Below are 56299 nucleotides of genomic sequence, written 5' to 3'. Positions count from 1 at the left end.
GACAAGTACAAGATTCCGACCGTCAAGGTCACGGGCGGCCAGCGCATCGACCTGCTGGGCGTGAAGAAGGAAGACCTGGAAGGCGTGTGGAAGGACATCGGCATGCCCAGCGGCTTTGCCTACGCCAAGTCGCTGCGCACGGTGAAGACCTGCGTGGGTAGCGAGTGGTGCCGCTTCGGCACGCAAGACTCCACGCAGATGGGCAAGGACCTGGAGCGCGCGCTGTGGGCCATGTACTCGCCGCACAAGGTCAAGCTGGCGGTGTCGGGCTGCCCGCGCAACTGCGCGGAGGCCGGCATCAAGGACGTGGGCGTGATCGGCGTCGACTCGGGTTGGGAACTCTACGTGGGCGGCAACGGCGGCATCAAGACCGAAGTGGCGCAGTTTCTCGTGAAGGTGAAGACGGCCGAGGAAGTGATGGAGTATTCGGGCGCCTTCCTGCAGCTGTACCGCGAAGAGGGCTGGTACCTGGAGCGCACGGTGCACTACATCGGCCGCGTGGGACTGGACTACGTGAAGAAGAAGATCCTCGAGGACGCCGAAGGCCGCAAGGCGCTGTGGGAACGCCTGCAGTTCGCGCTCGACGGCGAGCCCGATCCGTGGTTCGAATCGGCGCAGGCCTCGGTGGACGTGCGGCAGTTCACGCCGCTGACGGCATGAAGCGCAGAGTCTTCATCGCTTCCACCGCCATCGCCGGCATAGGCGTTGGCCTGGGCGTCAACGCGCAGGTTGCCGACCTCAACGACGCGATCAACAAGGCGGGCCGCCAGCGCATGCTGTCGCAGCGCGTGAGCAAGGCCTACCTGGCGCTGGTGCAGAAGGTGGAATCGCGCAATGCGCAGCAGGTGCTCGACAAGTCGATTTCGCTGTTCGAGCGCCAGCTTGGCGAGCTGAAGGCCTTTGCGCCCAGCCCGGCAATCCGCGCCACCTACGAGTCGCTCGACGGCGCCTGGAACGCATTCAAGAACGAGCTCACGGATGCAGCGCCAAGCATGGAAGAAGCCGCCCGAGTGGTGAAGTTGGACGCCACGGTGCTTGCGCTCGCCAACCAGGGCACCGCGCAGTACGAAGCCGCTTCGGGCAAACCGGTGGGCAAGCTGGTCAACATTGCCGGCCGCCAGCGCATGCTGTCGCAGCGCATGGCCAAGTTCTACCTGGCCACGGCGATGCAGATCGATCCGGCGGGCAGCACGGCCGAGATCGGCAAGTCGCGCGCCGAATTCCTGGCCGCGCTCGAAGTGCTGCGCAACGCGCCCGAAGCCACTGCGCAGATCAGGCAGGAGCTGGTGCTGGCCGATGCGCAATGGATCTTCTTCAACCGGGGCCTGCAGCGCCTCGAAGGCGCCGGCGCCTCGCCTGCGTTGATGTCCGACGTGTTCGTCAGCAGCGAGAACCTGCTGGCGATCATGGACCGCGTGACCGGCCTGTATTCAGAAATCAAGACATAGACGAGAGAGCCCCACCATGAGCGATTGGAAAGTCATCTGCCGCATCGACGACATCCCCGTGCTCGGCGCCCGCCGCGTGACGCGGCCTGCCGGCGTGGACGTTGCCGTGTTCCGCAACGCCGAGAACGAGGTGTTCGCGCTACTCGACCGCTGCCCGCACAAGGGCGGCCCGCTGAGCCAGGGCATCGTGTTCGGCACCAGCGTGGCCTGCCCGTTGCACAACTGGGCCATCGGGCTGGACGACGGCTGCGCCAGGTCGCCCGACGAAGGCTGCACGCCGAAGTTCGCCGTGAAGGTGGAAGACGGCGTGGTGCACCTGGACGCGGGCGAGCTGGCCACGCACGCCATCGACCTGGAACGCCCGGTCGCCGGCCCGAAGCCGTTCGCGGTGCTGACGGTTCTTCCGCTGGAATAACCCATGACGCTCGAGACCCGCTCCACCTGCCCCTACTGCGGCGTAGGGTGCGGCGTCATCATCGAATCGCAGGGCAGCGAGATCACCGGCGTGCGCGGCGACCCTGACCACCCGGCGAACTTCGGGCGCCTGTGCACCAAGGGCTCGACGCTGCACCTCACGGCCAGCGCCACGGTCACGCGGCAGACGCGGCTGCTGCAGCCCATGCAGCGCCTCGTGCGCGCAGAAGCGCCCACCGCGGTGACGTGGGACACCGCGCTCGACAACGCCGCCGGCAAGTTCGCGCAGGTGATCCGCGACCACGGCCCGGACTCGGTCGGCTTCTACGTGTCGGGCCAGTTGCTCACCGAGGACTATTACGTCTTCAACAAGCTCGCCAAGGGCCTGATTGGCACCAACAACGTCGACACCAACTCGCGCCTGTGCATGAGCAGCGCCGTGGCCGGCTACAAGCAGACGCTGGGCGCCGACGCGCCGCCGGCCTGCTACGACGACCTGAAGCATGCCGATTGCCTCTTCATCGTGGGCAGCAACACGGCGTGGGCGCACCCCATTCTTTTTCGCCGCATCGAGGACGCGAAGGCCGCGAACCCGGCGCTGAAGATCATCGTGGCCGACCCGCGCCGCACCGACACGGTCGAGATCGCCGACCTGTTCCTGCCCATCCAGCCCGGCACCGACGTGATGCTGTTCAACGGCATGCTGCACCTGATGCTGTGGGAAGGCTGGATCGACGCGAAGTACATCGCGGCGCACACCAACGGTTTCGACGCATTGAAGGCCACGGTGCGCGAATGCACGCCGGACAAGGTGGCGCAGGTGTGCGGCATCTCGAAAGAAGACCTGCTCGAAGCAGCGCAGCTGTTTGCCACGTCGCCGGCCACGCTGAGCCTGTACTGCCAGGGACTGAACCAGTCGTCGAGCGGCACGGCCAAGAACGCTGCGCTCATCAACCTGCACCTGGCGACCGCGCAGATCGGCCGCGCCGGCGCGGGCCCGTTCTCGCTGACCGGCCAGCCCAATGCAATGGGCGGGCGCGAAGTCGGCGGCCTCGCCAACCTGCTGAGCGCGCACCGCGACCTGGCGAACCCCGATCACCGCGCCGAAGTGGCCGCGCTGTGGGGCGTGCCCTCGGTGCCCGAGAAGCCGGGCAAGACGGCGGTCGAAATGTTCCAGGCCGCGGCCGACGGCGAGATCCGCGCGCTGTGGATCGCCTGCACCAACCCGGCGCAGTCGATGCCCGACCAGGCCACGGTGCGCCGCGCGCTGGAACGCGCCGAGTTCGTCGTGGTGCAGGAAGCCTTCGCCACCACCGCCACCTGCGCCTTTGCCGACCTGCTGCTGCCCGCCACCACCTGGGGCGAGAAGGAAGGCACCGTGACCAACAGCGAGCGCCGCATCTCGCGCGTGCGCCCGGCCGTGCCGGCGCCCGGCGAGGCGCGCAACGACTGGTCGATTGCGGTGGCCTTCGCGCACCGGCTCGAAAGGCAGCTGGGCCGCGCGTTCACGCTGTTCCCGTACGAGACGGCCGAATCGGTCTGGAACGAGCATCGCGAATCCACGCGCGGGCGCGACCTGGACATCACCGGCATGAGCTACGCGATGCTGGAAACCGCCGGCCCGCAGCAATGGCCGCTGAAGGAAGGCGAAAGCACCGGCCGCGTGCGCCTCTACGAAGACGGCGTGTTCCCAACGCCCGATGGCCGCGCCCGCTTCGTCGACACGGTCTACAAGCCGGTGGCCGAAGCCCGCGAGGCCCGCTACCCCTTCTCGCTGAACACCGGCCGCCTGCGCGACCAGTGGCACGGCATGAGCCGCACCGGTACTGTCGGCCGCCTGTTCGGCCATGTGTCTGAGCCGGTGGTGCAGATGAACGCGCAGGACATGGCGCGCCGCCAGATCCGCGAAGGCGACCTGGTGCATCTGACGTCGAAGCGCGGCTCGATCATGCTGCCCGCGCGTGCCAGCGCCGAGGTGGGGATGAGCCAGGCTTTTGTCGCCATGCACTGGGGCGAGGAGTACCTGAGCGGCTGCTCGTCGAACGGCACACGGCTCGCGGGCATCAACGCGCTGACCACGCCGGCCTACTGTCCGACCTCGAAGCAGCCCGAGCTGAAGCACACGCCGGTGAAGATCCTCAAGGCCGAGCTGCCGTGGTCGCTGCTGGCCATGGCCTGGCTGCCCGATGGCGACGCGCTGGCCGCGCACCGCGCGCTGCAGCCGATGATGGCGCTGTTTCCTTTTGCGACCTGCGTGCCGTTTGCCGGCAACACGCAGGGCGCCGAACGCAGCGGCCTGCTCTTTCGCGCCGCCGCGCACGACGCACCCGACGACACGCTGGTCGAGAAGATCGAAGCCCTGCTCGGCCTGCAGACCGCCGACACCCTGCGCTACGCCGACCGCCGCCGCGGCCAGCGCCGCTCGGCCCGGCTGGTGCGCCGTGCCGACGGCAGCGCCGGCCTCGAAGCCTTCCTGCTGGGCGGCGACACCAGCGCCGAAACCTGGATCTCCACGCTGCTGCGAGAGGAACTGCCGGCGCAGAGCTACGGCCGCCTGCTGCTGTCGCCGGGCTCGAAGGCGCCGGTGGCGGTGCAGTCGCGCGGCAAGACGGTGTGCACCTGCTTCAACGTGGCGGACGTGGCGATCCAGACCGAACTGGGCCGCTGCACCGGCACCGCCGACGAGCGGCTGGCCAAGCTGCAGGGGGCGCTGAAGTGCGGCACCAACTGCGGCTCGTGCATTCCTGAGCTCAAGCGCATGGTGCGGGCGACGCCGGTGGAAGCGGAGGCGACGTTGTGATGCGCCGTCTGCATTGCCCCCTCTCCCCTTGGGGAGAGGGCTGGGGTGAGGGTGAGCGGCAATGACGTCCGCGCGATGTTGCAAGGCCGCTGCCCTCACCCTGACCCTCTCCCGCAAGCGGGAGAGGGGACAAGACACCCGATGCATAAGCCAACTCACATTCCGGCATAAGCGTTGCAGGACAATCCGCCTACCCATGGGAATCAGCCAATACATCAAGGAAATCGGCCGCGGCGCACGAGGCGCCAAGCCGCTCACGCGTGAACAGGCCACCGACCTGTTCGGCCAGGTGCTGGACGGCACCGTCACCGACCTCGAAATCGGCGGCTTCTGCCTGGCCATGCGCATCAAGGGCGAAACGCCCGAGGAGATGGCCGGCTTTCTCGATGCCACCCATGCGCGGCTGAACCGCATTCCGGCCGGCGACCGGGCGCTGGTCGTGCTGCCCAGCTACAACGGCGCGCGCAAGCTGCCGGTGCTCACGCCGCTGCTGGCGCTGCTGCTGGCGCGCGAAGGCCTGCCGGTGCTGGTGCACGGCAGCGCGAGCGAAACATCTCGCGTGCTGGCGTCGAACGTGCTCTCGGCGCTCGATGTGCCGCCCATGACCGACATTCGCCCCATCGCCAACGGCGAAGCGGCCTTTGCCCCCACCGAACTGCTGAACCCCGCGCTCAAGCGCCTGCTCGACGTGCGCCGCGTGGTCGGCCTGCGCAACCCGGGCCACAGCGTGGTGAAGCTGATGCAGCCCACCGCCGGCCCCTGCGTGGTGGTGGCCAGCTACACGCACCCCGAATACGCCCGCACCATGGGCGAGACCTTCGAGCTCACGGGCATGACCGCCCTGCTCTCACGCGGCCTCGAGGGCGAAGTGGTGTCCGACCCGCGCCGCACCGCGCAGATCGACGGCTTCGTGCGCGGCGTGCGCACCGAGTTGCAGGCGCAGCAGGCCGGCACCACCGCCGAGGTGCCCGGTCTGCCGAAGGAAATCGACGTCGCCACCACAGCCGACTACACGCGCCGCGTGCTGGCAGGCGCGCTTCCCGTGCCCGAAGCCATTGCGGCGCAGGTCAGGCACATCACGCAACTGGCATCCCACGCATGAACAACGACACCCCCACCTCCCTCATCACCGGCCGCTGCACGCTGGTGGGCGCCGGCCCGGGCGACCCGGAGCTGCTGACCGTCAAGGCCGTGAAGGCGATCCAGGCCGCGACGGTGCTGCTGGTCGACGACCTCGTGAACGACGAGATTCTGGCCTACGCCCGCCCCGGAGCGCGCATCGTGCATGTGGGCAAGCGCGGCGGCTGCAAGAGCACGCCGCAGGCCTTCATCGAGCGGCTGATGATCACCGCAGTGCGCGAAGGCGAGACCGTGGTCCGCCTCAAGGGTGGCGACCCATTCATCTTCGGCCGCGGCGGCGAAGAGGTGGAGCACCTGCGCGAAGCCGGCATCGAATGCACCGTGGTCAACGGCATCACCGCCGGCCTCGCGGCCGTGACCGCGCTGGGCGTGCCGCTCACGCACCGCGACCATGCGCAGGGCGTGGTGTTCGTCACCGGGCATGCCAAGACCGGTGCCGGCGCGGCCGAAGACCCGACCGACTGGCGCGCGCTGGCCGCGACGGCCTACAACGCGCGGCTCACGCTGGTGATCTACATGGGCGTGTCGGGCGCGGCGCACATCGAATGCGAACTGCTGCAGGGCCTGCCGGGCGACACGCCGGTGGCCGTCATCCAGCACGCGAGCCTGCCGCACCAGCGGCACATCGCGACCACGCTGGGCAACCTGCAGAACGGCATCGCCGAGGCCGGCCTGGCCAGCCCGGCGGTGATCGTGGTGGGCGACGTGCTGCGCGGACTGGCAGCCGCCGAGGTACCGGTGGACGCGGACAAGTTCGGTACCTGATCGGCACCTGACCAGGGCGAGGACAGCACGAGCGGCACGGGCGCCGCGCACCACAACGTGGCATGGATCGTGCTGAGCCATCGGCAATGAATGCCGTCGCCACGCCCGAACCCGCCGCAGTCGAGATCGTCGCGCTCACCAAGCGCTATGCCCCCGGCACACCGGCCGCCGTCGACCAGATAGACCTGCGCATCGCCAGCGGAAGCTACTGCTGCCTGCTCGGCCCGTCGGGCTGCGGCAAGAGCACCACGCTGCGCATGATCGCGGGCCACGAGTCCGTCACCAGCGGCGACATCCTGCTGGACAACCGCAACATCACCGACCTGCCCGCGGCCGCGCGCGGCACGGCGATGATGTTCCAGAGCTTCGCCCTGTTCCCGCACCTCTCGGCCACCGACAACGTGGCCTTCAGCCTCAAGATGAAAGGCGTCGGCAAGGCCGAGCGCCACAAGCGTGCCAACGACCTGCTCGCGCGCGTCGCGATGGGCCACCTGGCCAACCGCAAGCCGGGTGAACTTTCCGGCGGCCAGCAGCAGCGCGTGGCGCTGGCGCGTGCACTCATCACCGAGCCGCGCGTGCTGCTGCTCGACGAGCCGCTGTCGGCGCTCGACCCCTTCCTGCGCATCCAGATGCGCGCCGAGCTGCGGCGCTGGCAGAAGGAACTGGGCCTGACCTTCGTGCACGTCACGCACTCGCAGGAAGAGGCAATGGCGCTGGCCGACACCATGGTGGTGATGAACCACGGGGTGATCGAGCAGGTCGGCTCGCCGCACGCGGTCTACAACCACCCGGCTAGCGAGTTTGTCGCGCGCTTCATGGGCGGCCACAACGTGTTCGACACGCCGGCCGGCCCGATCGCGGTGCGCAACGACCGCATGCGGATCGCCGCGGCTTCGGAGGGCGACGCGGCTGGCACTGCCCTTGTCGCCACCGTCACCGACGTCGAGTACCAGGGCACCTACGTGCTGCTCGGCCTGGCACTCGAAGGCGCTGCCGCCGGACGCCAGAACGTCTCCGTGCTGCTCGGCGAAGCCGCTTTCCTCGCGCGCCCCTATGCGCACGGCGAGGCGGTGCGCCTCTCGTGGGCCGAGGCCGACGCGCGCGTGCTCGGCCCCGGCGTCAAGCCGCCGGGCGAGCGGGCTTCGGCACCCGCCGGTGCCGGGGCACATCAGCGCGACGACACGGCCGCGCTCGCCATGACCCTGTGAGCGCATCCGCAACCTGCTTCTCTTTTTCCTGCGTTCGTTTCTTTCCACTTTTTTCTCTGGAGACTCAGCCATGACCGATTCCATCGACTCGTCCAACGGCGTCAAGCGCCGCACCCTCCTGCAAGGCACGGCCGGCATCCTGGCCACGGGCATCGCGCCCTTCGTGCATGCGCAGGAAAAGATCGTGCTGCGCTACCTCGGCACCGCGGTGAACCAGGACAAGGCGATCGCCGAAAAATTCAAGGCCGACACCGGCATCGAGATCCAGTACGTGGCCGTGACCACCGACGACGTGACCAAGCGCGCCGTGACCGCCCCCAACAGCTTCGACCTGATCGACACCGAGTTCTTCTCGCTCAAGAAGATCGTGCCGACCGGCAACCTGAAGGGCATCGACACCAAGCGCGTGAAGAACGCCGACAAGATCACCTCGCTCTTCACCAAGGGCGAAGTGGCCGGCAAGAAGGTCGGCAACCAGGGCACGGCGCCGGTCAAGGTGATCTATCTCGAGGGCGAGAAGAGCAAGGTCTTCGCGAAGTCGGCCACGCAGTTCATGTCGCTGATCCCGACCACCTACAACGCCGACACGCTGGGCATCCGCCCCGACCTGATCAAGCGGCCGATCGGCTCATGGGCCGAGCTGCTGAACCCCGAGTTCAAGGGCAAGACCGCGATCCTGAACATTCCGTCGATCGGCATCATGGACGCCGCGATGGTGGTGGAGGCCAAGGGCATCCACAAGTACGCCGACAAGGGCAACATGACCAAGGCCGAGATCGACCTGACGATCAAGACCCTGATCGAGGCCAAGAAGGCCGGCCAGTTCCGCGCGCTGTGGAAGGACTTCAACGAGTCGGTGAACCTCATGGCCTCGGGCGAGGTCGTGATCCAGTCGATGTGGTCGCCCGCGGTCACGGCCGTGCGCAGCAAGGGCATCGATTGCACCTTCCAGCCGCTCAAGGAAGGCTATCGCGCCTGGGCCTCGGGCTTCGGCCTGCCGGCCACGCTCTCGGGCAAGAAGCTCGACGGCGCCTATGAGTTCATCAACTGGTTCCTCGACGGCTGGGCCGGCGCGTACCTCAACCGCCAGGGCTACTACAGCGCCGTGCTCGACACCGCCAAGACCAAGATGGAAGCCTACGAGTGGGCCTACTGGATGGAAGGCAAGCCCGCCGCGCAGGACATCAAGAGCCCGCAAGGTGACGTGATCGCCAAGGCTGGCTCGGTGCGCGACGGCGGCAGCTACGAACAGCGCATGGGCGGCATCGCCTGCTGGAACGCTGTGATGGACGAGAACGAGTACATGGTGCGCAAGTGGAACGAGTTCGTCGCGGCCTGACCTTCGAACTGAGCCTGTGAGCGCTCCCTCGACCAGCGCGTCCGTCGCCACCACGCCCATCCATGCCGTCAAGGCGTGGTGGCAGGCGGCGCCGTTCGCGCTGGTGTTCCTGCTGTTCTTCCTGGTTCCGCTGGCGCTGGTCGCGATGGTCAGCCTGTGGAACTTCAACGAATACGAGCTGATCCCGGCAGTCACGCTGCGCAACTACCTGAGCCTGTTCGAGGGCTGCTCGCGTCTCACCGACAACGGCGACCTGTGCGTCACGCTCAACACCTACCTGAGCACGTTCAAGTTCTGCGTGCTGGTGTGGGGCATCACGCTGCTGATCGGCTTCTCAGTTGCGTACTTCCTGGCGTTCCATGTGCGCTCGTCGACCATGCAGACGGTGCTGTTCGTGCTGTGCACCGTGCCCTTCTGGACTTCGAACGTGATCCGCATGATCTCGTGGGTGCCGCTCTTGGGACGCAACGGGCTGGTCAACCAGGCGCTCATGGGCCTGGGACTGGTGAACCAGCCTGTGGAGTGGCTGCTGTTCTCCGATTTCTCGGTGGTGCTGGCCTTCGTGCACCTGTACACGATGTTCATGATCGTGCCGATCTTCAACAGCATGATGCGCATCGACCGCTCGCTGCTCGAAGCAGCCAGCGATGCGGGCGCATCGGGCTGGCAGACGCTGTGGAACGTGGTGGTGCCGCTGTCGCGCACCGGCATCCTGATCGGGTCGATCTTCGTCATCACCATCGTCATGGGCGACTTCGTCACCATCGGCGTGATGGGCGGCCAGCAGATCGCCTCGATCGGCAAGATCATCCAGGTGCAGACCTCGTACCTGCAGTTTCCGCTGGCTGCGGCCAACGCGATGATTTTGTTGGCGGTGGTGCTGATGATCATCTGGGGACTGACCCGGCTGGTCGACATTCGAAAGGAGCTCTAGGGTGAGCTCTTGTTCTTCAGGGCTCGCTCACGCCGACGGGGTACCTTGCTCCGCGAATGTCCCCCGCCCTTCGGGCTCCTCCTTTATTTCGCTGCGCAAGGCACCCCGCCGTCGTGAGCGTTATCCGCAGCGGTGGTTGATCGGCCGCAAACCAACAGCGTGCCCCGTGCCGAGAGCATCGGGTGCTCCCCGCAGCGAAATAAAGGAGGAGCCGAAGGCGGGGGACATTCGCGGAGGGGAGTACCCGGTGTTCTCGGCACTCGCCCTGAAGGAAAAACACAAATGAGCCAACGCATAGGCGAACAACGCAGCCCCGGCTTCTGGCCTCTCGCCACGGTATTCGCCCTGTTCGTGCTGTTCCTCTACGGCCCGATGATCACGATCTTCGTGCTCAGCTTCCAGGGCCCCGAGGGCGGCCTCACATTTCCATTGCGCGGCGTCTCGCTGCACTGGTTCTACAAGCTGGCCGAGGGGTTGGGCACGGTGGACATCGGCGCAGCCTTCAGGCGCTCACTGGCGCTGGGCGCGGTGGTGATGGCCTTCACCGTCGTGCTATCGGTGCTGGCCGGCCTGGCCTTTCGCAAGAAGCTCGCCGGCAGCAACGCCCTGTTCTTCGTCACGGTGGCCAGCCTCATCATGCCGTCGATCATCATTTCGCTTGGCATCGGCCTGCAGTTCCGGCTGATCGACACGGGCATCAAGAGCGTGCTGACGGCGATGGACGCGACCACGCTGCTCGAAGGCTACGGCACCGCGCTGGGGCTGTTCAGCTCAGCCCTCGGCGCGCACCTGACCTGGACGCTGCCCTTCGGCCTGCTCATCATGTTCGCGGTGTTCAACCGCTTCAACCCCGCCTACGAGGAAGCCGCACGCGACCTCGGCGCCACGCCGTGGCAGACCTTCCGCTTCGTGGTGCTGCCGCTGATCGGCCCGTCGATCGTGGGCATCGGCATGTTCGGCTTCACGCTGTCGTGGGACGAGATTGCGCGCACCTCGCAGGCCATCGGCGACGTCAACACGCTGCCGCTCGAACTGCAGGGGCTGACCTCGACCGTCACCACGCCGTCGATCTATGCGCTGGGCACGGTGACCACCGTGGTGTCGCTGCTCGTGATGGCGGTGGCTCTGGGCTCGGCTGCGCTGCTGCGCCGCAGGGCCGTGCGGCCCAGGTGAGATTTTTCCTACAGCCGCCTCTAAAATCGCGCTCCAACACAAAGTACAAGCGAGAGAGGCGGGCATGCTGGACATCGACAAACTCAACGAATTCACCCACAACCACGGCGAACTGCGCCGTGGCCAAGGGCTGGTCACAGGCACCATCGCGCTGAGCCTGGCCATCCTGTGCTTCCTCGGCGTACTGGCCTTTCACTTTCCGCAGTACCTCACGACGCCCGAACTGCGCAAGAGCTACAACGTCGACGTGATGCGCTACATCTTGCTGGCGGCGCTGGTCATTTCGGGTGGGCTGTCGCTGGTCAACATCATCTTCAACCGCTCGCGCTGGCTCTCGTCGGCGGCGTTCCTGCTGGTGGTGGCGTCGGCGCTGCTCGGCGGACACAAGGTGCCGGTGCACGACTTCGCGGACAACACGCCGTACATCGGGCTCGACTGGTTCATCCTCGACCTGCTGGGCTCGTCGCTGATCTTCATCTTCATCGAGAAACTCTTTGCGCTGCGCAAAGACCAGCCCGTGTTCCGCGAAGAGTGGCAGACCGACTTCCACCACTTCGTGGTGAACCACATGATCGTGGGCTTCGTGCTGCTGGCCACCAACCTGATGGTGCACAAGCTCTTCGGCTGGGCGGCCAATGACGGCATTCGCGGCTGGGTGGGCAATCTGCCGTTCTGGGCCGGGCTGCTGCTGATCGTTCTGGTGGCCGACCTCGTGCAGTACTGGACGCATCGCGCCTACCACGAGGTGCCGGTGCTGTGGCGCCTGCACGCGGTGCATCACAGCGTGAAGAGCATGGACTGGATGGCGGGCTCGCGCCAGCACATCCTGGAGCTGCTGATCACGCGCACGCTGGTGCTCGCCCCCATCTATGTGCTGGGCTTCAGCAAGGACGTGATCGACGCCTACATCGTGGTGGTCGGCTTCCAGGCGGTGTTCAACCACTGCAACGTGAGCGTGCGGCTCGGCCCGCTGCGCTACCTGATCGTGACGCCCAACTTCCACCACTGGCATCACAGCCAGGACCAGGAAGCGCTGGACAAGAACTACGCGGCGCATTACGCCTTCCTCGACTACATCTTCGGCACCGCGGTGAAGAGCACCAAGCTCTGGCCCGAAAAATACGGCGTGCTGGGCGACTACGTGCCCAACGGCTTCTTCAAGCAGCTGAAGTTTCCGTTCATCTGGAAGGGCTGATGCGCGCCGCGTTCAAGACCGCCGCGGTCGTCGTTGCCGCGGGCGCTGCCCTGCTGCTCACGGCCTGCGCCACCCGCATCGACCTGCCGACCAAAGAGGCCGGACTGCGCCTGCGGGTGCAGAGCTCGGTCATCGCGCCGGGCAACGGCGGCGAGCTCATCGCCGCCGACGCGCTGGAGCCGGGCGACATCCTGCTGACCTCCATCGCCACGGTGAACTCCTTCGGCATCCGGCTGGGCACCTTCTCGCCGGTGAGCCATGCGGTGCTGTACCTCGGCGACGGCCAGATCGCCGAAGCCGTGGGCACCGGCGTGCGCGCGCGGCCGCTGGCCGAGCTGGTCGATGAAGAGCAGATGGTGGTGGCCTTTCGCGTGCCGGGCGTCGACGAAGCCGGTGCCGGGCGCATGCGCGAATGGGCGCTGTCGCAGGTCGGCGCGCGCTACAACACCGTGGGCGTGCTGCTGAATGCGCCTTTCGTGCTCAACCGGCGTCTGTGCGAACTGCCGCTGGTGCCAAGCGCGGTCAGCAGCTACTGCGTGAGCGGCATGGCGATGGTGCAGCTGGGTGCGAGCCGCGACGACCAGTTCTTCTGCTCGCAGTTCGTGCTCGAGGCCTACAGGCAGGCAGGCCTGCCGATCACCAATGCCGACCCGCGCTGGGTGAGCCCGTCCGACCTGCTGCACATGCGCGAGGGCGACGTGCCTTCCATTGCCGCCACGCAGCCGCTGCGCTACGTGGGCCACCTGAAATACAACCCGCCGCCGCTGCTCGCGGCAGACGGCCCTTGAGCGCGGCCGCTTCATCCCGCTTCGACGTCGTCGTGATCGGCGCCGGGGCTGCGGGGCTGTTCTGCGCCGGCGTAGCTGGCCAGCGCGGGCTCAAGGTGCTGCTGGTCGATCACAGCGAAAAGGTGGGCGAGAAGATCCGCATCTCGGGCGGCGGGCGCGCCAACTTCACCAACCGCGACCTCGACGTGCGCGCGCCGCAGCGCCACTTCATTGGCGACAACCCGAATTTCTGTCGCTCGGCGCTGTCGCGCTATGCGCCGCAGCAGTTCATCGAGCTGGTGCAGAAACACGGCATTGCCTTCCACGAGAAGCACAAGGGGCAGCTGTTTTGCGACGGCTCCTCGCAGCAGATCGTCGACATGCTGCTGGCGGAATGCGCGGCGGGTGGGGTCGAGCGCTGGCAGCCGTGCAAGATCGGGAAGATTGCGTTTTCTGGCGTTGATGCTGATGGATCGGGCGCTGGCAGCTATCAAATCGAGAGCGATCGCGGGCTGATCGAGACGCCGAAGATCGTGGTCGCCACCGGCGGCCTGTCGATCCCCCAGATCGGCGCCAGCGACTTCGGCTACCGCCTTGCCGAGCAATTCGGCCTGCGCCTCGTCACGCCCCGTCCGGCACTGGTGCCGCTGACCTTCGGCGGCGACGCATGGGCGCCGTACGCCGAGCTGGCCGGCCTGGCGCTGCCGGTGCGCATCGAGACCGGCGCGAAGAAGGAAAAAATGGCCTTCCTCGAAGACCTGCTCTTCACCCACCGGGGCCTGTCGGGCCCGGCGGTGCTGCAGATTTCGAGCTACTGGAAACCCGGCACCCCGCTCACACTGGATTTCGCGCCCGGCGTGGACGTGGCCGAGGCGCTGGGCGAAGCCAAGCTGCGCTCGAAAAAGCGCATCGCCAACGAACTGGCCGCGCTGGTGCCCTCCCGGCTGGCCGACGCCTGGGTCGGGCAGGATCCGGCGCTGCAACGCCCTGTCAACGAAGCCGCTGACAAGTCGCTGGCAGCCCTGTCGGAGCGCATCGCCCGCTGGCAGATCACCCCCAGCGGCACCGAAGGTTACAAAAAAGCCGAGGTGACGGCCGGCGGCGTCGACACCCGCGACCTGTCGTCCCAGACCATGGAATCGAAGCAGCCTGGCCTTTATTTCATCGGCGAAGTGGTCGACGTGACCGGCTGGTTGGGCGGATACAACTTCCAATGGGCCTGGGCAAGCGCCCACGCGTGCGCAACCGCGCTATAATCGCGGGCTAACTCTTGGCCTCCCCTCAACGGCCGCACATGTTTTTCAGTTGAGGAACCCCGGCTTGGGGCCTCGATCTCTCCAAGCCAAATTCATTTCAACGATTCATCAATGACCACCATCCGCGTTAAAGAAAACGAGCCCTTCGACGTCGCACTGCGCCGTTTCAAGCGCACCATCGAAAAGCTCGGCCTGCTGACCGACCTGCGCGCCCGCGAGTTCTACGAAAAGCCGACCGCCGAGCGCAAGCGCAAGAAGGCCGCCGCGGTCAAGCGCCACTACAAGCGCGTGCGCAGCATGCAGCTGCCCAAGAAGCTGTACTAAGCAACACCCGGGGCGGCCGGCTCCAGACGAAAGTCAGCACCGCCGCCCAGTTGCCTCAGCCGCGCCAGGGAAACCTGCCGCGGCTTTTGTTTTTTCCGAAAGGTTGCCGAATGACTCTCAAAGAACAAATCACCGAAGACATGAAGACGGCGATGCGCGCCAAGGACTCCGAGCGCCTGGCCACCATCCGCCTGCTGCTCGCGGCCCTGAAGCAGAAGGAAGTCGACGAGCGCGTGGAGCTCGACGACGCCATGGTCGTCGCCATCGTCGACAAGATGGTCAAGCAGCGCAAGGACTCGATCGCCGCCTTCACCACCGGTGGCCGACCCGATCTGGCCGACAAGGAAGCCGCCGAGATCAAGGTGCTGGAGGCCTACCTGCCCCAGCGCATGAGCGCCGATGAAACGGTGGCCGCGGTGAAGGCCATCGTGGCCGAGCTGGGCGCCAGCGGCCCCGGCGACATGGGCAAAGTGATGGGCGTGGTCAAGACCCGCCTCGCCGGCAAGGCCGACATGGGCCAGGTCAGCGCAGCGGTCAAGGCCGCTCTGACGGGCGCCTGATGATGAACAACACCGGCAGCAGCCCCTCCGCCACGATCCCCAAGGCCTGCGCCTGCATGGTTGACGCGCGGGGCCGGCTGCTGGTGTTCCGCCATCCCGAGGATGGCAACATGCAGCTGCCCAAGGGCACCATCGAGCCCGGCGAATCGCCTGAAGTGGCGGTGCGCCGCGAACTGCTCGAGGAATCAGGCCTCGACTACACCGGCCCGCTGCAATCGCTGGGGACGCTGCACCGCGAATGCGAAGCCGGCGTCGAAGGCAACACGCACCGCCACCCGCAGCTGTGGCACCTGTTCCTGATGCGCGCCCAAGGCGCCCTGCCCGAAACCTTCACGCACATGGCCACGGGCAGCCCTGAAGAAGAAGGCCTGGTGTTCACGTTTCGCTGGCTCGAAGCCGGCGACGCACTCGACGACTTCGCCTTGCCCTACCGCCAGACCATCGAACGCGTGCGCGCGGCCCTGCTGCTGGCAGCCTGACTTCGGCTCACAGCCCGGCGCGCGCGGCCATGTACAGGCCCAGCAGCGCCAGCCCGATCAGGAAGCAGCGCTTGAACACCGCCACCGACAGCCGCTGCCGCAGCCAGGTCCCGAGCACCATACCGCCGATGGCCGGCACCAGCATCGCGATCGACCCGCCCATCGCCGACATCGGATAGCCCCCGTTCCCGACCAGCCCGATGGCCAGCACCACCGTCGAGGTGGTGAACGAAATCCCCATCGCCTGGATCAGCGAATCGCGCTGGAACCCCAGCGCTTGCAGGTACGGCACCGCCGGTACCGCAAACACCCCCGTCACCGCCGTCACCAGCCCCGTGACGACGCCCACCAGCGGCCCCACCCAGCGCGCCTGCGCGTCGCTCACGTGAAGCTGCCGCCCGGTCAGTCCCCAGACCGCGTAGACGAGCAGCGCCACCCCGAGCGCGAACAAAGCCCAGGCCCCCGCCGGCACGCCCAGCCACAGCGCCCCGCCCAGCGTGCCGATCACCACCCCCACCTGCATGCCGCCGATGCGCCGCAGCACCGGCATGAAGGTCGCGCGCGGCCCGGTCTGCCAGATGTTGGTGACGAGCGACGGCACGATCAGCAGCGCCGCGGCCTGTACCGGCGACATCCACAGCGCAAGCAGCGCCATCGAAACCGTCGGCAGCCCGAGGCCGACCACGCCCTTGATCACCCCGGCCAGCAGGTACACCGCCGCGGCGGCGGCCCAGAAACTCGTTGTGTCGATCGAATGCGTCATCGGGACACGACTCTGCCGACGAAGCCGGCCTCTGGAAATCGGGCATTTGCAGAGGTAGCCTCAGGCTGCGGCTGAGGCTCCTGGTGCACACTCCGCCGAACCATGCGATTCGATCTCACCGACCTGCGGCTCTTCCTCAACGTCGTCGAAGCCGGCAGCCTCACCGGCGGCGCCGGGCGTTCGCACATGACGCTCGCCTCGGCCAGCCAGCGCGTGCGCGGCATGGAAGACGCGCTCGGCACCCCGCTGCTCACCCGTCATGCGCAGGGCGTTCGCCCCACCGAGGCCGGCCGCACCCTGCTGCACCATGCGCGCGTCGTGCTGCAGCAGATGGAGCGGCTGCGCGGCGAACTCGGCGAGTACGGCCAGGGCCTCAAGGGACACGTGCGCTTCATGTGTGGCACCTCTGCGCTGACCGAACACCTGCCCGAGGTGCTGAGCCGCTTTCTCGCCGAGCATCCACGCATCTCGGTCGACCTCGAGGAACGCCCCAGCCCCGACACGGTGGACGCGCTGCGCGCCGGCCTGTGCGACATCGGCATCGTCTCGGACGCCATCGACAGCGAAGGCCTCGAATGCCATCCCTTCCGCCGCGACGACCTCGTGCTCGTGATGCCGCGCGGCCACGCCCTTGCCGGACGCCGGCGCGTGCAGCTGGCCGACGTGGTCGACAGCGAATTCGTGGGCCTGCCCGCGGACAGCGCGCTGCAGCTGCTGATAACCCAGCATGTGCGTGCGCTCGGCAAGCACCTGGCCTACCGGGTGCGCGTGCGCAACTTCGAGGCCGTATGCCGCATGGTGGAGTACGGCATCGGCGTCGGCATCGTGCCGCAGACCGCGGCCGAACGTTGCGCCCGCTCGATGAAGATCGCGCGCGCCTCGCTCGCCGACAAATGGGCCGAGCGCACGCTGATGGCCTGCGTGCGCTCGTCGGAAGACTTGCCGCTCAATGCACGTCGCATGCTCGAGCACCTGATCGCGCCCCCTGAAGAAGCTACGAGGAAGTGACGGGCTCCGCAAACTCGATCTGGATCTTCACGTCGGTCGCGCGCCCCGCGGCGGCTTCCTCGAAGGCCTTGATGCCGTCCTCGAACGCGAAGGTGCGCGAGATGAAGGGCTTCACGTCGACCTGCCCCGACGCGATCAGCGCCAGCGCGCGCGGGAAGATGTTGGCGTAGCGAAACACCGACTCGATGCGCGCCTCCTTCGCCTGGATCGCAACGATGTCGAAGGCCACCTTGGCAGCAGGTATGCCCACCATCACGAGGCAGCCGCCGGGGCACAGCAGCTCGAAGATGTCGTCGAAGGCGCGCGCGCTGCCGCTGGCTTCGAACACCACGTTGGCGCCCCAGCCGTCGGTCAGCGCCTTCACGGCGTCGGCGAGTTTCGTCTCGCGCACATTGACAGTGGTAACGGCCGGGTTGCTTGCGAACAGCGCCAGCTTCTCCGGCACGAGGTCCGCAAGAATCACGCGCGCCGCACCGCCCGCAAGTGCAGCCAGCGCCGTCATCGCGCCGATGGTGCCCGCGCCGATGACCACGGCCACGTCGCCCGGCTTCAGCGCCGCCTTCTTCGCAGCCTGCAGACCGATGGCCAGCGGCTCGACGATGGCGCCCTCGCCGAAGCTCACGTTGTCGGGCAGGCGGAAGGTGAAGGCCGCCGGGTGCACCACGAAGGGCGTGAGGCAGCCGTGGATCGGCGGCGTCGCCCAGAACCGCACGGCCGGGTCGAGGTTGTAGATGCCTTCGAGCGTGGCGCGCGAATCCATCTGCGGAATGCCGGGCTCCATGCACACGCGGTCGCCGGGCTTGAGGTGCGTGACCTCGGCGCCCACCTCGGTCACCACGCCCGAGGCTTCATGGCCCAGGATCATCGGCTCGTCCACCACATAGGGGCCGATGCCGCCGTGCTGGTAGTAGTGGACGTCGCTGCCGCACACGCCCACGGTGTGCATGCGGATCTTCACGTCGCGCGGCCCCATGTCCAGGGGAAGGTCTACGTCGCGCAGCTTGAGCTCATGCGCTTTTTCCAGAACCAGTGCTTTCATTTCTTTGCGTCCTTGAAGGGGTGTTTGGGTGTGTCAGTGCGTCAATGCAAAGGGGTGTCGGTGCGCAGCAGCGAGGCGCCCGTGTCGATGTCGAACAGGTGCACCTGCAACGGGTCGGCCACGAAGCGCACCGCATCGCGCAGCCGCGGGCACTGGGCCGAGGGCATCAGCGCAGCGATTTCGCTCTCGCCCTGCCCGAAGCTCACCAGCACCTCGTTGCCGAGGTACTCGATGAGCTGCACCTCGCCGGCAAAGCCCCCTGCGCGACCGCCTTGCGTGTCGACCTGCAGGTGCGCGGGCCGCACGCCCAGCGTCACGCGCTCGCGGCCTTCGAGTGCAAAGCGACGCGCGTCCACGCGCACCGTGCCTTCGCGGCCCGCCAGTTCGAAGCTGCCGTCAGCATCGCGCACCATCATCTCGACCAGATTCATCGGCGGCGTGCCGATGAAGCCGGCCACGAAGGCCGAACGCGGCCGCTCGAAGATCTCGCGCGGCGAGCCGACCTGCTCGATGCGCCCGTCGCGCAGCAGCACGATGCGGTCGGCCAGCGTCATGGCCTCGTGCTGGTCGTGGGTCACGTAGACCGTGGTGGTCTTCAGCGCCTGGTGCAGCCTGGCGATCTCGATGCGCATGTGGTTGCGCAGCTTGGCGTCGAGGTTCGACAGCGGCTCGTCGAACAGGAACACCTTGGGCGTCTTGATCATGGCGCGCGCAATGGCCACGCGCTGCTGCTGGCCGCCCGACAGCTCGGTGGGCCTGCGCTGCAGGTAGCGCTCCAGCCCCAGCGTGTCCGATACCTCCTTGATGCGCGCATCGATCTCGGCCTTGGGCACCTTCAGGCGCTTGAGGCCGAACGCGATGTTGTCGCGCACGCTCATGTGCGGATAGAGCGCGTAGTTCTGGAACACCATGGCAATGCCGCGCTCCTGCGGCGGCAGGTCGTTCACACGCTGGCCGCCGATCAGCAGATCACCATCGGAGATGTCTTCCAGCCCCGCGAGCATGCGCAAGATGGTCGACTTGCCGCAGCCCGAGGGACCGAGGAACACGACGAACTCGTTGTCGGACACGTCGAGGTCGAACTGGTGCACGACCTGTGTTTCGCCGTAGCGCTTGATGATGTTGTGACAGCTGATTGCGGACATGTTGTTCTTCGAGGAAAAAGAAATGATCTGGCTCATGCGGCATCGCGCTTGCGCTTGAAGGCGGCGTTGAGAAAACCGCTGAGCACGCCGACCATGAGCAGCGGCGGCAGCGACAGCAGGATGACCGAGGCATTCAAGATGCCCCACGGCACGTCGCGCCCGAGCTGGCTCAGCTCCGAGGCAACGATGGGCAGCGTCTTCGCATCCGACGTTGTGAGCATCAGCGCGATGAGGAACTCGTTCCACACCAGCACAAAGCCAAAGGCGATGGCGCCAACCAGCGAGCGCGCGGCAATCGGCAGCGCCACCTTGAAGAAGATCGCGTAGGGGCCGTAGCCGTCGACGCGGCCGGCCTCTTCCACCTCTTTCGGCACTGCCTTGAAGGCGGGTATGGCGAGCCAGATCACAGTCGAGAGCGTGAGCAGCGTGTAGGTGACGATCAGCGCGAAGCGCGTGTCGTACAACTCCAGCTGCAGCCAGATCACCATGAGCGGAATGGCCACGGCCACGGGCGGCAGGAAGCGCATCGACAGCACGAAGAACTGGATGTCGTCTGCCCAGCGCAGCGGATAGCGCGCGAGCGCGTAGGCGGCCGGCAGCCCGAGCAACGCACCGGCGATCACCGCCGCGCCTACCACCAAGATGGAGTTGACCAGCCCCTGCGCCACTGCCTCGCGACTCAGCACGTAGATGTAGTTCTCCAGCGTGGGCGTGAAGAAAATCTTCGGCACTGCAGAGACGATGTCGACCCGGTTCTTGAACGAGTTGAGAAAGGTCCAGAGCACGGGAACCAGCGCGGAGAGCCCTGCGCCGACCAGCACCAGCCGGGCGAGCAGCGTGCCGAGGGAGAACGGTTTTTTCTTTTTTGGCAAAGCGCTCATTTCGGTCGCGTCCATTTCCAGATGTAGGTGAACGCCACTGTCGACGCGACCATCATCAGCACCGCCATGCTCGACGCGTACGAGATGCGCCCGGACTCGATGAAGCCCTGCGAGAAGGCGTACATATCCAGTGTCTCGGTCGAGATTCCCGGGCCGCCGCGCGTCATCACGTAGATCAGGTCGAAGGCGCGCAACGACTCGACCATCTTCACGAACGTCAAGCTGATGAGCGGCGCCTTCAGCATCGGCAGCGCGACATACGCGTAGACCTCCCAGGTCTTCGCATGGTCCATGCGCGCGGCCTCGAAGGGCTGTGGCGGCAGCGTCTCGAGCAGCTTCAGCACGATGACTGCGAAGAACAGCCCCCACTGCCACACGTCCACGAAAGCCACCGTCATCAGCGCCGTGAGCGGGCTGGCCAGCAGATCCAGCGGCTCGCCGGTGATCGCCTTGTACGGATACGTCAGCAACCCGAACAGCGGATGAAAGGCGAACTTCCACACAAAGGCGGCCGACACGCGCGGCAGCAGCACGGGCACGATGAACAGCATCGACAACACGTTGCGCCAGCGCGCGGTGGCGCACTGGAACAGCAACACACCCAGCAGCACCGCGAGCCCCATGGTCGCGCTGACGGTCAGCACCTCCCACACCAGCGACACCCGCACGGAGTTGAGAAAGCGCCGGTCGGAAAACAGCTGGATGTAGTTCGACAACCAGACCCAGCTCGAATCGGCCTGGCCCAGTTCGCGGTCTTGCAGCGAGATGCCGATCGCGAACAGCGTCGGCACCAGCGCCAGCACCGCGAGCACCAGCAGGCCCGGCCCGATGAAGACGACCGGCAGTCTTGTCTTTTTTCTTTTCTCCCTGGTGGCCATCACATTACTTCTTGCGCCGTGCGATCAGCTGCTTTGCGTAGGCGTCGAGCTCATCGAGGCCGGCCTTGATGTCGGTGCGCGAGCCGGTGATCAGCTCTTCGAGAATGATCCCCCAGCGGTCGCCGAGGTCGGGCCAGGCGGCGTCCTGCCAGAAGTTCACGGCCGTGAGCTTGCCTGTGTCGGCCAGCGCCTTGCCGAGGTCGGCGCCGTAGCGTTTCGCAAACTCGGGGCTGCCCAGCACGCTGGTGCGGTTGAGTTCGCCGAACTGGCCTTCGGCGAGGCGGCGCTGCTCCTGCTTCTTCGAGGTGGCCCAGGCGACGAACAGGCCCGCGCACTTCTTCGCCTCCTCGGTCTTGTTGGCCTTGGCACCGATGGCCAGCCCGTGGCCGTAGCCGCCGCCGGTCAGCGGCGTGGGCGGCGGCAGGTAGGCGACCTTGCCGATCACGGTCGACATCTTCGGGTCGAGCGCATTGCCCGCCAGCGGGGTCGACTCGATCAGCATCGCCACCTTGCCCGCGAGGAAGGCGCCGGTGGCTTCGTCCCAGCCGCCGGTCTTGGTGCCGGGCGCGGAGTACTTGAACAGGTCGAGGTAGGTCTGCGTGGCCTTCACCGCGGCGGGCGAATCGAACACGGGCTTGTCGCCATCGAACCACTGGCCGCCGTAGCCGCGGAAGAACGGCATCCAGCGCCACACGTTGGCACCCGAACCGCGCTGGCCACGCAGGGCCACGCCGTAGATGCCGTGGGCCGGGTCGTTGAGCTTCTTCGCGGCTTCGGCGAATTCCTCAAGCGTTGTGGGCGGCTTGATGCCGGCCTTCTCGAGCAGGTCCTTGCGATAGACCAGCAAGTCGCCGCCACCGGTGAGCGGCGCGAACCAGGCCTGGCCGTCGAAAGTGGCGACCTTCTGGCGGCCGGGGTCGAAGTCGGCGTAGTCGTAGTCGGCGGGGTAGTACTTGGCCAGCGGCACGATCCACTTCGACTGGGCGAACAGCGGCACGTTGGCCTCGTCGACGTAGTACACGTTGTACTTGCCGACGGTCGAGGCGTCGGCGCGGGTCTTGGTGCGGCGGTCGTTCTCGTTGAGGTTGTCGATGTTGAACGACGCGCCGCTCAGGGCCTTGAACTCGTCCTTGTACTTTTCCAGCAGGGTCAGCCCGTCGCGCGGCTGGGACAGCACGCGCACATCGTCCTTGCAGGCCTGCTGCGCCTGCGCATGGCCCGCCGCGGCCAATGCCGCCAGCAACAGCGTGCCGGCCGCAATGCGGCGAGTGGTTCGGTTCGTCATCGTTCGTCTCCTGGTCTTGTTTGTGAAGGGCTTGCGAGAGGGACGAAGCGTATTCAGCCGCGGCCCGGCGCCGCGTACACGCGCGCCGGTGGACTGGTACTTCGATGACCAGCGGGCTTGGGGTTTTGCCGGGGGTGGCGCGCGAATTCGCCAATCAGTTGCAATGTAAAACCAGATCGATAGAATCCGCGTGGTTTTGTTTTGAAACCAAGAACGCCATTTCTGGAATCCACCATGACCCACTACCGCACAGCCACCATCGACGGCCTGAACATCTTCTACCGCGAGGCTGGAGACCCGGCGCTGCCAACCCTGCTCCTGCTGCACGGCTTTCCAGCCTCCTCCTTCATGTACCGGGAGCTGATCGAACGGCTGGCCCATCGCTTCCACGTCATCGCGCCGGACTACCCCGGCTTCGGTCATAGCGATGCGCCTTCGGTCGTCGAGTTCAGCTACACCTTCGACCACCTCGCCGACATCGTCGAGAAATTCACCGACCAACTCGGCCTGAAGCGCTACGGCCTCTACATGCAGGATTTCGGCGGCCCGGTGGGATTCCGGCTGGCCAGCCGCCACCCTGAAAAAGTGAGCTTCCTGGTCGTGCAGAATGCCAACGCCTACGAAGAGGGATTGCCGGACGACTTCTGGGGTTTGGCCCGCGAGCTGTGGAGGGACCCGTCGCCGGTCAACTACGCCAGGATCCGCGAAGCCGCCATGTCCGACGCGGCCCTGGAATGGAACTACACCCACGGCGTGAAAGACCCAGCGCGCATCAACCCGGACAACTGGCTGCTGCAACGCGCCCTGCTGGCCCGCCCCGGCAACAAGGACGCGATGGCGGCCCTGCTGCACGACTACGGCCGCAACCTCTCGCACTACCCGGCCTGGCAGGCCTACTTTCGCCAGCACCAGCCGCCGACGCTGGTCGTCTGGGGCGCCAACGACGTGATCTTTCCGCCGTCGGGCGCGTATCCCTACCAGCGCGATCTCCGGCAGATCGATTTCAAGCTGCTCGACACCGGCCATTTCGCGCTCGAAGAACTGGGCGAAACGATCGCCGCGCACATCGAGCGCTTCCACGACGCCCTGCGTGCCTGACGGCAGAGCATCGCCATGCAATTGAACATCGATGCAGCCGCGGCCCGGGATACACAGGCACGGCCCACCGCGCCGCCGATAACGGCCGCGATGGCGCTGCTGTTCGCGGTCGCCTGCGGGCTGGCCGTGGCCAACGTCTACTACGCCCAGCCGCTGCTGGACACGCTGGCGGCCACCTTCGGCATCCGCCCCGCCACGGTCGGCATCGTGATCACCATCACCCAGGTCGGCTACGGCCTGGGGCTGCTGCTGGTCGTTCCTCTGGGCGACCTGATCGACCGGCGGCAGCTGATCGTGGGGCAATCGCTGCTGTCGGTGGTCGCACTGCTCTGCGTCGCGCTGGCGCCCAGCGCGGCGATCCTGCTGCCGGCGATGGCCGCCGTGGGCGTGCTGGCCGTCGTGACGCAGGTGCTGGTCGCCTACGCCGCGCTCATGGCGCCGCCGGGCGAGCGCGGCCGCGTGGTCGGCATCGTCACCAGCGGCATCATCGTCGGCATCCTGCTGGCGCGGGCGGTGTCGGGCACGTTGTCCGATCTTGTCGGCTGGCGCTCGGTGTACCTGGTGTCCGCCGCGGCCACGCTGGTCGTCTCCGGCCTGTTGTGGAAGGCGCTTCCCCGGCGCGCGCCACCCCCGGTGCGCATCTCGTACCTGCAGCTGATCCGGTCGGTCTTCACGCTCTTCGCCGAAGAGCCCGTGCTGCGCATCCGCGCGGTGCTGGCCATGCTGATCTTCATGGCCATCACGATGCTGCTGACGCCGATGGTGCTGCCGCTCACGGCGCCGCCGTTCTCGCTGTCGCACACGCAAGTGGGCCTGTTCGGCCTGGCGGGTGCGGCCGGCGCCATGGGCGCTGCACGCGCGGGTCGACAGGCAGACCGGGGTCGCGCTCAGCGCACTACCGGCATCGGGCTGTCGGTGATGCTGCTGTCGTGGGCGCTCATCGCCATGCTGCCGTGGTCTATCTGGGCGATGGTGGTCGGCGTGGTCACGATCGACTTCGGCCTGCAGTCGGTGCACGTCGCCAACCAGAGCCTGATCTACCGCGTGCGCCCGGAAGCCCAGAGCCGCCTGACAGCCGGCTACATGATTTTCTATTCCATCGGCTCCGCCACTGGATCGATCGCCTCGACGATGCTGTACGCACACGGCGGCTGGAACAGCGTCTGCCTGGCCGGGGCCCTCACCAGCGGCCTGGCACTGGCGTTCTGGGCCATGACCCGGCACCTGACGCCGCAGGATGCCAGCCCCTGATGAGCTTCAGCACCGGGAAGCTCAGGCCGTGGTGGCGAGCGGCGTGTTCTGCGCGGTGCGCAGGCCGAAGCGGTCCTGTGCCTGCTGACGGTAGGCCGAGGGGGTCATGCCCTTGAGCTGCAGAAAGCGCCGGTTGAAGTTCGCGAGGTTCGCGAAGCCCACTTCGTAGCAGATGTCGCTCACCAGCCGGTCGGAGGTCTGCAGCATCTCGCAGGCCTTGGCGATGCGCAGCCGCGTCACGAAGTCGGTGAAGGTGGCGCCCATGTGCTTGTGGAAGTAGCGCGAGAAACTGCTTTCGGCCATGTTGGCCACGGCGCACACGGCCGGCAGCGACAGCTCTTCGGTCAGGTGCTGGTCGAGGTAGTCGAGCACGCGGCGCATGCGGGTGTTGGCGCTCGGGTCTTCGCTCGCCGTGCCTGTGGTGTTCGAAATCTGGCGCCAGTCGGGCCAGCGGGCCAGCTCGTGCAGCAGGCCGATGAACTCCGCCAGCCGGGCCATGCCCTCCTGCGCCTGCACGCGCAGGAAGCGTTCGTGCACCAGCGCATGGATGCCGAAGAACTCGATGCCCAGCTTCGCGCGGTCGAGCATCGGCAGCACCGCCTTCAGCTCGGGGAACAGGTCGGTGCCCTTGCGCAGCGGCTCGTCGCGGAAGTGGATGACCATGCTGCGCTCGGCAATGCCCTCGGGCGGCACGTCGTGCGAAATCCAGGTGTGGGGCAGCCGGGCGCCCACCAGGGCCACGTAGCCGGGCTCGAAGCGGCCGATGTGGTCGCCCACGAAGGCGTCACCGCTGCTGCGATTGATGCACTGCAGCTCGTATTCGTCGTGGTAGTGCCAACAGTCGAAGGGCCAGGGCACGCCGTGCTGCAGGCAGCGCACCGAGCTGCCGCCCGCCGGCTCGAAGCCGAGCCTCGGGTCGCGCAGCAGTTCGTGCTCGAGTTCCGGCTTGCGCGCTGCGTTGTGTCTCATGGTTCTGTGAGCCTTCGCGCGGTAGCCGGCGGTGCTTTCTCAGCTGCCGGCGATCTTCATCCGGTTCACCAGGACCGATCCCGTGGTCTTGGCACCGAAGGTATAGGCATCGGCCCCGATGGCCTCGATGCCCATGAGCATGTCTTTCAGGTTGCCGGCGATGGTGATCTCCTGCACCGGGAAGGCGATCTTGCCCTTCTCGACCCAGAAGCCGCTGGCGCCGCGCGAGTAGTCGCCGGTCACGTAGTTCACGCCCTGGCCCATCAGCTCGATCACGAACAGGCCGGTGCCCAGCTTGGCGAGCATGGCGTCGAGGTCGTCGGTGTGCTTGGTGAGGCGCGAACTCAGCGTCAGGTTGTGCGAGCCGCCAGCATTGCCGGTGGTCTTCATGCCCAGCTTGCGGGCCGAGTAGGTCGAGAGAAAGTAGCCTTCGAGGCGGCCGGCATCGACCACCTTGCGCGCCCGGGTGGTCACGCCTTCGTCGTCGAAGGGCGAGCTGCCCTTGCCGCGCAGCACGTGCGGGTCCTCGGCCACGTTGACATGCTTGGGCAACACGGGCTTGCCCAGCGAATCGAGCAGGAAGCTGCTCTTGCGGTACAGCGACCCGCCGCTCACGGCCTGCACCAGCCCGCCCAGCAGGCCCACGGCCAGCGGCGACTCGAACAGCACCGGGCATTCGGTGGTCTTGATCTTGCGCGACTTCAGGCGGCTGAGCGCCCGTTCGGCGGCGTAGCGGCCCACGGCCTGCGGGCTGGCCAGTTCATCGGCCGAGCGCATGGAGCTGTACCAGGCGTCGCGCTGCATGTCGTCGCCCTTGCCGGCGATGGGCGCCACCGAAATCGAATGCCGCGAGCTGGCGTAGCCTCCGCGAAAGCCGTGCGTGTGGGCGCTGAAGAAGTGGCTCTGCTGGGCCGAGACGCCCGCGCCCTCGCTGTTGGTGATGCGCTTGTCGGTCGACAGGGCCGCCTCTTCGCACTCCAGCGCCAGCTTGGCGGCCTGCTCGCTCGTCACGTCCCAGGGGTGGAACAGGTCGAGCTCGGGGTGCACCTTGGCGATGTCTTCCTCGTCCGGCAGGCCGCTGACGGGGTCTTCGGCCGTGAAGCGGGCGATGTCGTAGGCCGCCTGAACGGTCTGCTTGATGGCCCCTTCGGAGAAGTCGGAGGTGCTGGCGTTGCCGCGGCGGTGGCCCACGTAGACCGTGATGCCCAGCGACTTGTCGCGGTTGCGCTCGACGTTCTCGAGCTCGCCCTTGCGCACCGATACGCTCAGGCCGCAGCCCTCGGAGGCCTCGGCCCCGGCGTCGGTGGCACCGAGCTTCCTGGCGTGCGCCAAGGCGGTGTCGACCAGGTTTTCGAAGAAGGAGCGGCTGTAGGCGAAGCCGGAATCGGCGCGCGAGGAGGATGTCGTCATGTGGTGGCTATGATACTTGCGCCCCCATTTCCCGTTTCCCCCAGCTTCCCACTGCGTGTTGCACCGCGTTGCAACGCCGCACGGTGCGGCCCAGAATCCACTCCATGTCCCGCAAACCCAAAAAAGGCTATTTCGTCCGTGGCCAGTTCGTTGCCGAAGGCAGCGAGCTCGACCTTGAGCTCAAGCGCGAGCTCAAGGGCACCGACGAAGCCAGCCGCACCGACCTCAAGCGCGAAAGCGACGAGCTGCAGAAGCTAGGCACCGAGTTGCTCACGCTGCGCGCCGGCCTGTTCGACGCGCTCCAGCTCGACGAAAAACTGGTCGACGCCATCGCCGAGGCCAAGCGCATCACCAATTTCGAGGGCAAGCGCCGCCAGATGCAGTTCATCGGCAAGCTCATGCGTAAGCTCGAGCCCGAAGTGCTGGAGGCCGTGAAGCAGGCCCTGTCCGAGCAAAGCATCGCGCCGGCCGCCGAAACCGCCGCCCTGCACGAGGCCGAGCGCTGGCGCGACCGGCTGATTGCCGACGACGACGCCCTCGGCGGCTGGATAGAAACCCACCCCGCCACCGATTCCCAGCAACTGCGCGCCCTGGTGCGCCAGGCCCGCAAGGACATGAAGACCGGCCCGGCCGGCGAGGCGCCCCGCCAGGGCAAGGCCTACCGCGAGATCTTCCAGCTGGTGCGCGCGCAGCTCGCGGTGCACGGCGGAGCCGACCACGCGGCAGCGGCCGCCGCCCAAGACCGGGAAGAAGACGCATGAGCTCGTTCGACCCGGTCCGCATCGGCATCGTCTCCATCAGCGACCGCGCCTCCAGCGGCACCTACGAAGACAAGGGCCTGCCCTCGCTGAAAGAATGGCTCGGCCGGGCGCTGAAGAACCCCATCGAATTCGAGCCCCGGCTGATCCCCGACGAGGCCGCGCGCATCAGCGCCACGCTGATCGAACTGGTCGACACCGGCTGCTCGCTGGTGCTGACCACCGGCGGCACAGGCCCCGCCCTGCGCGACGTAACGCCCGAGGCCACGCTGGCCGTGGCCCACAAGGAAATGCCCGGCTTCGGCGAGCAGATGCGCCAGATCAGCCTGCGCTTCGTGCCGACGGCGATCCTGTCGCGGCAGGTGGCGGTGATCCGCGACAAGAGCCTGATCATCAACCTGCCGGGCCAGCCGAAGTCGATTGCGGAAACGCTCGAAGGGCTGAAGGACACCGAGGGCGTGCAGGTCGTGCCGGGCATCTTCGCGGCAGTGCCCTATTGCATCGACCTGATCGGCGGGCCGTACCTGGAGACCGACGACGCGGTCTGCAAGGCGTTCAGGCCCAAGTCGGCCATCCGCCCACCGCGCTGAGCGGCTACTTGACCAGCGTGAGCAACGGCACGCCCTTGTCCTTGACCATCGTCACGAGGAACTTCGCGGGCTTGGTGGCACTGGCGTTGCGGCCGACTGTGTGGATGTCAGCCGGGCCTTCGTAGAAAGTCTGGCCGGGGGTGAGCGTGACCTCCTTGCTGCCCTTCACGCCCATCACGATCGATCCCTCGAGCACGTACACGAAGGCGTGGGCATCGTGGCGGTGGACGGGATCGACTGAGCCTGGCGGAAAGTCGACAACGAACGTGACTGCTTCCTTGCCGGGCATGTCCGCCAGGTCCTTCGTCATAAGCATGGTCACGGCGGCTTCAGGGGCCGCCAGAGCGGGCATGGCGACGAACGTGCCGAACGCGAGGCCGAGGGAAACGCAGGTTTTCTGAAAACGGGTCATGGGTTGCCTTTCAGGCCAGCGCACGCTGCGCCAGCCAGTCTTCGAAGCGGATCGTCCCGAGGCGCGGGGCGTTGCCGGGCGTCAGTGAGCGGTCGTCGAGCTGCACGCCGAAGTAGCTCGCCCCGGCATCGGTAACGACCGGCCGCCTGTCGCCGGTCGCCGCGAACAGGCGGCGCACCAGCGCGTCGAGCGGCATGGCCTGCGGGCCGGCGATCTCGATCCGGCCCCGCGCGGGCGGCTCGGCCACCACGGTGGCGAGCGCGGCGGCAACATCGTCCGCCGCCATCGGCTGTATCAGCGCATTCGACAGCCGGACTTCGCCGCCCCGCACGCTCCCGTCGGCAATGCCGGCCACGAATTCGAAGAACTGCGTGGCCTGCACGATGGTCCAGGGCACGGGCGAGGCCTCGATCAGCTCTTCCTGGCGCTGCTTGGCGCGGAAATAGCCACTGGCCAGCAGGCGGTCGGTGCCGACCACCGACAGCGCGATGTGATGCGCCACACCGGCCTCAGCCTCGGCGGCGAGCAGGTTGCGCCCCGCGGTGTCGAAGAAGCGGAGCGCCGGCTCGTCCTCGAACGAGGGCGAATTCGCGACGTCGACGACCACATTGGCGCCCGCCAGCGCGGCCTTCAGGCCTTCGCCGGTGAGCGCGTTGACGCTAGTCGAGGGCGACGCGGCGTTGACCTCGTGGCCCGCATCGCGCAGGCGCGTGGCGAGCTTGGAGCCGATGAGGCCGGAGCCTCCGATGATGACGATCTTCATGGTTGATTCCTCGGTAAGGAGAGTCGGAGTCAAGAACGCCCCCGTGGACGTCCATGCAGGCAAGACGTCCAGCGGGGGGCGTTTGTGACACCGGGACCGAAAAATCCCCGGAGCCGACCGTTCCAGTCAGCTAGGTAGCCGCTACCGCAGGCCCGAAACCATGGCTTTCGGCCGCCTGCTCGCACGGCACGCGCTCGACCTGCACGGTCGAATGGTGGATGTCGAAGCGCTCCGCCAGCAGGGCGCGCAACCGCAGCATCAGCGGTGCCATGTCGCCCACATCCGGCGTGCACACCACGTGCACGCTCAGGCTCACCTTGCCGCTCGAGAGTGCCCATACATGCAGGTCGTGCAGGCTGGCGACGCCTTCGCTGCCCAGCAGCGCACGCTCGACCTCGGGCAGGTCTACATCGTCGGGCACGCCTTCGAGCAACACGTTGAGGCTCTCGCGCAACAGCCGCCAGGTGCGCGGCAACACCCACAGGCCGATGGCGACCGCAATCACCGAATCGACCCACGCCCAGCCGGTGAAGCGGATCACCAGAGCCCCGACGATCACGCCGATCGAGCCCAGCATGTCTGCCCACACCTCCAGGTACGCGCCCTTCACGTTGAGGCTCTTGTCCTTGCCTGCCGCGAGCAGCCGCATGCCGATCAGGTTGACGACCAGCCCGCCCACCGCCACCAGCAGCATCATGGTCGACTGGATCTCGGCCGGCGCCGAGATGCGCCGCCAGGCCTCGTACAGCACGTAGATCGCCACGAAGAACAGCAGCACCGCGTTCAGCACAGCAGCCAGGATCTCGAAGCGGTAGTAGCCGAAGGTGCGCCGCCTGTCGGCGGGTCGCTTGCCGATCCAGATGGCGGCCAGTGAGATCGCCAGCGCCACCGTGTCGGTGAACATGTGGGCCGCATCGGACAGCAGCGCGAGGCTGCCCGACACCAGCCCGCCGACCACCTCGGCCACGAGGTAGACCGTGGTCAGCAGAAGCGCCCAGCGCAGTGCCTTCTCGTTGCCGCCTACAGCGTGTGAATGCTCATGTGCCATGGGAACCTTGAAGTGCTGATGCGGGTGCAGGATCGAGTGGTGCGCCATGAACCTGCTCCTGCACTTCTTCCTCTTCTTCATCGCGCCGGTGCGCAATGCGGTAGAGCAGCGGAAGCACCAGCAGCGTCAGCGCGGTCGACGAAAGAATACCGCCGATCACCACCGTGGCCAGCGGCCGCTGCACTTCGGCGCCGGTGCCGGTGGCAATGGCCATCGGCACGAAGCCCAGCGAGGCGACCAGCGCCGTCATCAGCACCGGCCGCAGCCGCGTGAGCGCGCCTTCGCGAATGGCCGCGTCCAGCGGCAGGCCGCCTTCGCGCAGGTTGCGGATGAACGAGATCATCACCAGCCCGTTGAGCACCGCCACGCCCGACAGCGCAATGAAGCCCACCGCCGCCGAGATCGACAGCGGAATGCCGCGCATCCACAGCGCCACGATGCCGCCCGTGAGCGCGAACGGAATGCCGGTGAACACCAGCAGGCCGTCCTTGAGGTTGCCGAACATCGCGAACAGCAGTGTGAACACCAGCAGCAGCGACACCGGCACCACGATCTGCAGCCGCTGCGTGGCCGAAGCGAGGTTCTCGTACTGGCCGCCCCACACGGTCCAGTAGCCGGTGGGGATCTTCACGTTGCGCATGGCCTCTTCGGCCTCGGCCACGAAGGAGCCGAGGTCGCGCCCGCGCACATTGGCGCTCACCACGATGCGGCGCTTGCCGTCCTCGCGGCTCACCTGGTTGGGGCCGGGCGCGATGTCGAGCGTGGCCACCTCGCCCAGCGGAATGAAGCTGGTGCGCTGGCCTTCGGCGCCCGCGCCCTTGGGCAGGGCCACGGGCAGCCGCTTGATGGCTTCGAGGTCGGTGCGCAGGTTCTCGGGCAGGCGCACGATGATGTCGAAGCGACGGTCACCGTCGAACAGCGTGCCCGCCTCGCGCCCGCCTACCGCGGTGGAGATCGCGTCCTGCACGTCGCCCACGTTGAGGCCGTAGCGCGCGGTCTTGTTGCGGTCGATGTTCACGGTGAGCATCGGCAGGCCGGTGGTCTGCTCGACCTTCACCTCGGCCGCACCGGCGATCTTGCCCAGCACGCCCGACACCTCGGCCGCCGTCTTGTTCAGCACGTCCATGTCGTCGCCGAAGATCTTCACGGCCACGTCGCTGCGCACGCCCGAGATCAGCTCGTTGAAGCGCAGCTGGATGGGCTGCGAGAACTCGTAGTTGTTGCCCGGGAGCTTCTCCACTTCTTCCTGCACCGCTGCAAGGAGCTCCTCCCGTGTACGACGAGGCTTGGGCCACTCGCTCTCGGGCTTGAGCATGATGTAGCCGTCGGAGATGTTCGGCGGCATCGGGTCTGAAGCAATCTCGGCCGTGCCGGTGCGCGCAAACACGCGCTCGATCTCCGGAAACTTCGCCTTCAGCGTGCGTTCGAGCTGCTTCTGCATCTCGACTGACTGCGTGAGGCTGGTGCCCGGAATGCGCAGCGCCTGAATGGCGAAGTCGCCTTCGCTCAGGCTCGGCACGAACTCCGTGCCCAGGCGCGTGGCCAGCAGGCCCGACAGCACCACCGCCACGGCGGCCAGCGTAATGACCAGCGGCTTGGCCGCCATGACGCGCGCCAGCAGCGGCTCGTAGCCGCGCTTGGCCCACACCATCAGGCGGTTTTCCTTCTCGCTGACCTTGTTGCCGATGAACAGCGCCACGGCCGCTGGAATGAAGGTGATCGACAAAATCATCGCGCCCAGCAGCGCAATCACCACGGTGAAGGCCATCGGGTGGAACAGCTTGCCCTCGACGCCCGTGAGCGCAAAGATCGGCAGGTACACGATCATGATGATCAGCTGGCCGAACAGCAGCGGCCGGCGTGCCTCCTGCGAGGCCGCGAACACTTCGTGGAAGCGCTCGGTGCGCGTCAGCGGCCTGCCCTTGTGGGCCTGCGCATGGGCCAACCTTCGCACGCAGTTCTCCACGATCACCACCGCCCCGTCGATGATGATGCCGAAGTCCAGCGCCCCCAGGCTCATGAGGTTGGCGCTGACCTTCTGGTTCACCATGCCGGTGAAGGTGAAGAGCATCGACAGCGGAATGACCAGCGCGGTGATCAGCGCCGCGCGGATGTTGCCGAGAAACAGGAACAGGATCGCGATGACCAGCACCGCACCCTCGAACAGGTTCTTCTTCACCGTGGTGATGGCCTTGTCGACCAGCACGGTGCGGTCGTACACCGTCACCGCCTTCACGCCGGCGGGCAGCGTGCGGTTGATTTCCTGCATCTTCTTGTCGACCGCCTGCGACACGGTGCGGCTGTTCTCGCCGATCAGCATGAACACGGTGCCCAGCACCACCTCACGGCCGTTGTCGGTGGCCGCGCCGGTGCGCAGTTCCTTGCCGATGCCGACCTCGGCCACGTCCTGCACGCGCAGCGGAATGCCGTTGGCGTTGCCCAGGATGACGTTGCCGATGTCCTCCGCCGACTTCACCTGCCCCGGCGCGCGAATGAGGTACTGCTCGCCGCGCTTCTCGATGTAGCCCGCGCCCACGTTGGCGTTGTTGCGTTCCAGCGCGGTGACGAGGTCGGTCATCGTGAGGCCGTGGGCCAGCAGCTTGGCCGGGTCGGGCGCGATGTGGAACTCCTTGGCGTAGCCGCCGATGGAGTTGATCTCGGTCACACCCGCCACGTTGCGCAACTGCGGCTTGATGATCCAGTCCTGTATCTCGCGCAGGTCAGTGGGCGAGTAGGGCTTGCCGTCGGCCTTCTTCGCGCCCTCTTCCGCCTCGACGGTCCAGAGGTAGATCTCGCCGAGGCCGGTGGAGATGGGCCCTATCACCGGCGAGATGCCGCCGGGCATGCTTTCCCGTGCGGACTGGATGCGCTCGTTGACGAGCTGCCGCGCGAAGTAGATGTCGGTGCCGTCTTTGAAGATCACCGTTACCTGCGAGAGGCCGTAGCGAGACAGCGAACGGGTCTGCTGCAGGCCCGGCAGGCCGGCCATGACGGTCTCGATCGGGTAGGTCACGCGCTGCTCGGTCTCCAGCGGGGAGTAGCCGGGCGCGGCGGTGTTGATCTGCACCTGCACGTTGGTGATGTCGGGCACGGCGTCGATGGGCAGCTTCTGGTAGCTGAAGATGCCGAGCGCCGCCATGCCGAGCACGGCAAGCAGGATCAGCCAGCGCTGCTCGATGGAGAAGCGGATGATGCGTTCGAACATGCGTGCTTCCTCAGTGGGTGTGCGTGGCCGAGCTCTTGCCCTGCTGCGACTTCACGACGAAGCTGCCGCTGGCGGCATAGGCCGCGCCGGGCTTCAGGCCGCTCACGATCTCGATGCGCTTGCCGTCGCTGCGCCCGGTCTGCACGTGCTGCGGCACAAAGCCACCGGGCACGCGCAGGAACACGGTCGGCTTGTCTTCCACCGTCTGCACCGCTTCGGCCGAGACGGTCACGGGGGCATCCGTTTCGGAGGCCACGAGCTCGACGTTCACGAACAGGCCCGGGCGCCAGATGCGCTGCGGGTTCGTCAGCGTGACACGCGCAGTGGCGGTGCGCGTCTGCGCGCCGATCAGCGAGCCTACGTACGACACCTTGCCGGTCGCGGTCTGGTCGAAGGCGCTGGAGCGGATGCTCACCGGCTCGCCGATGCGCACCAGGTTCAGATTGTTGGCGGCCACGCTGATCTCGGCCCACACGGTCGACAGATCGGAGATGGTGAAGACGTTGACTGCCTCGCCCACCGATTCGCCGAGCGAGATGTGCTTTTCAACCACCATGCCGTCGAAGGGCGCGCGCAGCTCGTAGCGACCCAGCGCCGACGAGCCGGGCGTGGCGCCGAGCGCCAGCAGCTTCTGGTTGGCGTTGGCCACGGCGATCTGCGCTTCCTGCATGGCCTGCTGGGCCTGCAGGTAGTCCTGCTGGGGGGAGATCTTTTCTTCCCACAGTTTCTTCTCGCGCTCGTAGGTGGAGCGGGCCAGCTCCAGCCGGCGCTGCGCCGATTGCAGCGCGCTGCGCTGCTCCGACAGCGAGGGGCTTGAAAGCACCGCCAGCACCTGCCCGCGCTTGACCTCCTGACCGAGGTCGGCCGACACGCTGTCGACCACGCCCGCCACGCGCGGCACCACGTGGGCCGTGCGGTCCTCGTTGAACTTGATCTCGCCGGGCAGCTGCAGCGACGACTTGATGCGCGCGGGGCCGGCGCTCTCGATGGTCATGTCGGCGGCCTTGATCTGCTCGTCGGTGAAGGCGATCTTTTCTTCGTCTTCCTTGTGTTCCGACGTTGCGGCCTTTTCCTTGCCTTCCTCGTGGTGCTCGTTGTCGGCATGGCCCTTGGCCTCGCCGTGATCGTGGTCGTGGTCCTTGCCCTCTTGCTTGGCTTCCTTGCCACCTTCTTCGTGATGCTCGCCGTCGCCGTGCCCGGTAGCCTCCGAATGGCCGGCCGCTTCGGGCTTGGCGGGTGATGTGCGCAGGATCATCGCGCCCGCGCCGAGGCCCAGCACCAGGACGACCGCGATGGCGATCCACTGCTTCTTGCCGATGCGCTCGGCGAAAGGTTTGCGTTCTTGGGTGTTCATGATCTGTGGTGTTTCTTGCTTGCTTGTCAGCGCACGACGGGTGGCGTCGCGGCAGAGATGTCGTTGCCTTCGTTGCCGAGCAGTCGGTCGAGGTCGCCGGCGGCGCGGTGCGCGTCGGCCAGTGCGAGCAGGTATTGCGCGCGCACCTGGAACAGCGTGCGCTGCGCGTCGAGTGCTTCCAGGAAGCTGAACTTCCCGAGCTCGAAGCCCTTGGTGGCGGCCTTGTAGGCGGTCTCGGCGCCGGGTAGCGCGTCGCGCTGCAGCGTCTCGGCGGTAGCGCGTGCGGAGCGCAGGCGCTCGGAGGCTTGCGCGACGTCGGTGCCCAGCTGCAGCTCGGCGGCAGCGAGGTCGTCACGCGCCTTTTCTTCGCGGCTCAACGCCTCGGCCACGTTGCCGCGATTGGTGTCGAAGATCGGCAACGGAATTGACAGGCCCACGACCACTTGGTTGCGCCGGCTGCTGCCGGTCTCGCCTTCGGATGCAGGCACGCGCTTGGCGCCGAGCGACACAGTCACGTCGGGGATGCGCTTGGCCTGCTCCAGGTCAGACAGCGCCTTGCGCCGCTCAACCTCAAGCCGCGCTTGCTGCACCACGGGCGCTGCGCCCAAGCGGCTGGCCACGTCCTGCGCCATCGCCGGCAGCTGATCGACCGCGCCATCCACCTGCGTGAAGCGCGGGTTCGGGTTGCCCCACAGCGCGGCCAGTTGCTGGCGTACCGAGCGCAGCGTGCCCTCGGCCTGCAACAGCTCAACGCGGATGCCGGCCTCGGCCACGCGCGCCCTGGTTTCTTCCAGCGGCGAGACCTTGCCGGCGGCCACTCGATTGGCGGCCGCGCGGGTGGCCGTCTGCGCGAGGCTTACGGAATCCTGCGCGAGCCGCAGGCGCTCTTGCGCGGTCAGCACGTCGAAGAAGGCGGTAACGGTCGCCGCGCGCACCTCGGCGCGGCGACCGGCCAGCGCCGATGAGGCCTGGTCGCGCGCGCGTTCGGCCGCCGTCACGCGGGCCGCGCGCTTGCCACCCAGCTCGAGGGGCTGGCTCAGCTGCAGCGTGGTGGTGCGGTTGTCGCGGCGCAGGTCTTCCATCTGCGCGTCGAGCGTGGGGTTGGGCCATGCGCCGGCCTGGACGATGGCGGCCTCGGTGGCCTCCTGCTCGCGTGATGCGGCAGACAGGCCCGGGTTGGCCTGCAACGCCATCGCAACGGCGTTGCGCAGGGTCAGCGGGCCCGCGGGCTCCAGCGTGCGGGCAGCCGCGTTGGCCTGCTGTGAATACGGGGTGCCGGCAGCGGCCGACACTGCGGCCTGTTGTGAAAAAGCCGGGGGCGCCGCCAAGGCCAAAATGGCCAGCGGCACGAAGAGCGTGCGCATCGAATTCTCCTGGGTTGCGAAACAACGGACGGGCGAATTCGGCGAGAAGAGCTCAGCTGATGGTGGGTATCAGAGGGGGAATGTGTTCTCTCGCCGAATCAGAGGACGAGAGACCAGTCGGGACGGACCGGAACGTCGGAGATGTGCGAGGCGAAGCGCTCGGCAGGCATTGCGCGCAGGGCCTGGGCCACGCGCGCCGCAGCCAGCACCGGCTCCACCGAAGCATCCGCATGCTGGGCATAGCCGGCATGGCAGACAGCGCATTCGCCGACCACTGCATTGGGCTGGGTGCTGGAGTTTTTCTGCGCGCCCTCGCCACTGTGGCTGCGGTCGGTGCCGCGGGTTTCGCTTTCGTGGTGGCCCCAGTGCTCGGGCTGCGTATCGCGCTCATGCTGGCAATACGCCGATGCCGACGCCCAGCTGAACTGGAACGGCAACAGGACGAGCAGGAAGATGAGGAGCCAGCGGCGCATGGAGGCAAAAAGTATATCGACGGCCAGCGGCGGGCATTCCGGCAATGGCCCTGCGAACTGCAGGCCCGGCGCAATGTATGACACGCGGGTGGGGTTTTGTCCGTCAATAGGATTACCGAAACGTAACCCGCGTATTGAAAGTGCTTCGATACCATGCGGCAATGAGAATACTTGTCATCGAAGACGAGCCCAAACTAGGCGACTACCTAAAAAAGGGGCTGGAGGAGAACGGTTACGTCGTGGACATCGCCCGCGACGGCATCGAGGGGAGATACCTCGCCACAGAGGGGGAATACGCATTGGTCCTGCTCGACGTGATGCTCCCCGGCATCGATGGCTTTGCCGTGCTGCAGGCCATCCGGCGCACCAAGAACGTGCCCGTGCTGGTGCTCACGGCGCGCGACAAGGTCGAAGACCGCGTGCAGGGGCTGCAGCAGGGCGCGGACGACTACCTCGTCAAGCCCTTCTCCTTCTCCGAGCTGCTGGCCCGTGTGCAGGCGCTGCTGCGTCGCGGCAAACCACAGGAATCGACCATGCTGCGGCTGGCTGACCTGGAGGTCGACCTCCTCAGCCGCAAGTGCGTGCGCAACCGCACGCGCCTCGACCTCACGGCCAAGGAGTTCACGCTGCTGCTGGTGCTGCTGCGCCGGCGCGGCCAGATCCTGTCGCGCACCACGCTTGCCGAGCAGGTGTGGGACATGAACTTCGACAGCGACACCAACGTGGTCGAAGTGGCCATCCGGCGCCTGCGCAGCAAGCTCGACGATCCGTTCGAGGTGAAGTTGCTGCATACGGTGCGCGGCATGGGCTACGTTCTCGAAGACCGCTCCTGGTCTTGACCGCCCGGCCGCACTCACTCCAGAGCCGCTTGTCGCTCTGGTTCGCCGCGCAGACCCTGTTCGGGCTCAGCGTGATCTGCTTCGCCATCTACCTCGTCACGGCCTGGAGCTTCGGGCAGAAACAGGAAGAGGAGCTCAACCAGAAGGCAGTGCTGGTGGAGCATCTGCTCAAGGAGGCCGAGAAAGGCGGCGACCTCGTCTTCCTGCAGCACAAGCTCGACGACTTCTTCTCGATGCAGGACGACGTGAGCCTGTCGATCTCGCATGCGGGCAAGCAGCTTTTCCAGTCCAGCCCCACGGCCGGCGGCCGCTGGATGCGGCGCGACCTCGTGGTGCCCTGGCAGCAGAGTGGCCTGACGACGCAGCTGCAGGTGCAGCTCGGAGTGAACACGGCACAGGAAGCCCGCCTGCTCGAACGGCTCGCATGGACGCTGCTGGGCGCCGTCGTGCTGGGCACGGCGCTGGTCTCGCTCACGGGCATGTGGCTGGTGCGGCGCGGCCTGCGCCCGCTCAAGGCGCTGGCCGAGCGCACTGCGGCAATGGCGCCCGACAAGGCCAACCGCCCCATCGACGCGATGGACTTCGCCGAAGAACTGCGCCCATGGATCACGCAGTTCAACGCACTGCTGCTGCGGGTGCAGCGTGCCTACGTGCAGCTCGAATCATTCAACGCCGACGTGGCACACGAGCTGCGCACGCCGCTGGCCAACCTGATCGGCTCCACCGAACTCGCACTCACGCGCCCACGCAGCAACGAAGAGCTGCAGTCCGTGCTCGCCTCCAACCTCGAAGAGATCGGCCGGCTCTCGGGCATCGTCACCGACATGCTGTTTCTCTCGCAGGCCGAACGCGGCGCGCCGATGCGCACGCGGGCGGTGACGAGTCTGGCGGTGCAGGCCGGCGACGTGATCGACTTCTACGATGCCATGCTGGAAGAAGCCGGCCTGCGCGCCGAGGTCAAGGGCGACGCCATGGCCGACGTGGACGCCGCGCTGGTCCGGCGCGCGCTCTTCAACCTGCTGGGCAATGCGATCCGCTTTGCGGCGCCGGCTTCGACGATTCGCATCGAGATCGGCGCGGAGAACGACGATGAATTCGCAGTCGCGGTCGTCAACAAGGGCGAGCCGATAGACCCCGCCGCCCTGCCCCGCCTGTTCGAGCGCTTCTACCGCGCGGCGCAGGCGCGGGACGGTTCGACCCGACACCACGGCCTTGGCCTGTCGATCGTGGAAGCCATCGCGCGCATGCACGGCGGACGCGTGTTCGCGGCCAGCCAGGGCGGCGAAACGCGCATCGGGTTCACGGTGCGGCGCAACAGCAACCAGGACTAAGGCTTGGCGTGCGCGGCATCTGCCGCAACCGCCCCCTTGCGGCCGATGAACAGGTTGATCAGCGGCCCCGTCATCGCCGTGGTCACGAGTGCCATCACCAGCAGCATCGTGAAAAGCTCGGGGCCGATCAGCCCTGCGTCGAGGCCGATCTTCATCACGATGAGTTCCATCAGCCCGCGCGCATTCATCAGCGAGCCGGTGGCCAGGCTGTCGCGCCAGCTGTAGCCCGCCATGCGCGCACCAGCCGCGCCACCGGCGATCTTGCCGACGGTGGCAACGCCCACGATCAGCAGCATCGCGCCGAGGCTCGCGCCCGAGAAGGCGTTGGACGTGGTGCCCAGCCCCGCCAGCGCGAAGAACAGCGGCATCAGCACGACGATGGAAATCGGCTCGATCCGCTCGGTGAGCGACTTCAGCAGCCGGTCGTCACGCGGCAGGCAGGCGCCGAACAGGAAGGCGCCGAACACCGCATGCAGGTGCAGCCACTCGGTGACCAGCGCCGTTGCCAGCAGGCCGAGCATCAGCGCCGCCATCACTGTGGTCGAAGGCTCGCCCTCGGGCGCCTTGGCGCGCAGCAGCCGCGCGAAGGCCGGCTTGAGCCCGAAGAACAGCGCCAGCAGTACCACCGCCATGCCCAGCGTGGTCTTGAGCAGGCCCTGGTAGCCCTCGCCCGCACCGACCATTGCGACCACGAAGGCCAGCAGGATCCAGGCGAACACGTCGACCACGGCCGCCGCGCCCAGCGACAGCTGGCCGAAGGGCGTGCGCGTCATGCCGCGGTCTTTGAGGATGCGCGCCATCACGGGAAAGGCCGTGATCGACAGCGCCGCCGCGATGAACAGCGCAAACGGCCAGAAGCCGACGCCGGCCGGCGCAAGCGTGGGATGCAGCGCCGGCGCAATCGCGATGCCCAGCGCCATCGGCACGACCACGCTCAGCACGCCCACATAGCCCGCCGAGCGAAGCTGCTCGCGCACGCCCTGCGAGGCTCGCAGCTCCAGGCCGACCACGAACATGAAGAGCACCAGCCCCAGCGTCGACAGCGATGAGAGCCCCTGCAGCGATTCCTTGGAGAACAGCTGCGCGTGCAGCGAGGGGAACAGCGCCCCCATCACGACCGGCCCGAGCATCAGCCCCGCCGCCATCTCGCCGACCACGCCGGGCTGCCCCACATGGCGAAGCACCCACCCGCATAAACGCGCGGTGGCCAGGATGACGATGAGCTGCAGCAGGAGCGAAGTGACGGACATCGAAGAACTGGAATCGGTGAAGAAATTCGGCCGATGTTAGTTCGAAGCCGCATCGTCGAGCCAGCGATTGGCCCACTGGTTCAGCGGCGTGAGGCGCTTGACGAGTTCGCTGCCCGACTCGGTGAGCACATAGCCCGCGTCGGCAAGCTCGACCACTCCGACTGCGCGCAGCTCCTTGAGCCGGTCATTCAGCACCGAGGGCGACATGTCGTCCGTGCTGACGCGCAACGCCCTGAAACTCTGCGGCAGCCCGTCGCGCAGCTCCCACAGGATGCGCAGCGTGCCCTTGCGGCCGAGCTGCTCCAGCAGCCGCATGATGGGTCGGCGCGATGCCGTGGGTTGTGCGTCTTCCATGCGAAGCCCTTCAGATGATCGATGCGCGAGTGTACGTCCTTTCGCTACGCATTTCGTAGCGATAGACTGCATCTGATCGCTACGCTTTCCGTAGCGATTCCATCCACTCCATCGAAGGAACCACCCATGGCCGACACCGCCGCCAACCGCGCGCCCAGGATCCCCCCGCTCGAAGCCCCCTACCCCGAACCCATCGGCGATCTGCTCACGCGCATGACGCCGCCACAAGCGCCCGAAGTTCTCGCGTTGTTCCGCGTGATGGCCGTGAACCCCGCGCTGGCCGAGCGCACGCTCGACCTGGGCCGCTACCTGCTGGGCCGCAAGGCGGCCATCAGCCTGCGCGAACGCGAGATCGTGATCCTGCGGGTCTGCGCCCGCTGCGGCGCCGAATACGAATGGGGCGTGCACTGGACCGGCTTCGCAGACGCGGCCGGCTTCAGCGAGACCGACCGGCGGGTGATGGCATCGGCGGACAGCGACCTCTCATTGCTCGCGCCGCGCGACCGCCTGCTGGTGTCGATGGTCGACCAACTGCACGACACCAGCGATGTGGACGATGCGCTCTGGGAAGCCTTGAACGCACACTGGAGCCACGCACAACTGGTCGAGCTGATGATGCTCGCGGGGTGGTATCACTCGGTGAGCTATGTGTGCAACGCGGCGCGCGTGCCGCTGGAGAAATGGGCCGCGCGCTGGTAAGGCAGCTCGCGTCGCGGCTCACTTCGGCACGCGCATCAACCGCAGCCCGTTCGCCACCACCAGCAGGCTCGCGCCCATGTCCGCGAACACCGCCATCCACATCGTCGCGCTGCCGAACACGGCAAGCACGAAGAACACGCCCTTGATGCCCAGCGCCAGCGTGATGTTCTGCCACAGCACCGAGTGCGCGCGGCGCGACAGGCGGATGGTCTCGGGAATGCGGCGCAGGTCGTCGTTCATGATGACCACGTCGGCCGCTTCCATCGCGGTGTCGGTGCCGGCACCGCCCATCGCGAAGCCGATGTCGGCCTGCGCGAGCGCGGGGGCGTCGTTGATGCCGTCGCCGGTCATCGCGGCGGCGCCGTAGCGCTGCTGCATCGCCTTGATGGCGTCGAGCTTTTCCTCGGGCAGCAGGTTGCCGCGCACGTCGTCGATGCCGGCGTGGGCGCCGATGGTCTTTGCAGTGGCAGTGTTGTCGCCGGTGAGCATCACGGGCACGACGCCCAGGGCGCGCAGCTCTGCCACCGCAGCCTGCGACGATTCCTTGATGGTGTCGGCCACGGCGAACAGCGCAAGCACGGCCTTGTCCGATGCGAGCAGCGTGACAGTGCGGCCCGCTTCTTCATGGCGCTTCAGCTCGGCTTCGAGCGACGGCGTGCACAGGCCCCGTTCCTCGATCAGGCGGTGGTTGCCGAGCACGTAGGCCTGCCCCGCGTGCGTGGCCTGCACGCCGCGGCCGGGCAGCGCGGTGAAGTCGCCGACCTCGTCCCGCTGCCCCTTCAAGCCTTCGGCAATGGCCTTCGACACGGGGTGGTCCGAGCGGCCCGCAATGCTGGCGGCAATGGCGAACATCGTGGCTTCGTTGCCCGATGCGTCGATCAGCACGGACTCCACAAGCTTCGGCTTGCCTTCAGTGATGGTGCCCGTCTTGTCGAGCGCCACAGCCTTGAGCTTGCGCGCTTCTTCGAGATACGTGCCGCCCTTGATGAGAATGCCGCGCCGCGCGGCCGATGCGAGCGCGCTTACCACCGTGACGGGCGTGGAGATGACCAGCGCGCACGGGCATGCGATGACCAGCAGCACCAGCGCCTTGTAGATGGCCTGCAGCCACGTCCAGTCCATGAACAGCGGCGTGAGCGTCGCGACGGCCAGCGCCAGCGCGAAGACGGTGGGCGTGTAGATGGCGGCGAACTTGTCGACGAAGCGCTGCGTCGGCGCGCGCGAGCCCTGTGCCTCTTCGACTGCATGGATGATGCGTGCAAGCGTGGTGTTGGCCGCCACGGCCGTCACGCGAAACTCCAACGCAGCAGTCTGGTTGATGGTGCCCGCGAACACCGGGTCGCCGATGGTCTTGTCGACCGGAATGCTCTCGCCCGTGACCGGAGCCTGGTCGATGGCGCTGATGCCAGCGGTGACAACTCCGTCGAGCGGCACACGTTCGCCGGGGCGGATACGCGCGATGGTGTCGAGTGCCACGGTGTCGGCCATCACAGTCTTCCAACTGCCGTCGGCCTGCTTCACCTCGGCCTGCTCGGGCGCGAGCGCCAGCAGGCTCTGGATGGCGTTGCGCGCGCGGTCCACAGCGCGGGCTTCGATGAGCTCGGCAATCGCATAGAGCGCCATTACCATCGCGGCTTCGGGCCACTGGCCGATGATGAAAGCGCCCGTCACGGCCACGGCCATCAGGGCGTTGATGTTGAGGCGTCCGCGCACCAGTGCGCCGAAGCCCTTCTTGTAGGTGTCGAGCCCCGCAAGGCCGATGGCGCCCAGCGCGAGCGCCATCTCGGCAACCATGAAGCCCTTGCCCTCGAGTCCCATGAAGGAGATCGACTCGGCCGCGATAGCGAGGACCAATGCGGCGACCAGGCGCGCGAGGCCGATGCTCATGCCCGCGATGCGCGCTGGCGCGACGGGTTTCGCGTCTGTCGCTTCGACTACAGGCTCGGGCTTGAAGCCAGCCTTGCGGATTGCATCGAGCGCCAGGGGCAAGGCTACGGCATCGGCCGTGATCGCCATCGTGCGTTCGCCGAGGCGAAAGCGCAGGCCCTGGACACCGGCTACCGGCTCCAGCGCGCGGCGGATCTCGGACTCTTCGACGGCGCAATCCATCGTGGGAATGCGAAAGAGCAAGGCACCCTTCGGAATATCGGCCGTGTCGACGGCTGGGGCCGGCGAAGAGCCGCAGACCGGGTTGCCGCAGCAGGAGGTTTCGGCCGGTGCACGTGCGTGCGTGTGTCCGTGCGCATGGCTGTGACCATGGTCGTGATCGTGCGGGTGAAGGGCCGGAGTGACCGGGTTCAGAGTGTTCTGATTCGTCATGGAATCGATTGGAAACCCTGAAGCAGGTGTAGAGTCAACCGCTCATTTCCACTCGTACATTTGCCGCATCATGAAAATCGGTGAACTGGCCAAGGTCGCGAACACGCCGGTCGAAACCATCCGGTACTACGAGCGCGAGCAACTGCTGCCCGAGCCCGCGCGCACCGACGGCAACTACCGCATCTACGACGAAGACCACGCCCAGCGCCTGGGTTTCATCCGCCGTTGCCGCTCGCTGGACATGACGCTCGACGAAATCCGCAGCCTGCTGAAATTTCGCGATGCACCGCAGGAAGACTGCGGCGAGGTCAACCAGCTGCTGGACGACCACATCGGCCACGTGGCCGCGCGCATCACCGAGCTCAAGACATTGGAAAAGCAGCTGAAGGCGCTGCGCCAACAGTGCTGCGGCCCCGAATCGGCGAGCGCCTGCGGCATCCTGCAGGAACTGGACACCGCCGCGCTCGCACCCGAGACCTTCAGTCAGCACGCAGGCCACGTGCATGGGGCGCTGCATGCGCCCGCCAAGCGCGCCGGCTAGTCAGGCCGGCTGACCAGGCTTGCTATTTGCCGATGAGCTGTGTGAGCTTGTCTGCCTCGAAGCTCTCGTCGCGTGCCGCATCGCCGGGCACGCAGTCCTTGGTGCCGGGCTGCGCCGACAGCTTCTCGATGGCCTGCCACAGCAGCGCGATCTGGTGCTCCTGCCCCGATGCGCTGTCGACCAGCCCGCGCAGCGCCTGGCTCAGCGGATCGTCGTCCTGCGTGATGCCGTAGGCAGAGAACTTCTGCGGCTCGGCCACGTCGGCGCTCTCGTCGGTCTTCGACGGGATGATGCGTGCGGGAATGCCCACCGCCGTCGCCCCAGCCGGCACCGGCTTGATGACCACCGCATTGCTGCCGATCTTGGCGCCGTCGCCAACGACGAACCCGCCAAGCACCTTGGCCCCCGCGCTCACCACCACATTGCGTCCCAGCGTCGGATGCCGCTTGGTGCCCTTGTAGAGCGAGGTGCCGCCCAGCGTCACGCCCTGGTAGATGGTGCAGCCGTCGCCAATCTCGGCCGTCTCGCCGACCACCACGCCCATGGCATGGTCGAAGAACACCCGCTCGCCGATCTTGGCCGCCGGGTGAATCTCGATGCCGGTCATCCAGCGCGCCCAGTGCGCGATGAAGCGGGCGGGCCACTTGAAGCCATGCGTCCAACAGGCATGCGCCCAGCGATGCAGCACCACGGCATGGAAGCCGGGGTAGACCGTGATCACTTCCCAGGCGCTGCGAGCGGCCGGGTCGCGTTCGAGGATGCACCGGATGTCGGCGCGCAGTCGAGAGAACATCGCTGCCTTTTGTCGTTATATCGATATGGGGCGGGCAGTCTATAACCCGCCGTCATCGCTTACAGGCGATAAGGTTTTAAAAGGCTACGAGCCTCGCGGCGGGCGGGTGGCGTCGCTCATGGCCTTGGCAATGCCGCGCAGGATGTGGATTTCTTCCGGCGTGGGCTGGGCGCGGTTGAAGAGCTGCTGCAGCCTCGGCATGAGCTTCTTGGGCGCCTCGGGGTCGAGAAAGCCGATCTCCACGAGGGAGCGCTCCCAATGGTCGAGCATGCCGGCCACCGCCTGCGCATCGGCCGCCTGCACCGGGTTGATGGCCTCGCGCACCTCGTAGCCGCCCAGCGCCAGCCGCCACTCGTAGGCGACCACCTGAATGGCCGCGCCCAGGTTGAGCGAGCCGAACTTCGGGTCGGTCGGGATGCTCAGGGCCACGTTGCAGCGGTAGACGTCTTCGTTCCGCATGCCGAAACGCTCGGAGCCGAACAGGAAAGCCACGTGCTGGTCGCCCTGCTTCGACAGGGGCTCCAGGTGCTCCCGGGGCGTGCGCGTGGGCGGGCCGAAGTCGCGCGGAATCATGGCCGTGGCACACAGATGGGTCACGCCGTCCAGGGCTTCGTCCAGCGTTTCGACGATGCGGGCGTTGGTCAGCACGTCGAGCGCGCCGCTCGCGCGCTGGATGGTTTCCTCGCGCCGCAGCACGTTGGCCCAGCGGGGAGCCACCAGCACGAGGTCGTCGAAACCCATGGTTTTCATGGCGCGGGCGGCGGCGCCCACATTGCCGGCGTGGCTGGTCTGGATCAGGATGAAACGGGTGCGCATGGCGGGTTTGGAGACACTAACGGGCGGAGCCGGTAAAATGCCCGATTCTCGCCGCCCGCATCGCCGGGTCGCCTCCGGGGGACCAACCCCACCGTTCTTCTCACAATCCAGAATGTCGTCCCCCAACCTGCATCCCATGCTCAACGTGGCCGTCAAGGCCGCACGCGCCGCCGGCGCGATCATCAACCGCGCCGCCCTCGACGTCGAGGCCGTGCGCATCTCCCAGAAGCAGGTCAACGACTTCGTCACCGAAGTCGATCACGCCAGCGAAAAAGCGATCATCGAGACGCTGCTTGGCGCGTACCCGGGGCACGGCATCCTGGCCGAAGAATCGGGCACCGAATACGGCGCCAAAGACTCCGACTACGTCTGGATCATCGATCCGCTCGACGGCACCACCAATTTCATCCACGGCTTCCCGGTGTACTGCGTGTCCATCGCGCTGTCGGTGCGCGGCAAGATCGAGCAGGCCGTGGTGTACGACCCCACCCGCAACGACCTGTTCACCGCCACCAAGGGCCGCGGCGCCTACATGAACGAGCGCCGCATCCGCGTGTCGAAGCGCACCCGCCTCAACGAGTGCCTGATTTCCACCGGCTTCCCGTTCCGCACCGGCGACAACTTCAAGCAGTACCTGGCCATCATGGCGGACATGATGCCCCGCGCGGCCGGCCTGCGCCGCCCCGGCGCCGCGGCGCTCGACCTGGCCTACGTGGCGGCCGGCTTCACCGACGCCTTCTTCGAAACCGGCCTGAACCCCTGGGACGTGGCCGCGGGTTCGCTGCTGGTCACCGAGGCTGGCGGCCTCATCGGCAACTTCACGGGCGAGCCCGAATTCCTCGAGCAGCGCGAATGCCTGGCCGGCGCTCCGCGCATCTACGGCCAGTTGGTGCCGCTGCTCGCCAAGTACTCCAAGTTCGCCAACGTGGACGACAAGCTGCGCGCCAGCGACCGCGTGCGCGCCGTTTCCGCCTCGACCAAGTCGAACGCGGACGATGCCTCGGCTGACCTCTACGCCCGCAGCACCGTGGTCGACTTCGCCGACGAAGCGGCCGAAGGCGCCACCCAAGCCGCTGCCGAAGCGAAGCCCGCTCCCCGCAAGCTCACGCGCGTGCGCCGTGACGCGCCCGCCAACGGTACCCCTCCCCAGCCCCGCGAGGGCGACGCCTCCGCCAAGTGACGATGCTGGGGCCCAACGCCGCGCCCCGCGTTCGTGCCGCTCTGCGCATTGCGCTGAGCCACTACGTCGCGAGCGGGCTCACCGTTGCGCTGGGCCTGCTGTTCATCTCGGGCGGCATCCACTTCTGGCTCGGCACCATCGCGGCCTCGGCCGCCGCCACCGGCGTGATCGTCACCGCGCCGCCCGACCTGCCGGGCCCGCGCCGCGGCAAGTTCTTCCAGATGCTGCCGGCGCCGCTCATCGGCCTGCCGCTGTTCTTTGCCGTGCAGATGCTGCACACCGCGCCCATTCGCCTCGGGCTGCTGCTGGTGCCCGCCACCTTCATGGCCTTCCTGGCCATGGCCTGGGGCAAGCGGGGCATCCCGATCGCCATTGCGGTGATGTTCTCGATGGTCTTCTCCATGGCCACGCCCGCTCCCACCGGCATGGCCGACGCGCTGGAGCGCACCTGGCACTTCGGCCTGGGCGCGGGCCTGTACGTGATCTGGGCCACGCTCGCCAACCTGGCGCTCAACGGGCGCTTTCGCACCCAGTCGGTGGCCGACGTGCTGTATTCGCTGGCCGCGCTCATGCGCACCGAGGCCAGCCAATTCCTGCCGCAGGACGAAACCCGCGATGTGCGCGACCCCCCCGCGCCGGTGCTGGGCCAGTTGCTGCGTGAACAGGCCGCGCTGGCCGACCAGTTGCAGGCCACGCGCGACATCGTGCTCGAATCGCCGCGCACCCCGCGCCGCCAGCGCCTGGCCGCCATGCTGGTGATCGTGCTCGAAATGCGCGACCAGTTGCTGGCCAGCGAGCTCGACCTGGACACCCTGCGCGCCCACCCCGCGCACGCCGAGGCGCTGATCGAAATGCGCTGCGTGCTCGAGGAGCTCGCCGACGAAACCATCGCGCTGGCCGACGCCCTCATGATGGGCCGCCACCCCGAAGCCGTGGCCGACCGCCGCCCGCGCCTCGCGGCCATCCACGTTTCGGCTGACGACAGCGCAAACATGCACGGTGGAGGCGGTGGCCACATCGGCCCCACGGCTGCCATGCTCGCGCGCGGGCTGGCCAGCCGTATCGGCCACATCAACGACGAAGTGCTGCGCCTGTCGGCCATGGCGCGCGGCGATGCCGAGCCCAACCTTGCCGTGGTGCGCGCCAACTGGCAGCTCTTCGTGAGCCCGACCGACTGGTCGCTGCGCCCCTTCCTCACGCTGTGGCGCTGGGACCAGCCGCCGCTGCGCCACGCCATCCGCGCGGCGCTGGCCATTGCCGCCGGCTACGCCATCGCGGTGTCGATGCCCTGGGGCTCGCACGACTACTGGATCCTGCTGACTATCGTGGTCGTGCTGCGCGGCAGCCTCTCGCAGACGCTGGAGCGCCGCAACGCGCGCGTGGCCGGCACGCTGCTGGGCTGCGTGCTCGCGGTCGGGCTGCTGTCGGCGCATCCTTCGGCGCTGATGCTGCTGGTGATCGTGACCGTGGCGCAGGCCATTGCACACAGCTTCGCGGTGCGGCGCTATCTCATCACCGCCGTGGCCGCCACCGTGCTCGGCCTGGTGCAGGCCCACATGCTGAACGTGGGCGTGGCGCCCATCTTCGCGCTGTTCGAGCGCATCGCCGACACCCTCATCGGCGCCGCGCTGGCCTGGGGCTTCTGCTACGTGCTGCCCTCGTGGGAGCGCACGCAGATTCCGGCGCTGGTGTCGCGCGTGCTCACCGCGCAGGCCCGGCATGCGCGCCTGGCGCTCGGCCTGGGCCAGCTGCAGGCCATCGACAGCAGCCCCGAGCTCGAATGGCGTCTCGCGCGCCGCGAGGCCTACGACAGCCTCTCGGCGCTGGTGCAGGCCACGCAGCGCTCGCTGTCGGAGCCGCGCGCCGTGCAGCCGCCGCTGGAGCCGCTGGAACACCTGCAGGCCCACAGCTACCAGCTGCTCGCGCAACTGAGCGCGGTGAAGTCGATGCTCGTGCTGCGGCGCGACCGCCTCACGCCGGCAGAGGTCGAGGGCCCCATCAGCCGCACCGCGCAGCGCATCGAGGCGGCCATCGGAACCACTCCCACCACCGGCCCCTCTCACCCCGAGAGTGCCGGCTCGACCACCGTCGGTGGCCCGATCCCCCTGCCCGACCCGTTCGACAACGACATCAGCCCCTGGCTGCTGCGCCGGCTCGACCTGGCCACGGCCCTGGCCACGCAGCTGCGCGACGACGCGGCGCGCATTCTTCAACCCCTGAACGAGACAACAGCAGCCACGACGACCACCGCCTGATGACCAAAGAGATACTTGCCCACCCCTGGTTCGGCACATGGATTGCCATCCTCGTCGCCATCCCGCTCGCTCTTCTGGTTCACCGCATCGGCGGCCTTGTCCTGAAGCGCATCACCCGTCCCGTGCCCACGGTGCACGCGATGGTGATCAACTGCAACGCGCCGGCGCGGCTGGTGCTGCCGCTGGTGGCGCTGCTGCTCATCTTCCAGGCGGCGCCTGACGACCTGCGCTTCATCGGCAACGTTCGCCACCTCAACGGCCTGCTGCTCATCGCCGCCGCCACCTGGCTCACGGTGAAGGCCATCAGCGGCTTTGCCGACGGCGTGCTGGCGCAGAACCCCTCCGACATCGCCGACAACCTGCAGGCCCGCCGCGTGCTCACGCAAACACGCGTGCTCGCGCGCACCGCTATGACGGTGGTCGTGGTGGCCGGCGGCGCGATGATGCTCATGACCTTTCCCGGCGCACGACAGGTGGGCGCGAGCCTGCTGGCCTCGGCCGGCGTGATCGGCATCGTGGCCGGTCTTGCGGCCAAGCCGGTGTTCAGCAACCTCATAGCCGGCCTGCAGATCGCGCTGGCGCAGCCGATTCGCATCGACGACGTGCTGGTGGTCGAGGGCGAATGGGGCCGCGTCGAAGAAATCACCGGCACCTTCGTCGTCATCCGCATCTGGGACGACCGGCGCCTGATCCTGCCGCTCACCTACTTCATCGAGAAGCCGTTCCAGAACTGGACGCGCCACTCGGCCCAGCTGCTCGGCTCGGTCTTCATCTACGTCGACTACGGCATGCCGCTCGCGCCGCTGCGCGAAGAGGCAGAGCGCATCGTGAAGGCCGCGCCCGAGTGGGACGGCCGCTTCTTCAACCTGCGCGTGACCGACGCCACCGAGCGCACCATGCAGGTCCGCGTGCTCTGCACCGCAGCCACCTCGGGCCTGGCCTTCGACCTGCGCTGCAGCGTGCGCGAGGGGCTGATCGATTTCATGCAGCGCGAGTACCCGCAGTTCCTGCCGAAGACGCGCATCGCGAGCGAAGGCAATCAGGAGCGCGAACACCAGCAGGCCGCGGCCTGATCCGGCCTTGAAGCCAGAGCAACCGGCCCCCGAACGGCGCTCCACGCTCACGCGGGCCCTGCTGTACGGCTTTGCGCTGCTGTGCCTGGTGCTCGGCCTCATCGGCGTCGTCGTGCCCGGCATGCCGACGACGGTGTTCATCCTGATGGCTGCATGGGCCGCTGCCCGCAGCTCGCCGCGGCTGCACGCCTGGCTGCTGAATCACCGCCTGTTCGGGCCGCTGCTGCACAACTGGGCCAACGGCCGCACCGTGAGCCGCCGCGCCAAGTGGAGCGCGACGGCCACGATGGCGGTGTGTGCCGTGATCGTTTCCTTCACCGCACACCGCACCTGGCTCGCCGTGCTGGCCATCGCGTGCATGGCGACGGTGCTGGCGTGGCTGTGGTCGCGGCCGCTTCCGCCACCGTAAGCACTGCGATCAGGGATCAGCGCCTGCGGCGCATCGCGGGAAGCGCAAGGTTCGTGAACGCGCGCAGCAGCCACTCCACCGGCCCGTAGACGAAGCGGCTCATCCACCAGCGGCTCAGCACCAGCTGCGCCGCGAAGATTGCGAAGGCGATGGCCGTGGCTGCGAGCGGGCCGACCGTGCCGATCCAGCGCAGCCCATACGCCAGGAAGAGCCATGCGCACACCAGCGACTGCATCAGGTAGTTGGTCAGCGCCATGCGCCCCGCCGGCGCCAGCACGCTTTCCAGCATGCGGCCGCGCGGCGTCTGCATCAGCAGCACCAGGCCTGACGCATAGGCGGCGGCGAGGAAAGGCGCGGTCAACAGCGTGGCTGCGAGGCCGTAGAGCTCGCGGACGGCGTTGTCCAGCCGTATCGACGGAAAGGCATACACCAGGGCCCCCGGCAGCCCGATGGCCAGCCCCCAGAACAGCAGGCGCCGGAACAGCGCACGATGCGCATCGGCGTTTGCGAAGAGCCCGCGCCGCCCGGCGATGAAGCCCGCGAAGAACATCGCCAGCGCCGTCGGCGCCTGCACCAGCCCCGTGACCCACCAGATCTGCGACAGCTCGCGCAAGTGCTGGACGATCACCGTGGCGGGCGTTCCGCGATAGGCCGCCAGTGCCGCGGCCGCCTCGACGTAGGCATTGCCCATCGTGTCCTGCGGAATGCCAGCCAGCGCCCACAGATAGCCGATGCCGGCCCAGAGCAGCGCCGTCGCCAGCACCAGCCCGACCGCACAGCGCACGAGGAACACATCGCCACGCCGCCGCAGCATCAGCAGCACCGCGCCCAGCACTGCATAGGTGGTGAGGATGTCGCCGTGGTACAGCAGCACCGCATGCAGCAGGCCGATAACCCACAGCGCCCCCAGGCGCCGCAGCAGGCGCGGCGCGAAGGGCTTGCCGTCGCGCTCGGCCGCGCGCATCTGCAAGGTGAAGCTGTAGCCGAAGAGAAAAGAGAACAGCAGATAGAACTTGGTCTCGAACACCAGCGTTCTGACGAGCAAGGCCGCGCGCTCCAGTGCCGACTGCGCCATCGGGTCGGGCACGCCAACGCCGTAGTAGGTCGAGGAAAAGCTCGCGATGTTCACGACAAGAATGCCCAGCAGCGCGAAGCCGCGCAGGGCGTCGACCAGCGACTGGCGTTCAGGGTCGACTTTTCTCATGAGTCCACCATTAGACCAAGCGGCCGATCTGCTATTCAAAAGCCCCTTGAACTCGAACGCCCCACTCGGCTTGAGCACCGCGGCGCACCGTGGCACGATCCACCGGATGACCAGCAGACCCACCGCTGCGCAGCAACTGCGCGACCTCGCACGGCTGCGCCGCGTTCGCGACCGGATCGACCGGGAATACGCGCAGCCGCTGGACCTCGAAACGCTCGCGCGCGACGCGGGCATGTCGGCCGGGCACCTGAGCCGACAGTTCCGCATCGCCTACGGCGAGCCGCCCTACGCCTACCTGATGACGCGGCGCATCGAGCGCGCAATGGCGCTGCTGCGGCGCGGCGACCTCAGCGTCACCGAGGTCTGCTTTGCGGTCGGCTGTGGGTCGCTGGGCACCTTCACCACCCGCTTCACCGAACTGGTGGGCATGCCGCCCGGCAGCTACCGGCGACAGGAAGCGAGCGCGACCGAGGGAATGCCGTCTTGCGTGGCAAAACAAGTGACACGACCGATCAGGAATCGAGAAGCGCCGGCCCCGGAGCCGCAGCTAGCATGGCCACCCCTGCCTACCTAGCAACAACATCGCCATGGACATCACCATCCACTCGACCTTTCTCCCGCACGACGACCCGGAAACCTCGCTGGCCTTCTACCGCGACACCCTCGGCTTCGAGATTCGCAACGACGTCGGATACGGCGGCATGCGCTGGATCACGATCGGCCCCGCCGGCCAGCCCGGCATTTCGATCGTGCTGTATCCGCCGGCCGCCACGCCCGGCCTCACCGACGACGAGCGCCGCACCATCGCCGAGATGATGGCCAAGGGCACCTACGCCACGATCCTGTTTGCCACCAAAGACCTCGACGGTGCCTTCGCGCGGCTGCAGGCCGCCAAGGCCGAGATCGTCGAGGAGCCGACCGAGCAACCCTACGGCGTTCGCGACTGCGCCGTGCGCGACCCCGCGGGCAACATGATCCGCATCCAGCAATTGCGCTGACCCACCGCCCCGAAAGACGGAGACACGATGAGCAAGGCCCCAAAGAAGGACTCGAAGAACACCCCGCACGCCGCCGACCACCACGACCTGATCCGCGTGCAGGGCGCGCGCGTGAACAACCTCAAGGACATCAGCGTCGAGCTGCCGAAGCGGCGGCTTACGGTGTTCACCGGCGTCTCCGGCTCGGGCAAGAGCTCTCTGGTGTTCGGCACCATCGCCGCGGAGTCGCAGCGGCTCATCAACGAAACCTACAGCGCCTTCGTTCAGGGCTTCATGCCCACGCTGGCGCGGCCCGAGGTCGACGTGCTCGACGGCCTGACGACCGCGATCATCGTGGACCAGGAGCGCATGGGCGGCGACCCGCGCTCCACCGTCGGCACCGCGACTGACGCCAACGCGATGCTGCGCATTCTTTTCAGCCGCCTCGGCAAACCGCACATCGGCTCGCCCAGCGCCTTTGCCTTCAACGTGCCATCGGTCAAGGCGACCGGCGTCATCACCGTCGAACGCGGTGCCAGCAAGACCGTGAAGCAAAGCTTCAACCGCACCGGCGGCATGTGCCCGCGCTGCGAAGGCCGGGGCGCCGTTACCGACTTCGACCTGACCGCTTTCTACGACGACAGCAAATCGCTCAACGAAGGCGCGCTCACCATTCCCGGCTTCAGCATGGAAGGTTGGTACGGCCGCATTTTCAACGGCTGCGGCTTCTTCGACCCCGACAAGCCCATCCGCAAGTTCACGAAGAAGGAGCTGGACGCCCTGCTCCACAAGGAGCCGACCAAGATCAAGGTCGATGGCATCAACCTCACCTACCAGGGGCTGATTCCGCAGGTGCAGAAGTCTTTCCTGGCCAAAGATGTCGACGCCATGCAGCCGCACATCCGCGCTTTCGTGGAGCGGGCGGTAACGTTCAGCACCTGCCCCGAGTGCGACGGCACCCGGCTCAGCGAGGCGGCCCGGTCTTCGAAGATAAAGAAGATCAACATCGCCGATGCCTGCACCATGCAGATCAGCGACCTGGCCGAATGGGTGCGCGGGCTCAACGAGCCTTCTGTGGCGCCGCTGCTCGCCAAGCTGGCCCACACGCTCGACTCGTTCGTGGAAATCGGGCTCGGCTACCTGAGCCTCGACCGCCCCTCGGGCACGCTCTCCGGCGGCGAGGCGCAGCGCACGAAGATGATCCGCCACCTCGGCTCCTCGCTCACCGACGTGACGTACGTGTTCGACGAGCCGACCATCGGGCTGCACCCCCACGACATCCAGCGCATGAACAGCCTGCTGCTGCGGCTGCGCGACAAGGGCAACACCGTGCTCGTGGTGGAGCACAAGCCGGAGGCCATCGCCATCGCCGATCACGTCGTCGACCTCGGCCCCGGGGCCGGCACTGCCGGCGGCACTGTCTGCTTCGAAGGCACCGTCGAGGCACTGCGGGCCAGCAACACTCTCACCGGCCGGCACCTCGACGACCGGGCCGCCCTCAAGAAAAAGCTGCGCAAGCCCACGGGCAAGCTGCCGATTAGCGGTGCGAAGACGCACAACCTGCGCAACGTGAGCGTCGATGTGCCGCTGGGCGTGCTGGTCGTCGTGACCGGTGTGGCCGGCTCCGGCAAAAGCTCGCTCGTGCACGGGTCGATTCCTGCCGGCGCGGGCGTGGTGTCGGTAGACCAGGGCTCGATACGCGGCTCGCGCCGCAGCAACCCGGCCACCTACACCGGGCTGCTCGACCCGATTCGCAACGCATTCGCGAAGGCCAACGGCGTGAAGCCCGCCCTGTTCAGCGCCAACTCCGAGGGCGCCTGCCCTGCCTGCAACGGCGCCGGCGTCATCTACACCGACCTGGCGATGATGGCCGGCGTTGCCACCACCTGCGAGGAGTGCGAGGGCAAGCGCTTTCACGCCTCGGTGCTCGAGCATCACTTCGGCGGGCGCGACATCAGCGAAGTGCTCGCCATGTCGGTGACCGAGGCCAGGGAATTTTTCGGCGCTGGCGATGCCCGCACGCCGGCTGCGCACGCCATCCTCGACCGGCTCGCCGACGTCGGGCTCGGCTACCTCAGCCTCGGCCAGCCGCTCACCACCCTGTCGGGCGGCGAGCGGCAGCGGCTCAAGCTGGCCACTCACATGGCGGAGAAAGGCGGCGTCTACGTGCTCGACGAGCCGACAGCCGGCCTGCACCTTGCCGATGTCGAGCAACTGCTCGGCCTGCTCGACAGGCTGGTGGATGCAGGCAAGTCGGTCATCGTCGTCGAACACCACCAGGCGGTAATGGCGCATGCCGACTGGATCATCGACCTCGGCCCCGGCGCCGGGCATGACGGCGGCCGGGTCGTGTTCGAAGGCACGCCCGCCGACCTCGTCGCCGCCCGCTCAACCCTCACGGGCAAGCACCTTGCGGCCTACGTCGGCGCCTGAGCGGGACTCCATAAGCGTGAGACCGGACAGACGCCACCGGCATTAAGGACTAGAGTGCCCCACGCGGATGTCTTTCTGCGCATCACCGAAAGGACTCCCATGACACACACCAGGCCTTGCGATGGCTGACGCCGCCTTCTTTCACGACGCTTCGGGCACGGTACGCTTTTCGGTGGCAGTGGAGGGTCACGACGTGAACGCGAGCATCGGAAGAGAAACCCTGCGCTATCACTACCGCACCGGCGAAGACGCCGACCCACTGAACACCTACGGCCTTCATGCCGAGGAAATCGACGCGGCCGTGCGGCGCCGGCTGGCACAGGGCTCGAT

General features: G+C 67.3%; 54 protein-coding genes (2 of these 54 only partly in view). 33 read left to right on the top strand and 21 right to left on the bottom strand.

The genetic code is table 11. From position 1 onward, the window contains the following. From nirB to ACSFCA_RS20475, 16 genes are all read left to right on the top strand, one after another. Positions 1–660: the final stretch of a nitrite reductase large subunit NirB gene (gene nirB / locus ACSFCA_RS20550; RefSeq protein WP_435460695.1), read on the top strand. Its footprint begins 1785 nt before the window's first position; 660 of the gene's 2445 nt are visible here — the last part of the coding sequence; its start codon lies off the left edge, out of view; the stop codon is at positions 658–660. After that, positions 657–1448, top strand: a complete 792-nt coding sequence (locus tag ACSFCA_RS20545) for a type IV pili methyl-accepting chemotaxis transducer N-terminal domain-containing protein (RefSeq protein WP_435460696.1) — start codon at positions 657–659, stop codon at positions 1446–1448. Before nirB ends, ACSFCA_RS20545 begins: the two co-directional genes overlap by 4 nt. Before the next feature lie 16 nt (positions 1449–1464). Further along, positions 1465–1863: a nitrite reductase small subunit NirD gene (gene nirD / locus ACSFCA_RS20540; RefSeq protein ID WP_258350190.1), complete on the top strand. Its 399-nt coding sequence runs from the start codon at positions 1465–1467 to the stop codon at positions 1861–1863. Positions 1864–1866: 3 nt separating this feature from the next. Then, a complete protein-coding gene (locus ACSFCA_RS20535; RefSeq protein WP_435460697.1) occupies positions 1867–4662 on the top strand; it encodes a nitrate reductase in 2796 nt (931 codons plus the stop codon). A gap of 196 nt (positions 4663–4858) precedes the next feature. Further along, on the top strand, positions 4859–5764 hold the full coding sequence (gene ybiB, locus ACSFCA_RS20530; protein WP_435460698.1) for a DNA-binding protein YbiB: 906 nt from the start codon (positions 4859–4861) through the stop codon (positions 5762–5764). Beyond that, on the top strand, positions 5761–6567 hold the full coding sequence (cobA, locus tag ACSFCA_RS20525; RefSeq protein ID WP_435460699.1) for a uroporphyrinogen-III C-methyltransferase: 807 nt from the start codon (positions 5761–5763) through the stop codon (positions 6565–6567). The genes ybiB and cobA overlap by 4 nt, the downstream gene beginning before the upstream one ends. A gap of 86 nt (positions 6568–6653) precedes the next feature. Then, complete coding sequence (locus ACSFCA_RS20520; protein WP_435460700.1) at positions 6654–7775, top strand: ABC transporter ATP-binding protein; 1122 nt, start codon at positions 6654–6656, stop codon at positions 7773–7775. A 70-nt stretch (positions 7776–7845) separates the two neighbouring features. Beyond that, a complete protein-coding gene (locus ACSFCA_RS20515; protein WP_435460701.1) occupies positions 7846–9114 on the top strand; it encodes an ABC transporter substrate-binding protein in 1269 nt (422 codons plus the stop codon). Between the two features lie 16 nt (positions 9115–9130). Beyond that, the gene (locus ACSFCA_RS20510; protein ID WP_093057874.1) at positions 9131–10048 is read left to right on the top strand and encodes an ABC transporter permease; all 918 of its coding nucleotides are present in this window, start codon (positions 9131–9133) and stop codon (positions 10046–10048) included. A 282-nt stretch (positions 10049–10330) separates the two neighbouring features. Then, positions 10331–11221 (top strand): ABC transporter permease, encoded by an 891-nt coding sequence (locus tag ACSFCA_RS20505; RefSeq protein ID WP_093057875.1) that lies wholly within the window; start codon positions 10331–10333, stop codon positions 11219–11221. 64 nt (positions 11222–11285) lie between these two features. After that, positions 11286–12416, top strand: a complete 1131-nt coding sequence (locus ACSFCA_RS20500) for a sterol desaturase family protein (protein WP_093057876.1) — start codon at positions 11286–11288, stop codon at positions 12414–12416. After that, a complete protein-coding gene (locus tag ACSFCA_RS20495; RefSeq protein ID WP_435460702.1) occupies positions 12416–13204 on the top strand; it encodes a YaeF family permuted papain-like enzyme in 789 nt (262 codons plus the stop codon). Before ACSFCA_RS20500 ends, ACSFCA_RS20495 begins: the two co-directional genes overlap by 1 nt. Beyond that, on the top strand, positions 13201–14439 hold the full coding sequence (locus tag ACSFCA_RS20490; protein WP_435460703.1) for a BaiN/RdsA family NAD(P)/FAD-dependent oxidoreductase: 1239 nt from the start codon (positions 13201–13203) through the stop codon (positions 14437–14439). The genes ACSFCA_RS20495 and ACSFCA_RS20490 overlap by 4 nt, the downstream gene beginning before the upstream one ends. Before the next feature lie 111 nt (positions 14440–14550). Then, positions 14551–14763 (top strand): 30S ribosomal protein S21, encoded by a 213-nt coding sequence (gene rpsU / locus ACSFCA_RS20485; protein WP_007833691.1) that lies wholly within the window; start codon positions 14551–14553, stop codon positions 14761–14763. A 110-nt stretch (positions 14764–14873) separates the two neighbouring features. Further along, positions 14874–15323 carry a GatB/YqeY domain-containing protein gene (locus ACSFCA_RS20480; protein ID WP_435460704.1) on the top strand — a complete coding sequence of 150 codons (450 nt, stop codon included), beginning with the start codon at positions 14874–14876 and terminating at the stop codon, positions 15321–15323. Next, the gene (locus ACSFCA_RS20475) at positions 15323–15802 is read left to right on the top strand and encodes an NUDIX domain-containing protein (protein WP_258350203.1); all 480 of its coding nucleotides are present in this window, start codon (positions 15323–15325) and stop codon (positions 15800–15802) included. The genes ACSFCA_RS20480 and ACSFCA_RS20475 overlap by 1 nt, the downstream gene beginning before the upstream one ends. 7 nt (positions 15803–15809) lie before the next feature. Here the strand turns inward: ACSFCA_RS20475 and ACSFCA_RS20470 are convergent, their stop codons facing one another. Next, positions 15810–16565 (bottom strand): sulfite exporter TauE/SafE family protein, encoded by a 756-nt coding sequence (locus ACSFCA_RS20470; RefSeq protein WP_435460705.1) that lies wholly within the window; start codon positions 16563–16565, stop codon positions 15810–15812. Positions 16566–16667: 102 nt separating this feature from the next. Between ACSFCA_RS20470 and ACSFCA_RS20465 the strand changes: the two genes are divergently transcribed. After that, positions 16668–17573, top strand: coding sequence for a LysR family transcriptional regulator (locus ACSFCA_RS20465; protein WP_435460706.1), 906 nt, complete (start codon positions 16668–16670; stop codon positions 17571–17573). Here ACSFCA_RS20465 and ACSFCA_RS20460 read toward each other — a convergent pair. From ACSFCA_RS20460 to ACSFCA_RS20440, 5 genes are read right to left on the bottom strand one after another with little or no spacing between them, the layout of a single operon-like run. After that, entirely contained in the window at positions 17560–18612 is a 1053-nt protein-coding gene (locus tag ACSFCA_RS20460) for an NAD(P)-dependent alcohol dehydrogenase (protein ID WP_435460707.1), read from the bottom strand. The genes ACSFCA_RS20465 and ACSFCA_RS20460 overlap by 14 nt on opposite strands. 41 nt (positions 18613–18653) lie before the next feature. Further along, positions 18654–19757 (bottom strand): ABC transporter ATP-binding protein, encoded by a 1104-nt coding sequence (locus ACSFCA_RS20455; protein WP_093080009.1) that lies wholly within the window; start codon positions 19755–19757, stop codon positions 18654–18656. A gap of 32 nt (positions 19758–19789) precedes the next feature. Next, positions 19790–20638, bottom strand: coding sequence for a carbohydrate ABC transporter permease (locus ACSFCA_RS20450; RefSeq protein ID WP_258350208.1), 849 nt, complete (start codon positions 20636–20638; stop codon positions 19790–19792). Further along, the gene (locus tag ACSFCA_RS20445) at positions 20635–21516 is read right to left on the bottom strand and encodes a carbohydrate ABC transporter permease (RefSeq protein WP_258350209.1); all 882 of its coding nucleotides are present in this window, start codon (positions 21514–21516) and stop codon (positions 20635–20637) included. Before ACSFCA_RS20445 ends, ACSFCA_RS20450 begins: the two co-directional genes overlap by 4 nt. Positions 21517–21520: 4 nt before the next feature. Next, a complete protein-coding gene (locus ACSFCA_RS20440; RefSeq protein ID WP_258350210.1) occupies positions 21521–22801 on the bottom strand; it encodes an ABC transporter substrate-binding protein in 1281 nt (426 codons plus the stop codon). A 234-nt stretch (positions 22802–23035) separates the two neighbouring features. Here ACSFCA_RS20440 and ACSFCA_RS20435 point away from each other — a divergent pair, with 234 nt between their 5' ends. Next, the gene (locus tag ACSFCA_RS20435) at positions 23036–23899 is read left to right on the top strand and encodes an alpha/beta fold hydrolase (protein WP_435460708.1); all 864 of its coding nucleotides are present in this window, start codon (positions 23036–23038) and stop codon (positions 23897–23899) included. A 15-nt stretch (positions 23900–23914) separates the two neighbouring features. Next, entirely contained in the window at positions 23915–25150 is a 1236-nt protein-coding gene (locus ACSFCA_RS20430; RefSeq protein WP_435460709.1) for an MFS transporter, read from the top strand. Positions 25151–25171: 21 nt separating this feature from the next. On the opposite strand, the gene ACSFCA_RS20425 is transcribed toward ACSFCA_RS20430, so the two are convergent. Then, positions 25172–26119, bottom strand: a complete 948-nt coding sequence (locus ACSFCA_RS20425; protein WP_435460710.1) for a cupin domain-containing protein — start codon at positions 26117–26119, stop codon at positions 25172–25174. A 39-nt stretch (positions 26120–26158) separates the two neighbouring features. After that, positions 26159–27529, bottom strand: a complete 1371-nt coding sequence (gene pmbA / locus ACSFCA_RS20420; protein ID WP_435460711.1) for a metalloprotease PmbA — start codon at positions 27527–27529, stop codon at positions 26159–26161. A 104-nt stretch (positions 27530–27633) separates the two neighbouring features. Between pmbA and yjgA the strand changes: the two genes are divergently transcribed. Both yjgA and mog read left to right on the top strand, forming a co-directional pair. After that, positions 27634–28290 (top strand): ribosome biogenesis factor YjgA, encoded by a 657-nt coding sequence (gene yjgA, locus ACSFCA_RS20415; protein ID WP_435460712.1) that lies wholly within the window; start codon positions 27634–27636, stop codon positions 28288–28290. Then, on the top strand, positions 28287–28877 hold the full coding sequence (gene mog, locus ACSFCA_RS20410) for a molybdopterin adenylyltransferase (RefSeq protein ID WP_435460713.1): 591 nt from the start codon (positions 28287–28289) through the stop codon (positions 28875–28877). Before yjgA ends, mog begins: the two co-directional genes overlap by 4 nt. 4 nt (positions 28878–28881) lie before the next feature. Here mog and ACSFCA_RS20405 read toward each other — a convergent pair whose 3' ends face one another. The 7 genes from ACSFCA_RS20405 to czcI all read right to left on the bottom strand — a co-directional run bounded on the left by ACSFCA_RS20405 (position 28882) and on the right by czcI (position 37496). Further along, positions 28882–29289, bottom strand: a complete 408-nt coding sequence (locus tag ACSFCA_RS20405) for a cupin domain-containing protein (RefSeq protein WP_435460714.1) — start codon at positions 29287–29289, stop codon at positions 28882–28884. Positions 29290–29299: 10 nt separating this feature from the next. Continuing rightward, complete coding sequence (locus ACSFCA_RS20400) at positions 29300–30052, bottom strand: SDR family oxidoreductase (RefSeq protein ID WP_435460715.1); 753 nt, start codon at positions 30050–30052, stop codon at positions 29300–29302. A 130-nt stretch (positions 30053–30182) separates the two neighbouring features. Continuing rightward, positions 30183–31100, bottom strand: a complete 918-nt coding sequence (locus tag ACSFCA_RS20395) for a cation diffusion facilitator family transporter (protein ID WP_435460913.1) — start codon at positions 31098–31100, stop codon at positions 30183–30185. Beyond that, positions 31090–34305, bottom strand: a complete 3216-nt coding sequence (locus tag ACSFCA_RS20390) for a CusA/CzcA family heavy metal efflux RND transporter (RefSeq protein WP_435460716.1) — start codon at positions 34303–34305, stop codon at positions 31090–31092. The genes ACSFCA_RS20395 and ACSFCA_RS20390 overlap by 11 nt, the downstream gene beginning before the upstream one ends. Before the next feature lie 10 nt (positions 34306–34315). After that, complete coding sequence (locus tag ACSFCA_RS20385; protein ID WP_435460717.1) at positions 34316–35659, bottom strand: efflux RND transporter periplasmic adaptor subunit; 1344 nt, start codon at positions 35657–35659, stop codon at positions 34316–34318. A gap of 26 nt (positions 35660–35685) precedes the next feature. Next, entirely contained in the window at positions 35686–37023 is a 1338-nt protein-coding gene (locus tag ACSFCA_RS20380; RefSeq protein ID WP_435460718.1) for a TolC family protein, read from the bottom strand. A gap of 98 nt (positions 37024–37121) precedes the next feature. Then, positions 37122–37496, bottom strand: coding sequence for a cation efflux protein, CzcI family (gene czcI / locus ACSFCA_RS20375; protein ID WP_435460719.1), 375 nt, complete (start codon positions 37494–37496; stop codon positions 37122–37124). Between the two features lie 161 nt (positions 37497–37657). On the opposite strand from czcI, the gene ACSFCA_RS20370 reads away from it, so the two are divergent. Together ACSFCA_RS20370 and ACSFCA_RS20365 are read left to right on the top strand one after the other, a co-directional pair. Next, complete coding sequence (locus ACSFCA_RS20370; protein ID WP_258350223.1) at positions 37658–38335, top strand: heavy metal response regulator transcription factor; 678 nt, start codon at positions 37658–37660, stop codon at positions 38333–38335. Further along, positions 38332–39666 carry a heavy metal sensor histidine kinase gene (locus tag ACSFCA_RS20365; RefSeq protein WP_435460720.1) on the top strand — a complete coding sequence of 445 codons (1335 nt, stop codon included), beginning with the start codon at positions 38332–38334 and terminating at the stop codon, positions 39664–39666. Before ACSFCA_RS20370 ends, ACSFCA_RS20365 begins: the two co-directional genes overlap by 4 nt. Here ACSFCA_RS20365 and ACSFCA_RS20360 read toward each other — a convergent pair. Continuing rightward, positions 39663–40916, bottom strand: coding sequence for a cation:proton antiporter (locus ACSFCA_RS20360; protein ID WP_435460721.1), 1254 nt, complete (start codon positions 40914–40916; stop codon positions 39663–39665). The genes ACSFCA_RS20365 and ACSFCA_RS20360 overlap by 4 nt on opposite strands. A 36-nt stretch (positions 40917–40952) precedes the next feature. Then, positions 40953–41270 carry a winged helix-turn-helix transcriptional regulator gene (locus ACSFCA_RS20355; protein ID WP_093057898.1) on the bottom strand — a complete coding sequence of 106 codons (318 nt, stop codon included), beginning with the start codon at positions 41268–41270 and terminating at the stop codon, positions 40953–40955. A 126-nt stretch (positions 41271–41396) separates the two neighbouring features. On the opposite strand from ACSFCA_RS20355, the gene ACSFCA_RS20350 reads away from it, so the two are divergent. Then, positions 41397–41969 carry a carboxymuconolactone decarboxylase family protein gene (locus tag ACSFCA_RS20350; RefSeq protein WP_435460722.1) on the top strand — a complete coding sequence of 191 codons (573 nt, stop codon included), beginning with the start codon at positions 41397–41399 and terminating at the stop codon, positions 41967–41969. Between the two features lie 18 nt (positions 41970–41987). Here ACSFCA_RS20350 and ACSFCA_RS20345 read toward each other — a convergent pair whose 3' ends face one another. After that, the gene (locus ACSFCA_RS20345) at positions 41988–44288 is read right to left on the bottom strand and encodes a heavy metal translocating P-type ATPase (protein WP_435460723.1); all 2301 of its coding nucleotides are present in this window, start codon (positions 44286–44288) and stop codon (positions 41988–41990) included. A 70-nt stretch (positions 44289–44358) separates the two neighbouring features. Between ACSFCA_RS20345 and cadR the strand changes: the two genes are divergently transcribed. Beyond that, positions 44359–44829, top strand: a complete 471-nt coding sequence (cadR, locus tag ACSFCA_RS20340; RefSeq protein ID WP_093177695.1) for a Cd(II)/Pb(II)-responsive transcriptional regulator — start codon at positions 44359–44361, stop codon at positions 44827–44829. 22 nt (positions 44830–44851) lie between these two features. On the opposite strand, the gene cysE is transcribed toward cadR, so the two are convergent. Further along, positions 44852–45622, bottom strand: coding sequence for a serine O-acetyltransferase (gene cysE, locus ACSFCA_RS20335; protein WP_093177697.1), 771 nt, complete (start codon positions 45620–45622; stop codon positions 44852–44854). A gap of 84 nt (positions 45623–45706) precedes the next feature. Next, positions 45707–46438 carry an RNA methyltransferase gene (locus tag ACSFCA_RS20330; RefSeq protein WP_435460724.1) on the bottom strand — a complete coding sequence of 244 codons (732 nt, stop codon included), beginning with the start codon at positions 46436–46438 and terminating at the stop codon, positions 45707–45709. 112 nt (positions 46439–46550) lie between these two features. Between ACSFCA_RS20330 and ACSFCA_RS20325 the strand changes: the two genes are divergently transcribed. The 4 genes from ACSFCA_RS20325 to ACSFCA_RS20310 are packed head-to-tail and all read left to right on the top strand — an operon-like array spanning position 46551 to position 51355. Beyond that, a complete protein-coding gene (locus ACSFCA_RS20325; protein WP_258350227.1) occupies positions 46551–47618 on the top strand; it encodes an inositol monophosphatase family protein in 1068 nt (355 codons plus the stop codon). A 2-nt stretch (positions 47619–47620) separates the two neighbouring features. Next, positions 47621–49873 carry an FUSC family protein gene (locus ACSFCA_RS20320; RefSeq protein ID WP_435460725.1) on the top strand — a complete coding sequence of 751 codons (2253 nt, stop codon included), beginning with the start codon at positions 47621–47623 and terminating at the stop codon, positions 49871–49873. Further along, positions 49873–50946, top strand: coding sequence for a mechanosensitive ion channel family protein (locus ACSFCA_RS20315; RefSeq protein WP_435460726.1), 1074 nt, complete (start codon positions 49873–49875; stop codon positions 50944–50946). The genes ACSFCA_RS20320 and ACSFCA_RS20315 overlap by 1 nt, the downstream gene beginning before the upstream one ends. 7 nt (positions 50947–50953) lie before the next feature. Then, positions 50954–51355, top strand: coding sequence for a YbaN family protein (locus ACSFCA_RS20310; RefSeq protein WP_435460727.1), 402 nt, complete (start codon positions 50954–50956; stop codon positions 51353–51355). Between the two features lie 16 nt (positions 51356–51371). On the opposite strand, the gene ACSFCA_RS20305 is transcribed toward ACSFCA_RS20310, so the two are convergent. Beyond that, positions 51372–52559 carry a DUF418 domain-containing protein gene (locus ACSFCA_RS20305; RefSeq protein WP_435460728.1) on the bottom strand — a complete coding sequence of 396 codons (1188 nt, stop codon included), beginning with the start codon at positions 52557–52559 and terminating at the stop codon, positions 51372–51374. A 106-nt stretch (positions 52560–52665) separates the two neighbouring features. Here ACSFCA_RS20305 and ACSFCA_RS20300 point away from each other — a divergent pair, with 106 nt between their 5' ends. From ACSFCA_RS20300 to ACSFCA_RS20285, 4 genes are all read left to right on the top strand, one after another. Beyond that, a complete protein-coding gene (locus tag ACSFCA_RS20300; protein ID WP_435460729.1) occupies positions 52666–53133 on the top strand; it encodes a helix-turn-helix transcriptional regulator in 468 nt (155 codons plus the stop codon). Positions 53134–53146: 13 nt separating this feature from the next. After that, positions 53147–53557 (top strand): VOC family protein, encoded by a 411-nt coding sequence (locus ACSFCA_RS20295; protein ID WP_258350232.1) that lies wholly within the window; start codon positions 53147–53149, stop codon positions 53555–53557. Positions 53558–53584: 27 nt separating this feature from the next. Then, the gene (locus ACSFCA_RS20290) at positions 53585–55969 is read left to right on the top strand and encodes an ATP-binding cassette domain-containing protein (protein ID WP_435460730.1); all 2385 of its coding nucleotides are present in this window, start codon (positions 53585–53587) and stop codon (positions 55967–55969) included. 121 nt (positions 55970–56090) lie between these two features. Beyond that, positions 56091–56299, top strand: the 5' portion of a protein-coding gene (locus ACSFCA_RS20285) for a DUF1488 family protein (protein WP_435460731.1). It continues 46 nt past the right edge of the window; 209 of the gene's 255 nt are visible here — the first part of the coding sequence; it begins with the start codon at positions 56091–56093; its stop codon lies beyond the right edge, outside the window.

It is taken from the genome of Variovorax multivorans (assembly GCF_051216835.1).
Taxonomy (GTDB): domain Bacteria; phylum Pseudomonadota; class Gammaproteobacteria; order Burkholderiales; family Burkholderiaceae_C; genus Variovorax.
Note: the sequence above shows the minus strand (reverse complement) of the source record. Positions and strands in the feature narration are given on the sequence as shown.

Coding starts and splice junctions, on each gene's coding strand:
- ACSFCA_RS20545 (WP_435460696.1), top strand. CDS start 657: ATGAAGCGCAGAGTCTTCATCGCTTCCACCGCCATCGCCGGCATAGGC.
- nirD (WP_258350190.1), top strand. CDS start 1,465: ATGAGCGATTGGAAAGTCATCTGCCGCATCGACGACATCCCCGTGCTC.
- ACSFCA_RS20535 (WP_435460697.1), top strand. CDS start 1,867: ATGACGCTCGAGACCCGCTCCACCTGCCCCTACTGCGGCGTAGGGTGC.
- ybiB (WP_435460698.1), top strand. CDS start 4,859: ATGGGAATCAGCCAATACATCAAGGAAATCGGCCGCGGCGCACGAGGC.
- cobA (WP_435460699.1), top strand. CDS start 5,761: ATGAACAACGACACCCCCACCTCCCTCATCACCGGCCGCTGCACGCTG.
- ACSFCA_RS20520 (WP_435460700.1), top strand. CDS start 6,654: ATGAATGCCGTCGCCACGCCCGAACCCGCCGCAGTCGAGATCGTCGCG.
- ACSFCA_RS20515 (WP_435460701.1), top strand. CDS start 7,846: ATGACCGATTCCATCGACTCGTCCAACGGCGTCAAGCGCCGCACCCTC.
- ACSFCA_RS20505 (WP_093057875.1), top strand. CDS start 10,331: ATGAGCCAACGCATAGGCGAACAACGCAGCCCCGGCTTCTGGCCTCTC.
- ACSFCA_RS20500 (WP_093057876.1), top strand. CDS start 11,286: ATGCTGGACATCGACAAACTCAACGAATTCACCCACAACCACGGCGAA.
- ACSFCA_RS20495 (WP_435460702.1), top strand. CDS start 12,416: ATGCGCGCCGCGTTCAAGACCGCCGCGGTCGTCGTTGCCGCGGGCGCT.
- rpsU (WP_007833691.1), top strand. CDS start 14,551: ATGACCACCATCCGCGTTAAAGAAAACGAGCCCTTCGACGTCGCACTG.
- ACSFCA_RS20480 (WP_435460704.1), top strand. CDS start 14,874: ATGACTCTCAAAGAACAAATCACCGAAGACATGAAGACGGCGATGCGC.
- ACSFCA_RS20475 (WP_258350203.1), top strand. CDS start 15,323: ATGATGAACAACACCGGCAGCAGCCCCTCCGCCACGATCCCCAAGGCC.
- ACSFCA_RS20470 (WP_435460705.1), bottom strand. CDS start 16,565: ATGACGCATTCGATCGACACAACGAGTTTCTGGGCCGCCGCCGCGGCG.
- ACSFCA_RS20465 (WP_435460706.1), top strand. CDS start 16,668: ATGCGATTCGATCTCACCGACCTGCGGCTCTTCCTCAACGTCGTCGAA.
- ACSFCA_RS20460 (WP_435460707.1), bottom strand. CDS start 18,612: ATGAAAGCACTGGTTCTGGAAAAAGCGCATGAGCTCAAGCTGCGCGAC.
- ACSFCA_RS20455 (WP_093080009.1), bottom strand. CDS start 19,757: ATGTCCGCAATCAGCTGTCACAACATCATCAAGCGCTACGGCGAAACA.
- ACSFCA_RS20450 (WP_258350208.1), bottom strand. CDS start 20,638: ATGAGCGCTTTGCCAAAAAAGAAAAAACCGTTCTCCCTCGGCACGCTG.
- ACSFCA_RS20445 (WP_258350209.1), bottom strand. CDS start 21,516: ATGGCCACCAGGGAGAAAAGAAAAAAGACAAGACTGCCGGTCGTCTTC.
- ACSFCA_RS20440 (WP_258350210.1), bottom strand. CDS start 22,801: ATGACGAACCGAACCACTCGCCGCATTGCGGCCGGCACGCTGTTGCTG.
- ACSFCA_RS20435 (WP_435460708.1), top strand. CDS start 23,036: ATGACCCACTACCGCACAGCCACCATCGACGGCCTGAACATCTTCTAC.
- ACSFCA_RS20430 (WP_435460709.1), top strand. CDS start 23,915: ATGCAATTGAACATCGATGCAGCCGCGGCCCGGGATACACAGGCACGG.
- ACSFCA_RS20425 (WP_435460710.1), bottom strand. CDS start 26,119: ATGAGACACAACGCAGCGCGCAAGCCGGAACTCGAGCACGAACTGCTG.
- pmbA (WP_435460711.1), bottom strand. CDS start 27,529: ATGACGACATCCTCCTCGCGCGCCGATTCCGGCTTCGCCTACAGCCGC.
- yjgA (WP_435460712.1), top strand. CDS start 27,634: ATGTCCCGCAAACCCAAAAAAGGCTATTTCGTCCGTGGCCAGTTCGTT.
- mog (WP_435460713.1), top strand. CDS start 28,287: ATGAGCTCGTTCGACCCGGTCCGCATCGGCATCGTCTCCATCAGCGAC.
- ACSFCA_RS20405 (WP_435460714.1), bottom strand. CDS start 29,289: ATGACCCGTTTTCAGAAAACCTGCGTTTCCCTCGGCCTCGCGTTCGGC.
- ACSFCA_RS20400 (WP_435460715.1), bottom strand. CDS start 30,052: ATGAAGATCGTCATCATCGGAGGCTCCGGCCTCATCGGCTCCAAGCTC.
- ACSFCA_RS20395 (WP_435460913.1), bottom strand. CDS start 31,100: ATGGCACATGAGCATTCACACGCTGTAGGCGGCAACGAGAAGGCACTG.
- ACSFCA_RS20390 (WP_435460716.1), bottom strand. CDS start 34,305: ATGTTCGAACGCATCATCCGCTTCTCCATCGAGCAGCGCTGGCTGATC.
- ACSFCA_RS20385 (WP_435460717.1), bottom strand. CDS start 35,659: ATGAACACCCAAGAACGCAAACCTTTCGCCGAGCGCATCGGCAAGAAG.
- ACSFCA_RS20380 (WP_435460718.1), bottom strand. CDS start 37,023: ATGCGCACGCTCTTCGTGCCGCTGGCCATTTTGGCCTTGGCGGCGCCC.
- czcI (WP_435460719.1), bottom strand. CDS start 37,496: ATGCGCCGCTGGCTCCTCATCTTCCTGCTCGTCCTGTTGCCGTTCCAG.
- ACSFCA_RS20370 (WP_258350223.1), top strand. CDS start 37,658: ATGAGAATACTTGTCATCGAAGACGAGCCCAAACTAGGCGACTACCTA.
- ACSFCA_RS20360 (WP_435460721.1), bottom strand. CDS start 40,916: ATGTCCGTCACTTCGCTCCTGCTGCAGCTCATCGTCATCCTGGCCACC.
- ACSFCA_RS20355 (WP_093057898.1), bottom strand. CDS start 41,270: ATGGAAGACGCACAACCCACGGCATCGCGCCGACCCATCATGCGGCTG.
- ACSFCA_RS20350 (WP_435460722.1), top strand. CDS start 41,397: ATGGCCGACACCGCCGCCAACCGCGCGCCCAGGATCCCCCCGCTCGAA.
- ACSFCA_RS20345 (WP_435460723.1), bottom strand. CDS start 44,288: ATGACGAATCAGAACACTCTGAACCCGGTCACTCCGGCCCTTCACCCG.
- cadR (WP_093177695.1), top strand. CDS start 44,359: ATGAAAATCGGTGAACTGGCCAAGGTCGCGAACACGCCGGTCGAAACC.
- cysE (WP_093177697.1), bottom strand. CDS start 45,622: ATGTTCTCTCGACTGCGCGCCGACATCCGGTGCATCCTCGAACGCGAC.
- ACSFCA_RS20330 (WP_435460724.1), bottom strand. CDS start 46,438: ATGCGCACCCGTTTCATCCTGATCCAGACCAGCCACGCCGGCAATGTG.
- ACSFCA_RS20325 (WP_258350227.1), top strand. CDS start 46,551: ATGTCGTCCCCCAACCTGCATCCCATGCTCAACGTGGCCGTCAAGGCC.
- ACSFCA_RS20320 (WP_435460725.1), top strand. CDS start 47,621: ATGCTGGGGCCCAACGCCGCGCCCCGCGTTCGTGCCGCTCTGCGCATT.
- ACSFCA_RS20315 (WP_435460726.1), top strand. CDS start 49,873: ATGACCAAAGAGATACTTGCCCACCCCTGGTTCGGCACATGGATTGCC.
- ACSFCA_RS20305 (WP_435460728.1), bottom strand. CDS start 52,559: ATGAGAAAAGTCGACCCTGAACGCCAGTCGCTGGTCGACGCCCTGCGC.
- ACSFCA_RS20300 (WP_435460729.1), top strand. CDS start 52,666: ATGACCAGCAGACCCACCGCTGCGCAGCAACTGCGCGACCTCGCACGG.
- ACSFCA_RS20295 (WP_258350232.1), top strand. CDS start 53,147: ATGGACATCACCATCCACTCGACCTTTCTCCCGCACGACGACCCGGAA.
- ACSFCA_RS20290 (WP_435460730.1), top strand. CDS start 53,585: ATGAGCAAGGCCCCAAAGAAGGACTCGAAGAACACCCCGCACGCCGCC.